Genomic DNA, 57,671 nt, shown 5'->3' on the forward strand with positions numbered 1-57,671 from the left:
CCAAGATCTCAGTCTCCTCTTTTACTAAAGTATCGAGACCTGTGATTCGCTCACGAATTGGCTCAGAACAGTCTCCCAAAATCTCCATTGAGACATTCGGACGTTTCAAGATTTGTTCAGCTTTCATCCCTTGAGCTAAAAGATCAAGTCCATGTTTTTCTAATGCCGGGTTTGCCTCTTTAGTCTTTACTGAAGTGTCTTTGATCAGTGCAGTAAGTTCTTCGATTTCTTTATATTTCTTTTGAACTTTTTCATAAGCCTCATCACTTGCCAATCCTACTTTATGTCCTAGTGGAGTCAAACGATAATCTGCATTGTCTTGACGAAGAAGAATTCTGTATTCAGCTCTTGAAGTAAACATACGGTAAGGCTCATCTGTACCTTTGTTGATAAGGTCATCGATAAGAACTCCAATATAAGCTTCAGAACGTTTTAGAATGAATGGTTCTTCTTCTCTGATTTTATTTACAGCATTAATACCAGCCATCAAACCTTGAGAAGCTGCTTCCTCATAACCTGTAGTACCATTGATCTGTCCAGCAAAGTACAAGTTTTCTACAAGTTGAGTCTCCAAAGTTAGTTTCAACTGCGTTGGAGGGAAGAAATCATATTCGATAGCATAACCAGGACGGAACATTTTTGCGTTCTCGAAACCAGGAATAGTTCTCAATGCTTTGTATTGAACGTCTTCTGGTAGAGAAGTTGAGAAACCATTTACATAGATTTCACAGGTGTTCCAGCCTTCTGGTTCAACGAAAATTTGATGTCTATTTCGTTCCGCAAAGCGGTTAATTTTATCTTCAATTGATGGACAATAGCGAGGTCCTAAACCTTTGATACGTCCTGCGAACATTGGCGAACGCTCAAAACCTGTTTTCAAAATGTCATGAACTTCAGGATTTGTGTAGGTAATATGACAGCTTCTTTGCTTCTCTAAAGGAAGGATTTCTGTTTGATCGCTGTATGAAAACTTGCTTGTAGCATCATCTCCTTTTTGCTCTTCCATCGCTTCCCAGTTCAGAGAACGACCATCAACTCTTGGAGGAGTACCTGTTTTCATACGTCCAGCTTCAAAGCCTAGCTCTACCAATTGTTCAGTAATACCAGTAGCAGCACGTTCTGCAGCACGTCCACCTCCGAATTGTTTTTCCCCAATATGGATCAAGCCATTTAAGAAAGTACCGTTGGTAAGCACTACTGCTTTTGCTTTGAATTCGATTCCTAGTCCAGTTTTTACACCTACTACTCGACCATCTTCTACGACAAGTTCTTTAGCCATTTCTTGCCAGAAGTCGACATTCGGATTATTTTCCAAAGCCATTCGCCATTCTTTAGCGAACAACATACGATCATTTTGAGATCTAGGACTCCACATTGCAGGTCCTTTAGATCTATTCAGCATACGGAATTGAATCATGGATTTATCAGAAATGATTCCTGACATCCCACCAAGTGCATCAATCTCTCTTACAATTTGACCTTTAGCAACTCCACCAATTGCGGGGTTACAGCTCATTTGAGCAATAGTGTCCATGTTCATTGTGATGAGCAAAACTTTTGCGCCCATCTTTCCTGCTGCGTTTGCGGCTTCACATCCAGCATGTCCACCACCTACTACAATAATATCGTATTCTGGATACATTATTTTTCCTCTTAGTATTTCCTCTCACTTCATGTTCCACGTGGAACATGATAGCTATATTTTGTAAAATGTTCCACGTGGAACATCAATGTCAAAATACCTCAAAATGGATATATCGGTTAAGAAATAGTTGTTTTTTAAGGCATTACTAAAATTTAGATACAAATATAACAGTAAAGTTGTCTTGAATGTTACTCTGAAAAGAAAAGAAATATTAATAGGGCTTGAAAAAGAATAAGATAGCTGTGGAACAAAAAAAAGCTTGAGATAAATCCCAAGCTTTCTGTATAGAGAGTACTCTTTTGTTTAGAAAAGAGTAACACTGATATCATTGGTATCTTCCAAAATAACCTCGATATGTTCTTGAATTGTTGTTGATAATTCGTAGCCTGTATAGTCTGCCGATACAGGGAATGATCTGTGATTTCTGTCAACAAGAACTGCAATCTGCAATTTGTTCACTGAAATATTCAAGAAAGGTTTCAAGCTATGTACAAGCGTTTTTCCTGTATTCAGTACATCATCTACAATGATGATCACTTTATCGTTAAGCTCTTCTAATGGTTGGTCAAGCTCAATGAAGGTTTGCGTGATGGCTTTTTTATCAAGCGTAACTTTCAACAGTGAATTATTCAGAGGTGAAATAGCACTAAACTCTTTTTGTAAAAGCTTTGCCAATTCGTATCCACCACCTACAATGCCTGCAAAAATAACTTCTTTCTCCTCGAAGTTCTGCTCATAGATTTCAAAGGCAATACGGCGGATTTTACGCATTACCTGTTCATGTGATAATATGATATTTGATTCTGTCATGATAGCAATTCAAAATCGATTGTTCTTTTTTCAATATTTGTGGTTTTCACCAAGACTTTAACCTCATCCCCTATTCGGTATCTGTTGTGGTATCTTTGTCCTACAACCTCTTTGGTTTCGTCATCATAAATGTACATATCATCCTCAATAGAAGTCAAACGAATCATACCTTCACATCGAGTTTCTTTCAATTCTACATACATTCCCCACTCTGTAATGCCCGATACTACACCTTCCATTTCTTCGCCAAGGAACTCCGACATGAATTCTACTTGCTTGTATTTGATGGATGCTCTTTCTGCATCGGCTGCTACTTTTTCTCTTTGAGAAGAATGAAGACACTTATCATCGAAGTCTTCTGCGTTAGCCGATTTTCCTTTATCCAAATAATGTTGGAGGAGACGGTGAGCCATCATATCTGGGTAACGACGAATTGGTGAAGTGAAGTGACTATAATGCGCAAAGCCTAAACCATAGTGTCCTTCTGGAGTGGTTGAGTATTTTGCTTTACTCATCACACGAATAGCTTGACTCTCGATAATATTTTGCTCTGGTCTACCTTCAACTGTAGAAGCCAAATGATTTAGCGTAGAAGCTAACTTGTTACCGTCAGTGTCAATGTCATAACCAAATCGTTTCGCAAAGCTTGCAAATGCTGTTACCTTATCTGGATCTGGCGGTTCGTGAGTACGATAAACCATAGTGACAGGCTTGTTATTTTCCTTCTTACGGAAGACATATTCAGCCACACGCTTATTGGCTAGAAGCATAAACTCTTCTACAAGTTTGTGAGCATCTTGACGAATTTTTGGGAAGAGACCAATCGGTTTTCCATTTTCATCTAACTCAAATCTAAGCTCAACAGATTCAAATGAAATTGCACCATTCTTGAAGCGTTTCACTTTCATCTTCTTTGCAATCTCGTTTAGGGTGATGATTTCTTTGGCAAAGTCTCCTTCTCCCGACTCGATGCGTTCTTGTGCTTCCTCGTAAGTAAACCTTCTGTCGGAATGAATAGCTGTACGCCCGAACCATTGTTTGTGTACTTTACCTTCTTCATCAATTTCGAAGACTGCAGCAAAGGCAAGACGATCTACATGAGGGTTCAATGAACAGAGTCCGTTTGAAAGTTTCTCTGGAAGCATCGGAACAGTACGGTCTACTAAGTAAACAGACGTAGCTCTTTCGAAGGCTTCTCTTTCGAGTTCTGTACCTGGGCGAACGTAGTGAGTTACGTCTGCAATATGGATTCCGATTTCCCAATGACCATTTTTCATCTTTCGAATAGAAATGGCATCATCAAAGTCTTTTGCGGTAAGCGGATCAATTGTGAAAGTAGTCCTGTTTCTGAAATCTCTACGATTACTGATTTCTTCTTCAGAGATAGTTTCAGGAATAGCTAAAGCTTCTTTTTCTACTTCTTCTGGGAATTCGAAAGGCAAGCCATATTCAAACATGATCGAGTGAATCTCGGTGTTGTTGTCTCCCGATTTACCCAATACCTTTTTAATTTTCCCGATAGGGCTTTTGTCTTTGTCTTTCCACTGCGTCATTTTCACAATGACTTTGTCTCCGTTTTCAGCTCCTCCAAGATTGTCTTTATAAACAAAAATATCTTGGTGCATTCTACGTCCACTAGTGACCACAAAGGCATAGGTTCGATTGATCTGAAGTGTACCGATAAACTCGGTTGTTTTTCTTTCAATCAGGCGAGTCACCTCCCCTTCTATTCTATTTCTTCTTTTGTTGTAGAAAGTCTTTAATTCGACCTTATCTCCATCAAGTGCTCTTTTCAGATTTCTTGAAGAAACTACAATATCATTTTCTAGTCCTTCAACAATAACGTAGGCATAGCTTGGGTTTACGTAATCTACGATACCTACTAAGACTTCTTGTTTTTTGGTCGAATGATATGAACGTCCTGGTCTTTCCAAACGATCTTGTTTGACCAATTCGTCAAGTATATTTTGTAAATCTTGTTTGTGAGTACGACTTCTAATCTTGAAGTGTTTGCAAAGCTGTTTATGTGTATAAGATTTATCTGGATCAGAATCGAAGAGTTGCAATAGATCTTTCAAGAACTGCTGATTGATTTTCCCTTCTTCTTTTTTTCCTCTTTTCTTTTGTTTTGTCTTCTTCTGGGACATGTATTTGATTCTAAATGAATGCAGTAAAATTGCTTACGAACGGGTCATTTTTCCATTCTGTTGAGATCCTTTTTCCCTCCGCAAATTTAGAGGAAATATCAGAAAAACATTGGAGTTATGAACATAGAAAGGTAAAAGCTTCCATCTGTTTTAGGAATAATCTTATTTATGGTGCAACACGGATTTGCTGATACTTTACTTGGTTGTCTCTGACTACTGCTTTGTAATATTTTCCGTCATATTCATAAAGGTTTTCACCATTGCGGATAATTGCCTTTGCTCCCTCTGGAAGTTTGTCAAATATATTACCCGAAGGCGAAGACACGATTTCATAGACAGTTTCATTCCCCAAATCAATTGGTTTGTAGTAGGTATTTCCCGATTGGTAATACAACTCCTCTCCCACCATGACTTCTTGGCTTTCTATCGGTAATCTATAAATTTTCATTCCGATGGGAGCTTCAGCCAATTCATACCTATTTTTTTTGATCTGACGATAATACTGTTCTCCATCGTAATAATAAGAATTGCCTTGCCATTCGTAAAGTTGAGCATATTCGGAAATCTCTTTTATCTTTTTCTTTTTAGGAGGTCTTTGTGTGTAGTAGTTATTATCATACGGATAGTACGAGTTATCGTAATAAGGATACGAAGGTCTGTTGTAACCGTAGAAATTATTATAGCCAAAATTGTATCCGTAATTAAAACCGAAATAGGGTGTACAAGCTCTAGGTGTGATTACAATTCCTGATCTGTAATATTGAGCTTCAGTCTTAGGACTAAAATAAAGTAGCAAGCACCAAACAAGAAAGAAGGCACCTAACTTATGCGTTTGAGTTTTCATGTTAGTAGGATTTAAGAGACTCCTTCTTTAATAGAAAAATAGATAGCCTGAAATAATTCCATGAAGGAAATATTTATTTGAAGAAAAATCAGTGAGGATTGTAATTGAAGAAGGAAGTGGAAATAAAAAAGCCTTCAGAAATAAATCTGAAGGCTTAATGGTGACCTCCGCAGGATTCAAACCTGCAACCTTCTGAGCCGTAATCAGATGCTCTATTCAGTTGAGCTAGGAGGCCGTTTGCTTAATTAGCGGTTGCAAAGGTACGTAATAATTTATTTTATCCAAATTTTTCAGAAATAAAATTTATAAAACGTCAAATTAGTTTTAATTAAAACATATTTATGTTAATACATTTGTAAATTATGTTACAAGTAAAATATATGAATTAAAAGTATATAAGTAGTTCGATGTTCCACATATCAGTTTTAATTTCAACATTAGCTCCGCTATCCACATTATCAATTAAACCTCTCATATATTGAAGTCCAAAACCAAAGGTTTGTTCCATATTTCCTATTTGTCCAAGTTCAATGCCAACTCCCAGAAAAAGAGATAGATCTACAGCATTTAAATCATCTAAAAGGACTTTGTCTTGATCGATATTATCCCCAATTTTTATGTCTAAAGCAGGGCCTAAATTGATGTATGCTTTGAGCCTGTCGTTTATATTATTGGTCAATAATTTTAGGCCAAAAGGAATTTGTAGATATTGAATTCTGTATCCTTCCGTAAAATTTTCTGTATTATCACTCCCTTTTAGCTCAATTCCTTTAGGCTGATAAATAAGACCCGTAGAGAAATAATATTTACCACCAAATAAAAACTCAGGCATAACTCCAAAAGCGCCTTTAAAAGCCGTTCCATCACGATCTACATCAAAGGTATTGTCGTTATCATTCACCCGATTATAAATGAATGAACCTGCGAGTTTTATTCCTATTCTGACTTTAGGTAACGATGGGATAGAATCTTGAGCATGTGTTTGAGAAAAGCTCCCAATCAGGATAATAAGGCAGATAATTATTTTTTTCATAGAGACTTCAAATATTCAGAATCAAATTAGTGGAAGTCTGCATTTATAAATATTGAATCTTGACCAAGCTAAAACCTCTGTAAGTTTTATATAAAAAAAGCGGAAGGAGTTAATCTCCTTCCGCTTGTTGATAGATATATAGTTGTAGATAGATTAGATCAAAATACGATTTCTGAACTGTACAAATATGATAGTTCTAGTTGAACTCAGTGTAACGCAGTTATGAATAAAATAAATATTCGAAGTTTCACTTTTGTCTATCTGTTGATAATTGGTCAATTAACTCCTCCCTTATTTTACTGTTTCTTAAAGCTAGCTTTCTATTCATAAAGTACTACTTGAGTAAAATGCAGTAGCAAAAAATAAAGAAATGGATATCAATATTCGAAATTCAAGAATCTTACAAAGCTTAGAATTAGGCTGCTTTGTTGCATTTTTTATTTATTTCATCCAGTATTCATTTGAGTATATCCCTCTGAAGGATGTATTGGGAGGTCGGGAATTACTGAATTATTTTATCGTTGATCTTTTTCAGATTGAGTGGACGGATTATATTTCAAGCCCAAACCTAAAATTGTTACTTAGTATTCTCACAAATGTCTTTTCTGTATTCTTTTTGTCTTGTGGGTTAATCAGTTTCTATTTGAAAAAGAATACGAAACATCCCGTCTCCAAACTCTTTCAGCGAATATTGATCTTAGGTAGTTTAGGAATGTGTGTGTGTTTGATTATGAATATCAGATACAAACAGTTTGAAGAAGAATATATTTTTATGAGCATAATTCAATTAATGCTGCCTGCGCTTCTGATTTATGCGGTGAGAAATAGGGATTTATCGGTTTCAGTGGGAATATTAAAATCATTGTTGAGGTAAAAAGTAAAAGCCACCTTGTGAGAGGTGGCTTTTATATGTTTAAAGAAAACGTGAAGAATTAGTCTTCAATGATTTCAACCTTAAGGATTTTATCGCCTTGGCGGATATCATCAACTACGTCTACATTTTCAACTACTTTACCAAAACAAGTATGGTTTCTGTCCAAGTGAGCAGTGTTTTCACGGCTATGGCAGATGAAGAATTGAGATCCTCCAGTGTTTCTACCAGCATGTGCCATAGAAAGTACACCTCTGTCGTGGAATTGGTTGTCTCCATCTAACTCACAGTCGATTGAGTAACCAGGACCACCTACACCTGTTCCTTGAGGACATCCACCTTGGATTACGAAGTTAGGAATTACTCTGTGGAAAGTAAGTCCATCATAGAATCCGTCTTTTGAAAGTTTAATGAAGTTATCAACGGTATTTGGAGCATCTTTCTCGTAGAACTCAACCGTCATATCACCTTTTTCTGTACGGATAATCGCTTTTTTCATCAGTATTATGAATTAAGTAAAAATTCTAAATCCTATTTGATTTTATAAATGTGAAACTCTGAGAAATTATGAGAAAAAACAAGTTCTCAGCACAAATGTCTTCATACGCAAAAGGTAAATATTAGTTTTGTCGGTCACCGCTCATACTTGAAATATCGACAAGAAGACACTCTAAATGACTTATCTCCATATCTTTACCGTAAATTATTCGACCTTTTTCGAGAATGAGTTTTGCTTTTCCAAACTTATCAATCATTCTGTAAGTAGTGGTGTATTGGTCTTTTTGCCCTTTGCTTAAGTTTAGAAGTGCATTTCGCTTTTCCTCTAGCTTTTGTTTGAAATTACTGATCAGTTCAAAGTATTCAACCTTTCTTTTCTCAAATTCGCTATTGCTATAACCTGTGAGGAAAATGCTATTGCCGACAACTTTTTCAAGAGACCAACTATCACCATGTTTGTATAAGAAAATAGCGCCTTCCATATTCTGAAGAATCAGACCAACTTGGTTAAACCATTCTACTTGCTTTTGGTCATTAGCCCAAAATGGAATAAGTGCATCTTTTTTCTTTTCGAGTACAATGCCATTCCCTTTTGACTTTTCTTCTTTTACAATGAAACCATGCCAGATAGTTTTTCTTGTTTTTTGTAGGATGGAAGCTTCTATTCTGACATTCACATAATGCGTTTCATTATTCAGGTTTTCAACTTGAATTCGACCTTGCCAAGAAATGTATTTGTCCTTTTTAATAGCTTCAATAACGTTCTTTTGGAAGCTGTCATTATCGTAGCGATGTACAGAAATGTATGGCAACAGGTTTTCTATCGATTCATTCTGATTGCAGATTTTAGAAGGTTTTTGTTGAAGAAGAACATTTGCATGGTCTGAAATGTAAGTACAATTTCCGACCTCATCTTTCATTTCGTACTGGAATAAAATAACAGGTAAATGAACGCCTAGTTCTAGAAAACGCTCTTCTGATTCTGTAAGTCTTTTTTCTATTTGTTTGCGGTTGGTGATATCAACAGCTACAGAACATAAACCATAAGCTCTTCCTACATTATCAAAAATTGGATACTTACTGAAATGCTTAATTCGATGATCTTCCGTTTCCATTTCAAAAGAGATCGGCTTTTCTTCCTTCAGAATCTCCTTATCAATATTTACGTTACTTGCATACAAATCTAGTTTGATATCTTGATCAGACTTTCCGATCAAATCAGTTTCTATCATTCCTGTTTCATAACAGAAAGTTTTGTCTGCAAATAGGTATTTTCCTTGTCGATCTTTCAAGTAGATAGATGCATCATAATTATCTAAAATAGCTCTGAGAGCATCATTTTCTTTTGCTAGTTTTAGTTTTGAATTAACAATATCAGATACATCTCTTGTGACTACTGAAATTCCGATTGGAACGGGATCATTACCATAAATAGGTGAATAGAATACATCCAAGTGTATTTTGTGTCTTTCTACGGTTTCGTAGCTATCGGAAATGGTAAACTGCTCTCCTTTAAATGCTCGCTCAAAGTAATCTTGGTATTTATTCTTCTCTTCATCGGCAATGATTGTCCAGATGAATGTTTCTCCTTCAATGATTTTCAGATTCTGTTGTGCATAAGTTTCTTTTACTATTTCGTTCGCAACAATAATCTTGTATTCTTTATCTATAGCTACAATATGATCTGTTGTATTGTTGAGGAAAGCGCTTAATCTGCCTTCTCTTTCCGATAAAGTAGCTGTTTGTGTTTCAAGAGTTTTTTGGTGAGAAACATTATTAATTGCAGCTGCAAAATGAATAGGCTTTCCATCGGTATTTCTAAGGGTGTTTCCTTTAAGTAAATACCAATCATATTCGCCTAACTTATTCTTGATTCTGATTTCTATTTCAAGAGAAATATAGCCCGAAAAATCCATCAGATGCTGATGAACCCTTTCATTGAATTTGACTAAATCTTGACTGTGAATACGCTCTGTAAAAGACTCCCAATGCGGTTGTAACTCACTTTCTCTTAATTCTAATAATTGATAGAATTTTGGTGACCAATTCACTTTTGTAGTTGGAGCAAGATCTCCCTCATGTGCTCTGAGGTCAATGTCAAAAATACCTTCATTGAGGTTTTTTAGCACAATACTGAAACGATCTTGAGCATATTTCAGATTGACATTTTGCTTATATATCTGGTCTTCGAGTGATTTTCGGGTACGTTCGAGTTCTCTTTGTCTTCGCTGCATTTCTTCCTGTGTAGCGGTCAGTTCTTCCATATTCTGACGTAGCTCTTCCTCTTGTGCACGAAGCTGTTCTCCTTGTGTTTGAGTCTCAATCAGAAGGAGCTTGTTCTTTTGTGAGTTCTTGGCAGTTTTTAGCGTAGCACCAATACTTTCACCTAATCTCTCTACAAATTCTATTTGATGTGAGTCGAATTCTTGGAAAGAAGCGAGTTCAATTACTCCTTCAATTTCTTTATTGATTTGGAGTGGAACGATAAGTAAACATCTTGGTTTTGCTCCTCCCAATCCCGATGAAATTTGGATATAGTTATCGGGAATATTATTCATATAAATAATATCACCTTCCAAAAATGATTGTCCGATCAGTCCTTCTGCAAACTGATCATCTATGGCTATTTGTTTACTGATAGCTCGCTTTCTGCCATAGGCATAACATGCTTCCAATTCAAGAAAACGTTCTTTTGGATTATCATTATTCAGAATGAAAATACCGCCTTGGTTTGCCCCAATATATTTTACCAGATTTGTAATAATATCATCGGCAAGAACATCAACATCGGAATGTGTTCTAAGAATTTCTACAAACTGAGCGATGCCCCTAGATATCCAATTTCGTTTCTCATCTTCATCAGCAACTTTTTTGAGTTGGTTACGCATTTGAAGTAAGGCATTACCTAACACATCTTGTTCTGAAGATGGTGTGAATGTTGAATTGAAATCCCCCTCTCCTATCTGAATGGCAAATTCACTCGCTTTACGAAGGTTTTGTTGCAGTTTGTTGGAGGCATCTAAAATATGGTTGGTTTCATCTTTCGAAGTTTCTACTTTTTTCCCAAGCTCTCCTTTTACAAGGTGATTGAGTTGTAAAGACGAGCGAAGAATTGAAAATCTAAAACTGCGAATCACAAATACAGCAGAACCTAGCGACATCAGTACAAAGAAACCTGCAATAAACCCAATGGTTGTATTTAGCTTTTCTACATTATTCTGAATCATCTGAACATCTTTCTGCAAGGCTACTTTTTGTTCATCTACCAAAGGCGTGAGTAGTACTTCTAGTTCTTTGATGATTGGTTGAATCAGATTTAGAAGGTTATCCTTAGTGTATTGTGTGAGCTGTTGAGATGGTGTTTCCATCGAGTTGTCAATGAAAGAATCAAAAGGATCAGCTTCTTTCATCCCACTATTGTCCAAGATGATTTCCCTTTCAGAATTAAACTTGTCGAAATAGATTTCCTGTTCGTCTTGAGCGTGTTTATACTCTTTCAGTAAAACGCCTAAAGCATCAATGCTTCTTTTGTCTTCATCGGAAAGCGTTTTGGAGAGTTTGACGAGCTTTTCAAATGCAGGATTAATTATCAAATCCCATTTTTGAATACGTTCATCCTTGAACTTTGTATTCTGTGTAATAAAGTAAGCCCATTGACTAGCAGAAACTTCATGAATACTGCTCAATATGGTTGTGGTATGTTCGGTGACAGGATTGATGACTGTAAGGGTATGTGCCCCAACAGATTTCACAATCTTGTTCTGATAGATCACTACAGAGGTAAAAAAAGCTAATACAAGTCCGAAGAAGAAGGTAAAAATGAGAATTCTTCCTTGAATAGTATAGATGGAAATAATTTGTAGAAGTTCACTAAGCTTTGGGAGAAGTTTTTCTCTAAGCATTCGTTATATGGGTTTAAATTGGGTCTGATGGTATTTTCTTTCACACACTTCACAACTGCTCTGATAATTAAATTAATCAGCCCATAACAAATAAAAAAGCCCTAGGGAATTTCCTAAGGCTTTCATAAAAATGCTTATAGCTTTTGCTATATAAATGCCATATTATGAGACTTTATCTATGATCTTTTTAATGACTTGCGCAAAGAACTCACCTTTATAAGGCCCTACCCAGTTCATTTCTCTTACTTCTGCTTTCTTGCTTGTATCGTAATATTTGTCGGGCATAATGTAACCAATGTAGTTTCCATTGAAACTTGTAATCATCAGTTTCAGACCTTTTTTGGCAGCATATTTATCGAGCTGATGATCAACTACAATTTCAGCAGAAAAATCAGCTGGCATTCCTATCCAAAGCACATCACCGATTCTACTTACTGTGATTTCGGGAGAAAAATCGCCCATAGCCCATTCGAAAAACCAATTGTTTACTTTCCAGTCTTTGGCAATTCTTAGTTGAGCACCTTCAAAGTCTAAAGTAAAATGTTCTAGAAATAAAGTGTTTGAAGATACTGAATCGTCATTCGAATAATGTATCAGAATACTGTCTGCAACGGCATTTCCTAGAGTTTCTACAAGTTCATAGTTTTTAGCAAGCTTATAATTCGGAGATTGACTTCCGACCATGCCCGCAGAAAACATAGCAAAATCTATTTTAGAATCAGCTTCAAGTTTATCAACCAACACACCAGGATAATCTCTGCTCAGTTCTTTGATTTTTTTACTTAAAGAAGTCGGGTGGGCAGCAAAACTTGTCACAAGCCCTATGCTTCCATCTTCTTTCTGGAGTTTGAGTGTTCTGATTTGAGCATCTTTAGTTCCTTCTCTTGAGATACGATTGTTGGTCAATTCTTGTGCTTCAATTTCAAGCCATGAGAGTTTTCCTTTCTGATAGTCTTTTCTAGCTTCTTTAATAGTTGCAATGATTTGATCTGAAATGGTATCTATTACCAATTCTTCTTCATAAGGTCCTGCGATGAAAAGTCCTGCAGGTGAATCTTGCCAACCACCAAAACCATTGTGTGTATGTGTGGCTGTGAATAGAAAATTATCTTTTGTCAGATTTAGTGCAGACAATTTTTCTTCTAAAGCTGCTACTAAATCGGGAGGGAAAAGCATTAGGTCAATACCTAAAATGAAGAGTTCTTTTTCATGACTCTTGAAGGCCGCTACACTTACAAAGCTAGAATCATGTACCGACTGATAATCGCCTCTCAGACCGTAAGCAGGAAGCCAAACCGCTTCTTTTGGGGTGATATTCGCTTTTGCCCAACTTACAAAAAGTGTTGAGTTTTGTGTGCTTTCTGAAAATGGAAGTTTCTCAATTTTCTCCATAGAGCTTTTCCAAGCTTCCGATTCTTCAAAAGGATTTCTGTCTATGGGAGAAATGGTAAGTACCAAGAACAAGAGAATGGCTCCTAAAAAATAGCCCAAGAATTTTAGCAATCGCTTCACGCTTTTCTATTTATTGATTTAGCCTACAAAGAAAGCTGATTTTATCACTTTTCATAGATGAAAAAGCCTTTTTAGAATACAATAATTGCGTCCCTAAGATTTAGGAGATTGTAAGACGGCTAAAGCTTATCTAAAATTTTTTGATACTAGCTGATGTTAGCAAGCTAAGAACATTTATGAGTTTTGGTTTTCAATTAAAATGATGGCTAATGGATACATCAAATAATATTGAAGGTAAAGTAATTGTGATTACAGGGGCAAGTAGTGGTATCGGAGAAACTACGGCTCTGCATTTGGCTTCCAAAGGTGCGCTTGTTGTGCTTGGTGCTCGACGAGAAGATAGACTGAAAGCATTGGCAGAAAAAATAACAGCCGAAGGAGGAAAAGCAGCTTATCATAAAGTAGATGTAACACAAAAGAGTGAAGTTGAAGCCTTGGTAAAACATGCTTTGGATACTTTTGGCAAATTGGATGTGATGATCAATAATGCGGGTTTGATGGCATTAGCCCCTCTTCAAGAACTGAAAGTAGATGAATGGGAACGAATGATTGATATCAACATCAAAGGTGTGTTGTATGGCGTAGCGGCGGCGTATCCTATATTTCAGAAACAGGATTCTGGGCACTTTATCAATATTTCTTCTGTAGCAGGGATTAAGGTTTTTGGAGCAGGAGGTACAGTATATAGCGGAACTAAGTTTGCTGTGAGTGCTATTTCTGAAGGTTTTAGAAATGAAGTAGGGCCAAAAATCAGAATGACGAGTATTTTACCTGGAGGTGTGGTCACTGAATTGCAGTATGGGAGTACGCACAAAGAGACGCTTCAGTTTCTTGACGAATTCAGTAAAAACATAAGTATTACCCCAATTTCGATAGCTAAAGGTATTGCTTATGCGATTGAACAACCCGAAAATGTAGATGTGAATGAAATTGTAATCCGCCCGACTTCTCAAGAATTCTAATCTTCCCACTTGAAGAGTGTATTTCAATAAAGACTCAAATCAGCGGACTGTTGGTTTGAGTTTTTCTTTAAGAGCGTATTTAAACTATTTTAATTTAGCGAAGCTTATTAGACATTCAAGAATACAGAAATAGTTCTATCATTACATAAACAATTAAAAGCTTTTGAGGTATTTTTGTAGTAGACAGATTTTTAGACCTTAAGAATACAGTGGAAATGAAATCACAGATCAAAAGATTGACCATACTACTATTTATCAGTTTGTTTGCTTTTACTTCTTGTAAAAAAGGAGCTCCAAAACCAGGAGAAATAGCACCAGACTTTAAACTTTCTTCGGTAGATGGGAAAGAATATATTTTAAGTGCTGAAAAAGGAAAATTGGTAATGGTGATGTTCTGGACAGATAACTGTGATATCTGTAAAAAAGAAATGCCAATTGTAGAGAAAAACTACAAGGACTTGAAAGAGCAAGGTTTTGAAATCTTGGCAGTTTATGTGGGTGAGTCTAAAACAGCTCCAAAAGAGTTTAAAGATAAATATGGTCTGACTTTTCCACTTTTAGTTGGTGGCTTAGACGTTGCTTTAGATAATTATGCGGTAAATGCTACACCAACGAACTTTATAGTGAGTCCGAGTGGTAAAGTAATACGTAAGATTGTCGGTTTAGTGGAAAAACCTCAGATCGAAGGATTCTTATATAACATAAAGCGTGACGCAAAATAAGCTTCAACTAAAACTTAGCTAAACATGAAATTAAACTACATTATTGCCTTAGTTGCATTTGTTTTTACTTTTTCTTCTTGCCAACAAAAAACAAGTGAAAACAAGGCTAACGAAACAGAGCAGCACGAACATAACCATGACCATGACCACGGACATGATCATAACCACGATCACGGGCATGACCATGATCACGGCACTACTACTACAGATAAAGAAGCGGACAAGAAGGATACTTGTTCGCACTGCGGAATGCGTAATGAAGATTTTAAAAAGTGGAATGCATACATTCAAGATGGAACAGAGAGCTATACTTTCTGTTGTACACGTTGTATGATTGCTTCCAAATTGGAAAATAAGGATAAGCTATCTGCTGAGGCAGAGTACCAAGTAACAGATTATTATACCTTGAAAATCATCAATGCCGATGCTGGTTTTTATATCATGGGAAGCGATGTAGCAGGTCCGATGGGAAAAGACTTTATTGTAGTTGATTCTAAGAAAGCTGCAGAAGATTTTATTAAAGATCACGGAGGAGAAAAACCTGTGAAGTTTAAAGATATTTCGATGGCAATGTTGATGAAAGCAGTTAAATAAAGACTGTTAAATCCCATTTTAAGAATACCAAAAGGTAAGTTTACTAGCGATAGTGGCTTATTTTTTGGTATTTTTCGTTTCTCAAATCTAGATCAAAGAACAGATAACAGAAGGATATAAATAATGAATAAATTTTTTAGTGGAATCGGAATTGTGTTTTTAGTCTTTATATGGGCTTGTGGAGGAGAAGAACAAGTTTTTTTACCAAAACCTAAAGGCTATCATCGTATCGAATTTCCTAAACATACTTTTCAAGAATTTCCGAAAGAGTTTGGGAATTTTCCATATGCGTTCCGCTTTTCTGACCAAGCAGAAATGAAGCCTGATACTTCTAAAATGTCAGAGCCATATTGGGCAGAAATTTACTATCCTCAATACAATGCTACCATTGATATTTCTTACAAACCGATCTACAATAGCTTAGACTCTTTGGCAGGATATTTCAATACTTCGCTAAAGCTAACGCATAAGCACAGTATCAGAGCTACGAAGATTGAGGAGTATAAAAGTTATGGGGAGAACGGAGATATTATTATGGAGTTTGAGCTAGAAGGACAAGTGCCAAGTCAGTACCAATTTTTCCGTACAGACTCAGCACAACATTTCCTTAGAGCAGCACTTTATTTTCCAACTTCAACAGCCAATGACTCTCTAGCACCCGTGATTAATTACATCAGAGAAGATATGCAAGAGATGTTGAAAACTGTTACTTGGAAAGACTAGCATTCATGTAGTGCCAAAGCACAACACCCATAGTCACAGATATATTCAGAGAGTGTTTGGTTCCGAATTGTGGAATTTCCAAAGCCATATCCGAACACTCTACTACTTTTTCATCTACACCAAATGCCTCATGTCCGAAAATGAAGGCATATTTTTTATCAAAATCAGGCTCAAAGTCATTTAGCATAACACTATCTGTTACTTGCTCTACACAAACAATGGTATAGCCTTCTTCCTTCAATTTCTCAATTGCTTGAGTTGTTTCTTCAAAATGCTCCCAAGTTACGGTGTCTTGTGCGCCAAGAGCTGTTTTTTGGATATCTCGGTGTGGTGGTCGAGCTGTAATTCCACACAGGTAAAGCTTCTCAATCGCGAAAGCATCACTTGTACGGAAAGCAGAACCTACATTGTTCATACTTCTTACATTATCCAAAATAACCACGACAGGGTTTTTCTTTGTTTCTTTAAACTCTTCGGCCGATTTTCTGCCGAGTTCGTGCATTTCTAGTTTTCTCATAACTTCCTTTAGATCAATCTCTCCCTAGACAGTAACAGCTAAAACAGCTCCCTCTGTTCTTAAAGTTCTTGTTAGCCTCTAAGAACAATGTCTGTCGTTCTTTTCTATAATTATCTCCACTTGCGCGCTTCAAGCTTACAAAGTGCCAATTCTCTATTGTTGTAAAGTGTCTCAAAGATACTCTGATCTTGAACAAGCATCGGATCTTTTTCCAAGTAGTTGAAAAGAACTTCGATAAAGCCCAAAACGCCTTCTTTGATAGAGTAGAATGTCCACTGATCTACTTTTCTAGAAGTGACAAGGCCTGCATTTTTCAAATAAATCAGATGTCTTGAGGTCTTAGTTTGAGTGAAGTCAAGGATGAGTTCGATATCGGAAATACACAATTCCTTGTTTCGGAACAGCAAATGCATAATGCGGATGCGGGATTCTTCGCTAAATGCCTTCATGATTTGCGTTCCCAACGAAAGATTAAAGTGCTTCAGTTTCATTAGTGAATATATTCGTTTATACAAATGTATAAAAAAATATGTGAAACACTACTTTGTATTTTATTGAAGTAAGAGATATAAATTGTATTAAAAGGCGGCTTTTCAGATATTTGTCAATATTTTGTGGAGAAAAGCCAATTTTTATGTTGGTGAAATTCAAAATAGAGCATTAAGAACTAAATTCTAGCGCATTTCAAAATAGATTAGCAGTGGAAAGAGTGATCAAAATAGGAACAAGAGGAAGTAAATTGGCATTGTGGCAAGCCGATTATGTAGCAGATTTATTGCAACAGAAAGGACTACAGTCAGAGATTGTCATTATTGAGACGAAGGGAGATAAAATCCTTGATCGCTCGCTATCCAAAATTGGAAGTAAAGGAGTTTTTACCGAAGAATTGGAAGACCAATTGCGCACAGGTGGAATTGATATTGCGGTGCATTCGGCTAAAGACATGCAAGCTACGCTTCCTGAAGGTTTCAAGATCATTGCTTTTACAGAAAGAGAGCTTGTAAATGATGTCATTGTCAGCTTAAAAGATGGAATTGACTTGAACAACGGTAAAGAAGTTGTTTTGGGTACGTCATCAGTTAGACGAGTAGCAATGCTAAAACACTACTATCCTCATGTAAAGGTGGTAGATATGCGAGGTAATTTGCAGACTCGTATGCGTAAATTGGAAGAAGGACAATGTGATGCTTTAGTACTTGCTTATGCAGGTGTGCATAGAATGCACTATGAAGAACATATTACTCAGCACTTGCCATTGGATCAGTTTACTCCAGCAGCAGGACAAGGTAGTGTGGCTATTGAAGTTTCTGAAAACCTTGATGAAGCAGTCATAAAAGAAATCAGAAATGCGGTTAATGATAAAGATACAGAATACCGTTTGTTAGCAGAGCGTTCTTTCTTACATACTTTACAAGGCGGTTGTAGTATTCCTGCATTTGCTTTAGCCAATTTGGAAGGTTCTGAAAATATCTCGATCACAGGTGGATTGGTAAGACTAGATGGTTCTGAGGTCATTAAGAAAACGTTGAATGGTTCAAAAGAAGACGCTGAAAGACTAGGAGACGAAGTGGCACAGTGGATTTTGGACAATGGCGGTAAAGAACTTTTAGCAGAGATCAAACAACAGAAGTAATTCTGAGTTATTTATACAGTTTGACTGTATTGTCTGTGTGTTAATTAAGAACTGACTACTATCAGCTAGGAAATGGGAAGAGCTAAACAACCTTTTCCCATTTTCTATATTTAAAATATACTTTCCTATGCAAGGACTTTTAGATCAGAAAATTGAGAATGGAGGATTTGTCATCACCAAAACAGAAGAGTTGCTCAACTGGGCGAGACTTTCGTCTATGTGGCCTTTAGGTTTTGGTTTGGCTTGTTGTGCAATCGAGATGATGGCAACATTCGCCTCTAATTATGACTTAGACCGTTTGGGTATTTTTCCCCGAAATTCTCCTCGTCAATCTGATGTCATGATCGTTGCAGGAACTGTGACTTTCAAAATGGCTGACCGTATTCGTAGACTTTACCAACAAATGGCAGAGCCTCGCTATGTAATTTCAATGGGAAGTTGTTCGAATTGTGGAGGTCCTTATTGGGAACATGGTTATCATGTTGTAAAAGGGGTTGACCGTATTGTTCCTGTAGATGTGTATGTTCCGGGTTGTCCTCCAAGACCAGAAGCACTTATCGGTGGTTTATTGAAACTTCAAGATAAGATCAGAAAAGAAACAATTGTTGCGCCTAAAGGTATTGAAGCATTGCTCTAATTGATTAGCTATGAACAAAGAAAAACAAGAACATATTATCTCTTTGCTAAAAGACCAGTTTGACGAATCCGTGATTACAGATGTAATTGAAGATCCGCTTCAAACTACTTTAGTTGTAGCTAAAGAGCAGTTGCTAAATGTCTGTACATTTTTACATACAGATAGAAGTTGTTTTTTTGATCAGTTGTCTTGTGTTACAGGAATTGACAATGGTCCGAAAGAGAACTCAATGGAAGTGATCTATAACTTCTACTCTATCCCTTATAATGTAAGCCTTGCTGTAAAAGTAATGCTTGACAGACCTGAAAAGGAACTTCCGTCGGTGCCTAGCTTATGTTCTATTTGGAAAGGAGCTAACTGGCTAGAACGTGAAGTATTTGACCTTAATGGGATCAATTTTGAAGGTCATCCAGATATGAGAAGAATTCTATTGCCAGAAGATTGGGAAGGACATCCATTGCGAAAAGACTACAATGTACAGGAATATTACCATGGCATAAAGGTAGAATATTAGTGAATATTGAAGGAGTTTTCATATGAAGACTTGCACATATAAAATATATTCCTTTCTTAGTAGCTAACGTGCAGTTTTGCACTTGATTATAGGAATCATTATTCAACCTGAAATATAAATTCATGGAAATTGAGGCAGACAGAATAGAACGAACGGCTTTTATTCTGAAAACGATTGCTCATCCTGTTCGTCTGAAAATCATTGAACTATTGAGAGATAGAGAAAGAATGACTGTGGGAGAGCTTTGTGAAGCTTTGAACTGCGAACAGTCATTGACTTCACATCATCTTTCGAATATGAAACTCAAAGGTATTTTGAGCTCGAAAAGAGAAGGAAAAAATATGTATTATTCGCTCAAAGAGAAAGATGTGACCAACATCTTGGACTGCTTGAAAAATTGCGGTTGCAATATGGGCTAATACGAATATTCTTTTGTGAAAGAAGGTAGAGAGACACTTTGTTACAACATAGTGTCTTTTTGTTTTTTAGAGTAAAAAAATAAGGCTTCCCAAAATTGAGAAGCCTTTTATATTTTTCAGTGAAAACCGATTACAGCATCAAAAGCTTGTCTTCCAATTTCTGAAGGATACGCTTTTTCGTTTTCAACTTATTGATGAAGTTGTTACGTTGCTGATACAATTGGTAATCTTGAGGATCATTTGAATTGAAGTTAGATCCATGACGAGAATTGAATTCGTACAATTCGCTTTCGTCTTGTTTGATTGAATCTCTCAACAAGTCCATCTTGATTTTCAATTGCTCAAAATCAGATTTCGTGTATAAATCTGGGTGCAAGTTCTTCGCCATTCTTTCTAGGAAGTGACTTTCGAAGATTTCGTTACAGATAATACGGAATCTCAAGTTGTACTCTTTATCTTCTGGAGCTTGAAGTTTACCCAATTGCTTCCAGTCGTTTTGAAGTGTCTTGATCTTCGCAATATTGTATGGAGAACCACTCTTCAAGAAAGACTCTGCAGTTTCCAACAATTCTTTCTTCATCTCGATAGGAGATTTTCTTCTGTAAGAAGAACGTTGACTCTTAAGGTCATTGAAGAATTTGGCTGTTTCTTTCTTGAATTCGTAAAGTGTCTTGTTGATTTTCATCTTCGGCACTTTACCAACTTCTCTCCACTCGTTTTGAATATCTTTAACCTCGTTCACGAATTCTTTACCACCGCCAATACGGTTAATTCGCTTCACTTGGTTCAATAAGCTACGGTACTTGAACAGACGGTCACGCATGATACGTTGCATTTCTTGGTAGAAATCGCCACGTCTCTTGAAGAAGAATTCCATAGCATCATTGAATTGCTCTGAAAGTTTTTCCTCTTCTTCTTTTACAGCACTACCAGTCTTGATCCAATTCATTTTTAATTCCTTGAATCTTTCAGTGCCGTCTTTCCATTCAGTAGAATATTTAGCCTCTTGAGCTTCTTTTAAAAGAGCAGTCTTGATTTCGAAGTTTTTGTCTCTGTTTTTGGCAATGTACTCGTTAATTTCATCTTCTAGTACATTGATTTCTTCATAGAGTTTTGTGAAATCACCTAATCCATTGTAAGTCGCTAAGTAAGTACGCATATGGATTAGTTTCATGAGATATGAACCTTTGTTCTCTGCAGTGTGAATCGAATCTTTCACTGCTTGAACCTTTTTGGTTACCATATCAAAGCGATTAACGAAATATTTTAAACTTTCCTCATCACTTTCTCTAACATCGCCTATTTCTCGGTCTTGAAAGTCGAAGTAGCCTCTAAGAATAACCTTACCGTCTTTAATGTAGCCGTACTCTGTGATTTCCTTATACTCTTTGATCGGGGTAGTTGATGACATTGCTTATTGTCTGTTTGGTTAATAGTTATCTGTATGTTTTAGTAAAACTATCTATTCTTGAAATTCAAGAAATTAGTATATATTCCTGTTTCGAATTCTGAGAATCTCTTTTAGTGTAATTGAAAGAAATAATAATCACGAGATTATTACTTCCCTGCAAATTTAGTTATATCTGAATTATAACTAATTCAATATCTATTCTTTTTTGTTCAATTTTAACATTAATTTGCCAAACAACTTGAAAATTCTTCATTTATAGATAAATATCTTTAAATGAATAAGTTAGCTAAGTTGGACTTATTTATTGGTTTATATAATCCTCATAAGTTAAGAGGCATTCTTGATTAATGCAAATTATCAAGACTATATTGATAAAACAACCACAATTACAATTTTGTATTAGATTCAGAAAAAATGTCTTGTTTGTTAAATCAGACAAAAGTAGCATATTTGAGCCCTTTGAAAATCGCTTTCATTAAAACCTATAAAAAATAGACTCTCTTTATGAGTGACGAAAAAATAATCTTTTCGATGGCAGGAGTGAATAAGATCATTCCGCCAAGTAAACAAATTTTGAAAAACATTTACCTTTCCTTCTTCTACGGTGCCAAAATTGGTGTTTTAGGTTTGAACGGATCGGGTAAATCTACCCTATTGAGCATTATTGCGGGGAAAGATAAAAACTACCAAGGTGAAGTAGTTTTCTCTCCGGGTTACTCGGTAGGATTGTTGGAGCAAGAGCCAGAACTTGATCCTAATAAAACAGTAAAAGAAGTTGTTCAGGAAGGTGCGCAAGAAATTGTAGACCTTTTGAAAGAGTTTGATGAAATCAATGCTGCTTTTGCAGACCCTGCATTGATGGAAGATCCAGACGCAATGACTAAGTTGATTGAGCGTCAAGGAGAAGTTCAAGAGAAACTTGATCATCATAATGCTTGGGAATTAGACAGCCGTTTGGAAAGAGCAATGGATGCTTTACGTTGTCCGCCTGAAGATGCAATCATCAAGAACTGTTCGGGTGGTGAGAAAAGACGTGTAGCACTTTGTCGTCTACTTTTACAAGAACCAGATATCTTACTTCTTGATGAGCCTACCAACCACTTGGATGCAGAGTCTGTACACTGGTTGGAGCAGCACTTGAAGCAATATAAAGGTACAGTAATCGCTGTAACTCACGACCGTTACTTCTTGGATAATGTAGCTGGTTGGATTCTTGAACTTGACCGTGGTGAAGGTATTCCTTGGAAAGGAAATTATTCTTCTTGGTTGGAGCAAAAGCAAAACCGTTTGGCACAAGAAGAGAAGCAAGAGTCTAAGCGTCAGAAAACACTTCAGCGTGAGTTGGACTGGATTCGTATGGCTCCGAAAGCTCGTCAAGCTAAACAAAAGGCACGTATCAATGCCTATGATAAAATGGCTGGCGAAGAAGCTAAAGAGAAAGAAGCTAAACTTGAGCTGTTCATTCCTCCAGGGCCACGTTTGGGTACTAAAGTGATTGAGGCAAATGGTGTAGCAAAAGCATTTGGTGACAAGCTTCTTTATGAAGGAATGGAATTCTCTCTTCCTCAAGGTGGTATTGTAGGTATTGTAGGACCTAACGGAGTTGGTAAAACTACTTTATTCAAAATGATTACTGGAAAAGAAAATCCAGATAAAGGGTCATTTGAAGTTGGGGAAACAGTACAGATTGCCTACGTAGATCAAGAACACGATAACCTTGATCCGAACAAATCTGTTTGGGAGACAATCTCTGAAGGAAATGAGTTGATGATGCTCGGTGGCAAAGAGGTAAACTCTAGAGCTTATGTAAGTAAATTCAACTTTGCAGGTGGAGATCAGCAAAAGAAAGTGGGAGATCTTTCTGGGGGTGAGCGCAACAGAGTACATCTTGCATTGGCATTGAAAGAAGGTGGTAACTTATTGCTTCTTGATGAGCCTACCAACGACTTGGATGTAAACACGCTTCGTGCTTTGGAAGAAGCATTGGAGAACTTTGCAGGAAGTGCCGTGATTATTTCTCACGACCGTTGGTTCTTGGATAGAATTGCAACACACCTTTTGGTATTTGAAGGTGATTCTCAAGTAAGATTCTTTGAGGGTAACTTTACTGAATACGAAGAGAAGCGTAAGCAAGAAGTTGGAGATATTACTCCTCATCGTATCAGATACAAGAAATTGCAATAGTCAATTCTTACAAAATAAATTAAGCCTTCTCAAACACCATGTTTGAGAAGGCTTTTTTCTAAATATATTAACTGTTCTTAGGGTTATGCTAAGAATACAGATTCAGAATAATGATTGACTACTTTCTTTTAAAAGTTACTTTATACTCACCTAGTCCTTTATAACTAATTGTAGTTTCAAGATCGAAGTCTACTTCTACAATTCCTGCATATGAACCTGTGATTATAGCTTCACCAGCTTTAAAAGACTGTCCACGTTTTGTCATATAGTTGATAAACCAATGAAGTGGATTTTGAGGAAGTTCATTCGGGTGTTTTCCTTCTTTTGTAATCGAGAGTCCTTCTTGCTCAATATCAATGAAGATTTCAGAAGCTTTATAGGCTAACTCTCTTTCTATTTCTGGCCCAATGAATAAACCTTGGTTTACCATACAGTCGGCTAGTTTTTCATAAAATGTAGCACCCGATTCAGCATCAAAACGAGCTTGCATAAGCTCCAATGCCATATGACAATTTCCTATTGCAGCATCAATTTCTTCATTGCTATAACCTTCTGTATTTGCAGGTAAATCTTTCTCTAAGACAAAAGCAATTTCTGGTTCTATACGAGCCATGCTGTTATCTTCAATCAAAGAAACAGTTTCTCCTCTTTGAACCGAATCCATAAAAATAGGGGCTGCTATAATTTGACCTTCAGAAGGAGGTAAAAGACATTTCCATCCTCCAGCATCACCTTTTTGTTTTAGCATTTCTTGGTGGATCGCTAGGGCATCATCAAGGGATTTAGGTCGAATATCTTCAGGAAGTTGTGGAGCTTTTACTCCAGCTTTTCTACGATTCAATAACTCTTTGGCAGCTTTTTCAAAAGGCATACTCATCTTATTCAATTTAAATATGTATAGTCTCAGTTGGCTTAATTAAAGCGAAATTATACTGAAACTATATCTCAGACAAATTGAATACTAGATATTGATACTTAAAAAGTGTGATGTTATAGAAAAGGTATGACTATACAAATAGCGCCTCAATCTCATTCAAGTTCATCATCACAATTGTCTTACGACCATCAGGAGCGTAGCTTGGAGTAGGACAAGCAAAAAGCTGTTCTACAATCGCATTCATCTCTTCTTTTTCCAAATGATCTCCTTTCTTGATACACGTTCTTTTAGCCAACGATCTAGCTATATTTTGTGTATTAGAAAGTTCTAGCTCGCTTTTGTTGAGCTTCAATTGTTCAATGATACCTTCTAGGGTTTCTTTTTCACTAGAATCTTTGATAGCCACAGGCATTCCACTAATAATCACTTTTGTTTTTCCTGCTACTTCAATAGAGAAACCAAGGGCTTCAATTTCATGTCTGAACTCAGCAAGTAGAGCCAAGTCAACAGGATTTAATTCAAGCGTACGAGGGAACAGTAACTTCTGAGAAACACCAGAGTTATTATTGATTTGCTGCATAAAACGTTCGTAAAGCACACGTTCGTGAGCAGCTTCCTGATCCATCAGCATAAATCCTGATTTCACTTGGAAAAGGATATAGCTATCTCTGATTTGGATAGGTTCACGTTTTTCACTTTCGTTGATTTCGTCTGAAGACGTTTCTGTGTTGGCAGCACTACTGAAACGAAGTTCTGTAGCTTGTGATTCTTCATTTTCCGAAGGAATATTCAAGTCAACATCATTGAATGGATCAATGCCTGAGCTTGTGTTGTTATTCCAAGGCTTCATAACTGGAGGAGGAGTTGAGTTCTCATCTTTCCAGTCATTCATTCGTGAAGAAATTTTAGTAACTGCCGGCTTATCTTCCGTTGTTGAGAAGTCTAAGTCAGCACCAAAATCTACATGAGGGGGTTCAGCACCCAAATCAGAGAATTTACTGAAAGCTGTAGTCGTTTCAGTTGGTTCTGAAGTATTCTCAAAAGAAGTTGGCATATGAGGTTGATTGTCTTTGGCAAAGTTTACATCAATACCAAAGTCAATAGATGGGGCAATTCCGTAACTTGCCAATGCTTGTTTTACTGCAGCAGAAACAACGGCATAAACCGTTCTTTCATCTGAAAATTTCACCTCTGTTTTGGTTGGGTGCACATTGACGTCTACATCTTTCGGATCAATTTCGATCGAAAGTTTATAGAATGGGTAGTTTCCATCGGGTAACAAACCTTCAAAGGCATTCATGACAGCATGATGCAATGAGGCATGTCTGATATATCTTCCATTTACAAAGAAGAATTGCTCTCCTTTGGTTCTTTTAGACGATTCTGGTTTTCCAATATAGCCTTCAACCTTGATTACTTCTAAGTCTTCTTGGCAAGGGATCAATTGCTCTTGGTAAGATTTGCCAAATAATCCAATGATTCGTTTGGCTGGTTTGCCATTACGAAGGTTGTAAATCTCTTGATCGTTGTGATGAAGAGACATACTGACTTGTGGGTTAGTTAATGCAACACGTTGGAATTCTTCAAGAACGTGTTTGAACTCAACCGCATCAGACTTTAAGAATTTTCTGCGAGCAGGAACATTGAAGAATAAGTTCTTGACAGCAATAGATGTTCCTTTTGGTGTAGCGACAGCTTCTTGTTTTTCAATTTTGGAACCTTCAATTTCAATCAATGTACCTGTTTCTTGTTTCTCAGTACGAGTTTTCAACTCTACTTGAGCAACAGCGGCAATAGAGGCAAGAGCTTCACCTCTGAAACCAAATGTACGGATTGCAAAAAGGTCATCGCTTGAAGAGATTTTAGAAGTAGCGTGGCGTTCGAAAGACATGCGGGCATCCGTTTCAGACATACCTTTTCCATTGTCAATGATCTGGATAAGAGTTTTTCCAGCATCTTTCACAATGAGATGTATCTGAGTAGCTTTGGCATCAATGGCATTTTCCAAAAGTTCTTTCACTACAGAAGAAGGACGCTGAACGACCTCTCCTGCGGCAATTTGGTTAGCCAATGATTCTGGAAGTAAACGGATAATATCTTGCATAAACTAAAAGTCTGAAACGCCGTGGCTTAAATTGAAAATGCTGTCAAGGCAAATGAGTAAGCATTCCATCTTACTCTAAGTCACAAACTTAAAAATTCTTTTATCAAAAAACGCATAATTGTGCTTCGTTTGATCTTTTTTAAGAGAAAAAACTCCTTTTTAAAATGCAATTTTTTTTTCAGTGAGGGTAAATATTCAGAGAACATTAAAAATCCAGCTCCATTGAACTTTTTGTATCGTTTATTTGGTATCTTCTTTTAATGTTAAATTTCTTTTAAAAGAGTTATTTCTGAAGGGGGAAATCCGTGCTTTTTTGGAGTATGTTTATCTACCTTTTTAGCTGAAAAAGAGATGTCGGATTGTTACATAGCCGAAGGGATGTTTTAACGTTGAATTTAAGATGTAAATATGACTGAAAAAGAAAAAATGCTTTCGGGAAAGCCCTATAAAGCTTTTGGCGATGAATTATTCCAAGAAAGACAATTTGCAAAGGAAATCATCTATGAGTTCAATAATCTGCCACCAAAGCAAGTGGAGAAAAGGAATGAGTTGATTCGAAAACTATTAGGGAGTACACAAGACACATTTTTTATTGAGCCACCTTTTAGGTGTGACTATGGCTATAACATAGAAATTGGTCAGAACTTCTATTCAAATTATAACCTAACTATTTTGGATTGTGCAAAAGTCAAAATAGGTAACAATGTACTTCTCGGCCCTAATGTGAGTTTATATGCAGCAGGGCATCCGTTGCATTTTGAGAAAAGGAATGAAGAATATGAATATGCATTTCCTATCACAATCGGTGATAATGTTTGGATTGGTGGAAATGTGGTAGTCAATGCAAATATTAGCATAGGAGAAAACACTGTAATTGGCTCTGGAAGTGTAGTGACGAGAGATATTCCTAGTAATGTATTGGCTGCCGGAAATCCTTGTAAAGTCATAAGAGAAATTACAGAAGAGGATAAATTGTATTATTTCAGAAAGGAAAAGTTTTAAAAATAAAAACAGCCTAATAGCTTTTCAGAGTAAGCTATTAGGCTGTATATTTTTTGTCTTGAATTCCGTATTAAGCTGTAGCTTTCTCCTTGAAGAAAACTTTGACTGATTTTATTCGCTTTTTGGTGACATTACCAACCGTAAAGACGATGTTTGAAAATTCAATTTCTTCACCTGATAAAGGCATTTTTTTGAAGAGCTCAAGAATCAGTCCTCCAAGAGATTCACTATCTCCTCTTGCATCTTCGAAGATATCCATAGGCAGATCGACTGTTTTACAAAAGTCACTCAATGATGTTTTTGCATCAAACATGAAAGTGAACTGATCTAGCTTTTTGTAATAAGAAGGCTCTGCTTCGTCGAATTCATCATTGATTTCTCCAACAATCTCTTCAATCACATCTTCAAGAGTAACCAAGCCTGTTGTTCCTCCATATTCATCTACAATAATAGCCATATGAACTCTTCTTGATTGGAAATCTCGAAGTAGTTCGTCTAGCCTTTTGCTTTCTGGAATGAAGAAAACCTCTGAGCGGATTAGCTCTTGCCAATCGAAGTCCTCGCCTTTGTCTAGATAAGGAAGAAGGTCTTTGATGTAGAGAATTCCTTTGATTTTATCGATGGTATCTTGATAAATAGGAATTCTTGAAAATCCAGAATCATTGATAATCCCCATAAGCTCATGGAAATTAGTCTCGATATCTACAGCAGTGAGGTCCATTCGAGACTTCATGATCTGTGTAACCATTTTACCACTGAAGTTTACGACTCCTTTAAGAATCTCTTCGGCATTATCATTCTGTTCGTCTTCGGTAATGATTTCTACAGCTTCGTTCAATTCATTGACTGAAAGAGCCATGTTACTTTGATTTCCTTCAAGTCTTTTCTCCAATCGATTTCCGACCACTGTGAGTAGCCACGAAAAAGGTTTTAGAATAGACATAGAAACCGAAAGCATTTTAGCGGTCAGTCTCGCGAAAGTGAGGTTTTGCTGTGATGCGTATAATTTTGGTACAATTTCACCAAAAAATACAATAGCAGCAGTCACTACGATAGTTTGTAGAAATATAACACTCGGACTTGTTCTGCTTATTTCCAACATATCTGCAATTTGCCAAGTGGCATAGGCAGAGATGGTTACGATAGCTACGTTTACCAAGTTGTTGAGAATAAGTATAGTGGCTAACAAGAGTTTTGGATTCCCCAAGAGGCTGAGGATATTCTTGTCAGTGGCATCGCCTTTTTCTTCACAAGTTTTAAGTTGTTCGTTAGAGAGTGAGAAAAAAGCCACTTCAGAGCCTGATACAAGGGCAGATATCACCAATAGAAAAAGGGTGACCGAAATTGCCACAAGTGGCAGCTCCGAAAATGATAAGTCGGATAAGACCATCAAGAATGAATGTGCCGTATCGGGTTCGACTGGATCTTCCAAGGTTTGTAATGTTTAGTGAATAATATCTTAGAACGGCAAGTCGTCAACTTCGCCTTCAGAACCACCATTCATTGCGTCTGGTTCATTTGTTGTACCAGATGGAGGTTGTTGATTCATTTGGTTTGGCATATCTGCTGCACCCGGAGCACTGTATCCGCCTGGTGCGCCACCAGCTTCCGGACGAGGATCTAGAAGCATTAAATTGTTAGCCACAACCTCTGTAATGTATCTTGTTTGTCCGTCTTTATCGTAAGAGCGGTTTGTTAATTTACCTTCAATGTAGACTCTGCTACCTTTTTTCAAGTATTGTTCTGCGCGTTGTGCAAGCCATCTCCAAGCTACAATATTGTGCCATTGAGTTTCTTCTTTCCACTCCCCGCTTTTGTCTTGCCAGTTTTCTGAAGTTGCAATTGAAAAGGTTGCTACAGATGAGCCGCCTTCAAAGTGTCTGATTTCTGGGTCTCTACCAAGGTTACCGATAAGAATAACTTTATTTATTCCTGCCATTTTTTAGATAAATCTGTTTAAGGTATAATCAATAATATGAGAAAATAATCAATAAAAATAAGTATTCAAATAATTATGAATGATGATTGGTTTAGGTTGTTTCTCAATATTGTCTAAATCCATCAAGGAATACTCATCTTTCTCACTGAACAAAGATACAGATTTTTCGATATCAACCTTATAATGGTAGAAATGAATATGGAGTCTTTGGTGCGATAAAATGTGCTTGTACATTTCTGAGATTTGAGAAGGAGCATTCTCTTGCAGAAATGTTTTTAATTCAAGGTCTTCCGTAAGTTGATCTATGTTTTCAAGATTTAACTCTTTATGGTCGCTTTCCAATAATGGGAAGTCGTAAAGTCCTTGCCAAATGCCCTTACCCTTTCGCTCTTTTATCCAATATTTTTCATTTTCTTCAATGACCAAATAATGGAAATAACGGTCTGTAACTTTTGTCTTCTTTAGTTTTACGGGCAATTCCCCTACTCTGTTCTGTTTTCTTGCTTCACACTCTTGTACAAAAGGACAATGCAAACAGTTTGGACTCTTTGGTGTACAATGAATTGCACCAAATTCCATAAGTGCTTGATTGAAAGTATCGGGCTGTGTATCCGAAATTAAGGTGTTGGCTACTTCGGCAAACTCCTTGATTCCGTTTGTACTATTTATAGGACTATCAATGCCGAATATTCTTGAAAGCACGCGGTAAACATTACCATCTACTGTTGCTACTTTTTCCCCGAAAGCAAAAGAGGCAATAGCAGCAGCAGTGTAGTTTCCGACACCCTTTAGTTTGAGTAAATCTTTGAAGTTTGTCGGAAATTCGCTCGATAGATTTTCACTAATGTGTTTGGCTGTGAAATGCATATTTCTGGCTCTCGAATAATAACCGAGTCCTTGCCATAGGCGTAAGACTTCTTCTTCTGTGGCATTTGCAAAGTTTTGGATGGTTGGGAAAGCTTCTTCAAAAGCGAGATAATAAGGCAAACCTTGTTGAACTCTAGTCTGCTGAAGAATAATTTCTGAAAGCCAAATTTTGTAAGGGTCTTTGGTATTTCGCCAAGGCAAATCACGTTTGTTTAGCTCATACCACTCAATAAGTTTGTTGCTGAAGTCTGACATTAGTTGTTAGCGGTCTTGGATTGAACTTTCTTAAAAATTGGAACAAGAATAAAATACAGGATGAAACCTAGTGGAATTACTGTAATCCCCCAAACAGCGGCAGCACGGAGTAAAACAGAACCGAGTTCTTGCAAGGTTTCCCAAAAATGCTCGGTAAACATTTCTTGTAGCTGATCCAAAGTGTATGGAAAGGCTTCTTTACCAAAAAGTGTTGCTCCTCCTTGAATAAATGGAATGATGAGCGCCAACTGTATCGGATAAATCGCATAATTTACGATCTGAATTGCTACCAAATTCAATCTGAATACAATTGCTAAAATGGCAGCAATGGCTGTTGTTGTTCCTAAAATCGGGAAAAGTCCGATGGCAATCCCCATTACAATAGAAGCTGCTAATTTTTGTGGTGTTGTTCCCTCTTTCAGTAAAGTCAATAATGGTTGAATGACTTTATTCTGTAAATATGTCTTTATCAATGTTTCTCGTTTTTATCCTCCTCTACTCTATATCTTCTGTTTCCCCAAATGTATTCAAAACATGTTGAATCAAATCTTCTACAGGATAAGTTTGCTGACACTTGCATGGTGGAGTTACACAATTACACTCTTCTTTCTCATTGAATAGCAATTGGAGCTTTTCATTGGGTAAGAAATGATTCTTATGCTTCGGAGAAATGATTCCGAATGCAGAAATTTTTAGTTCGGCAGCGAGTTGTAGACTTGTATGATCAAAAGAAACAAGTCCATCAGCCGCCGCAATGAAGTCGTAAGTTTCTTCTGAAGACAGTTTTCCAGTCATATCGGTTACTGAAGGAGGATAGAAAAGATTTGGCTGATATTTTCTGATCATTTCACCATCCTGTTCAGAACCTAGAATAAAGAACTGAAAACGATAACGGGGCAGCTTCTCTACCAAATCAAAATAATTAGGCAAAGGGTAAATCCATTTAGCTCCTTTCTTATAAGGCATCAGAATCAGATTAACGGCATCTTTTTTAATTGTTCCTTTAAACTGCATCAATCTGTCATACTCGTCTGGATACGGGAAGTTCATAGCCGAATCCTCTTCTATTTCTCCATCTAAAAAGCTAGCAAATTGAAGATACTGTTTATATAAAGGAAGATTTAAGTCTCTTTGAAGCGTTTGTGAATAGAGCCATCGGTCTTTAAAACTTTCTTTAAATGTGATTCTGTGCGGAACTTTTGCCTTCTTCGCTAGCTTTGCCAAAGGGTTCCAACGAGATAAGAAAAAGATAATCTCAATCTTGTTATCACTAAAGAAAGATTCTTTTTTAATACTGCTCAAACTATGGAATTCATCAACGGATGGACTCTTTAGCAGTAGTTCTTCTGATGATAGATCTCCTATCCATATAACATTGTGTTGTTGATATCTTTTTTTGAGGGCATTTGCAAGTGCTAAACCCAATAATGGAGAGCCTTCATCTTCTGTGAGGTAGATTGCAATTTTAGATTCTGAAGATATATTTTCTATTCTTGTAACACTTTTCATTCGCTAACGTTTTTCTTTAAAAACACTTGATAACCAACTTGAAAAGAACCAATATGTTATTATTAGGTGCTTCAGATGCACTTAATGAATACAGCCCTGTTTTCTTAAAGTTGAGTTTAGTATCTTTAGGAAAGTGATTGATTTCACAACCCAAACTTTCAACCGCCAAATTCAACCAACTATGTCTCATCTTACTAAAGTATTCGACCCGATGGGAGAACAAACTACCAAAAAGAATCAGTACTCAGAAGAAGAAAAGGACCGCGTGTTCAATGCTGAGTTCATGCCCCATATTGACTCAATGTATAACTTTGCTTACAAACTCACTTTAGATGAAGAGGATGCAAAAGATCTTGTACAAGATACTTATATGAAAGCATACCGATTCATTTCATCTTTTGAAAGGGGCACCAATGCGAAAGCATGGCTTTTCAGGATTCTAAAAAATAGTTTTATCAATGATTATCGACGCAAAAGTAAACAACCTTCTAAAATAGACTACAATGAAGTGGAAAGCATTTACAATTCTGATGATGTAGACCACAACATTACTGTCGATTTGCGTCAAGAAACAATGCAAAATAGAATCGGAGACGAAGTGACCAATGCGCTTAATTCTTTAGCAGTAGATTTCCGAATTGTCATTATCCTATGTGACCTGGAAGGGTTTACATACGAAGAAATGGCAAAAATCTTGGATATCCCGATTGGTACAGTCCGTTCTCGTTTGCACCGTGCCCGAAATCTCATGAAAGAAAAATTGGCACTTTATGCACAAAGCATGGGCTATAATACCAAGAAAGCCAAGCTTGAGCATCAGCACATTGAAGGTTTCAATGGCGATCAAGATGCTATTTAAATCCTAAAACTTAATCTATGTAAGAAACTATACTCAGAGAAAAAAAACTAAAAGGGTGATGCTTTGTTCGACGCACTTGTGGCATTCGGAAAAAGCATCACCTTTTTCTTTTAGCGTAAGATTTCAAAATAAATTTAAAAATACACTAGACAGAAATATAAAAATTACGACATTTGCCCCTTTATACCATAAGATAACTTGTCATAAACAAACGCTATGAGTTCGGGGAAAATCATCATCTTCTCAGCACCGTCTGGAGCTGGTAAAACGACAATTGTAAGACACCTTCTTGGCAAAGATGAGCGTTTAACATTTTCAGTTTCAGCAACTACACGCCAACCACGTCCGAATGAGGTTGACGGAAAAGATTATTATTTCCTTTCGGTAAGTGATTTTGAAAATAAAATCAAGAATGAAGAATTTGCCGAATATGAGCAAGTTTATGAAGGTCTGTTTTATGGAACGCTGAAAGCAGAAATTGAGCGTATTTGGAGCTTAGGCAAGCATGTTGTGCTAGATGTAGATGTGAAAGGTGGTATTAGCATTAAGAAAATCTACAAAGAAAAAGCCTTAGCCATTTTTGTAATGCCTCCTTCTGTAGATTGTTTGCTAGAACGTCTGATTGGTAGAAATACAGAAACGGAAGAAAGCATTAAGATGCGAACAGAAAAAGCAGAATACGAATTGTCTTTTGAAAATGAATTTGATGTTTCTGTGATCAATGATAAGCTAGAAAAAGCTTGTGCAGAATCGGAAAACTTAATCAATACATTTATAGGGCAGTAATTTCTAAAGGAGAAACAAGATGAAAGTAGGCTTATTTTTTGGTTCATTCAATCCTATCCATGTTGGGCATCTGATTATAGCCAACCGAATGGCAGAAAGCCAAGAAGTAGATCAGGTGTGGTTTGTTGTTTCTCCTCAAAACCCTTTTAAAAAGAAAAAGTCGTTAGCGCATGAGTTTGACCGATTGGATATGGTCAGACTAGCCATTTCAGACAATCCACTTTTTAATGTTTCTGACATTGAGTTTCGTATGCCTCGCCCGAGTTTTACGGTAGATACTCTTACCTATTTGTCAGAAAAATATCCTTCTTATGATTTTAAGCTGATTGTAGGAGAAGATAATCTAGAGCATTTCCCGAAATGGAAAAACTATGAGACTGTTTTGGATGAGTATGGATTATTGGTTTACCCCAGACCAAACTCAAATGCATCTGATTTAGTAAAACACCCTAATGTCAAGTTTATTGAAGCTCCTCTAGTTGACATTTCTGCTACTTATATCCGTAAGTCTATTGCTGAAGGTTTGTCTTTACGCTACATGGTACATGAAGAGGTCATCAACTACATAGAAAGCAAAAAACTCTACATGTAAAGTACATTTGTATTTTCCCTTTTTACATTTATTGGATATGTTTGTTGGTAGGCTGTATCTTTAAATTGAAGAATACAGTAAAGACAATTCTGCAAAAAAATTGTAGCAAATCAATATAAGGCAGAGTATTTGTTTATTTTAAACTGATAGAGTTTCATTTTTTCATGATTAGAGACTCGAACCAATAAACTTAGTAGATTCTAAATTCAATTAATGATATGAGAAAGCTGGTTTTACTATTCTTTGTGTCGTGGTGCTATACGGTGGCATTTGCACAAAGTGATCTAGGCCTATCTTCTTATGTAGAGGGGGAAAAGCTGAGAGAAAGCGGACAATATTTGTTGGCGATCGATCAGTATAATCAAGCTATTTCTGAAGACCCAAAAAATTTCAACTTTCACTTCAAGAAAGGAATGTGCTACTACAAACTTCGACAAGCAGATAATGCAATGGAGAGTTTGTTGAAAGCTGTTGAGCTAAAACCTGAAGTAGCTGAAGCTCACGCTAAGCTTGGAAAGCTATACGAATACAAGGAAAAAGTTGATAAATCTATAGAGCATTATAATCATGCGTTCAAGTATGATGACTCTCCTCAAAAGAAATTAGAGTATAAAAATAATATTCTGAAACTCTTAATTCAGTTGGATAGATTGGATGATACAGAAACTCATTTGGTAGATATTCTTGATATCAACCCAAGAAATGTGAGAGCTTTGTATTATTACGCTAAGCTGATGAATCAAAGAGGAGAATACTCAAAGGCAAAAGATGCGGCATCGGCAGGGCTTGATATTTTGAGAGGTAGTTCACCCAAAGAAACAGCTCGCTTTTATTATGAGCAAGGTTATGCTTCTTATCACCTTCATGAGTATGATCAACTTTCCGATATTCTTTCAAAAGCCAATTATGGTCCTTACCGTGCGTTGGTTACTAAGATGACCCCAACTTATAAATACCGAGTGGCAAAAAGCTATTTTGAAATTTATGAGTATGAAAAAGCAAGAGAGTTATTGTCTGATGCGATGATGATTGATAATTCTAATCCGAAAGTACATGAGCTTCAAATTGAAATTGCACATGCTACTACGGATAAATCGGAGATCATTGCCTTCAATAATGAGATTTTGGCACATGAGGAAAACCCTGTGACTAGAGCACAAAAACACGCAGAATTAGCTCAACTGTATTTGGTACAAGGGAAATATCAGCAAGCGATTAAGATGGCTGATATGTGTTTACAACAAATGCCAGAGCATTATTTGGTAGGCTATATCAAGGCGATTTCTTACTATAAGAGTGAAAATACAAAGAAAGCCGTTGATCAATTGAAAGAATTGGTGAAGTACAGAGGTTTAGATTTGGAAACGAAAGCTCAATACAACTTTTCTCTAGGTGTTATAGCTAATGAATACGGAGAATGGGATACAGCGAAAAGAGCTTTAAAAACAGCCCGCTTAGATAATTCATATCGTTATGCAGCCACAGAGCTTTTGGAAGAGATTACACTGAAGCATTAAAAAAATTCAACCAAGATAGATGAGAGGTATTTCTGAAAAGGAGTACCTCTTTTTTTATTGCCATTTATAGGTTTTTGCCTTTAGATAAAGATGTAGCATGTTTTTTGTCAAAATTCTCTAAATTGTTTAATTCTCAAGGTCAGAGAAAAAAATACTTTTTAATAAGGAATCAGCAGACTAAAATATATTTTATGAACCGCTTTTGGGGAGTATTTTCTTTATTGTTTTTTGGAATTTTTGCAGCCAACGCACAAAGCTCAAATGTGCCATTGAATAAAGAATATTACTATTTATTAGACCGTTACGAAATTCTAAACGGAGGTAATTCCGATTATTATACAACCGTAAAAGCTTATAAAAGAAGTGAAGTAGCTTCTTTTATTGAGCAAATGTATACGGATTCTACTCAACAATTTTCTTTGGCAGACCAATATAATTTAACTTATCTGCTAAGAGATAATTGGGAATGGATTTCAGATGATTCGCTTAAAGCCAGTTTGGCCTATGCTGAAAGGCCGTTTCTTAAGCACTTTTATACAGCTAAGTCTGATTTTTTTAGTGTAGAAGAAAGTAATTTCGATTTACATGTAAATCCTGTTCTTCATTTTAGCACAGGAAAAGATAATAATCTTGATGAGTTGGCTTTTATCAATACTCGTGGTGCTGAAGTAAGGGGAGTTATTGGGAATAAGATTGGTTTCTATTTTTATATGACCGAAAATCAGTCGAGAACACCTGATTATATTCAGGATGAAGTCAATAAAAGGAAGTCGATACCAGGGGAAGGCTATTACAAAATGACTTCGAATGGTGCGTATGATTATTTTCAGGCAAAAGGATATATCAATTTTAATGTGATTGATGAGATTGATTTACAATTTGGTTATGATCGTAATTTTATCGGGAATGGATATCGATCTATGGTACTTTCCGATAATGCGACAGACTATCTATTCTTCCGTTTCAATACGAAAGTCTGGAAGTTGAATTACACCAATATTTTTGCTCAGATGATAGCCAACAATCAAAAGGGAGATGACGGGTTATTTCCTAGAAAATATATGGCATTTCACCATTTAGGAGTAGATATCACTAAAAACCTAAACATCGGAATATTTGAATCAATCTCATATGGAAGAGATAATGGTTTTGATGTCACATACTTCAATCCTATCATTTTCTATAGAGCTATAGAATTCCAACTAGGAGATAATGACAGCGCAATGCTTGGAGCAGACTTGAAGTGGAATTTCTTGAAACACTTTCAACTTTACGGACAGTTTGTTATAGATGACATTCTTCTAAGTGAATTTTTTACAGGTTCAGGCTGGTTTGCCAATAAAATTGGTGGTCAGATCGGATTGAAATATATCAACGCCTTTGGTGTAGATAATTTAGACCTTCAGATGGAGTATAATGCAGCTCGCCCATATATGTATACTCATAAAGGTGAGGTGAATTATGGAAATCATCAGCATTACCAACAAGCATTGGCACATCCGCTAGGGGCAAACTTTCAAGAGGTAATCGGGATTATGCGCTACCAACCGAGTTTTATGCCTAAACTGAGCTTTGTAGGTAAAATGTTTTTGTCTGAACAAGGTATTGATATTACTGATGAAGAGAACTGGGGAAGTAATATTTACTTAGACTATAATGTTGGGAAACCCGATCATGGAGTACCGAACAATACAGACCGAAACGAATATGGCCATAAAATAGGACAAGGAGTACTGAGTAGAAACTTGATTTTAGATGGAGGATTGAGCTATCAAGTGTTTCATAATTTCTTTGTGGATATGAAATATACTTTCCGATGGAATCATATTTCTGACCCAGAGCAACCCGCTCCAATAGAACATAAAACAAACTTTGTCGGAATGGGCTTACGTTGGAATATCCAACAAAAGACTTATGATTTCTAGACTAAAGAAAAACAGATAAAAAAGCCTCATAAGTGTTTGAAACTTATGAGGCTTTTTAGTTGGACAAACTAGTGCTTTTTCTGGCTGGCTTTAAAGAGTAATTCTTTCTCTTCTTTGCTCAGTTTTTCATATCCTGACTCTGAAATTTTATCCAGAATGGCATCTATAATTTTTTGGTCAGGCATACCATTTGAATCAGTAGCAGTGGCGTTGGTGTATTTTTTATTCTTCGTGACTTTTAAACGAGGCTTTTTACTGAATAAACCTGCAAGAAAATCTAAGGTAGATAGAATTGGTCTTCCAATGTCATTTCCTTTTTGCATTGATCTGATATACACAAAACCGATTAGTGCACCTCCTAAGTGAGCAATATTACCACCTGCATTAGGGCCTGCAATTCCGAATAAAGAAAATGCTACAGGCACTATCGCGATGTACTTCAATTTGACTGGACCAAATAAAAGCAGTGGCACTTTATAATCGGGAGAGAGTGTCGCTAATGCAATGATAATAGCATATACACTGGCTGAAGCACCTACAAGTCCGCTAACGCCTCCTTTTGCAGCTACAAGTGGAGGAATAAGATTATAGGATAGTAAATAAATAAGTCCTCCTGCTAGGCCTCCAAGTACATACAAGGCTAATACCTTCCTTTCTCCAATCATTTGTCCGAGTAAATCTCCGAACCAATAAAGTAATAGCATATTGAAGATGATATGCAGAAAATCATTGATGCTATGAGAAAAGAAATACGTAACTAAAGTCCACGGATGAAATAGGAAATCTACAATATCTGGTGGTAAGGCGTAATTTCTGAATATGTACTGTTGGTAAAATCCGATGTTGCCTGTGTATTTACATACAAGGTATACCAATGCAGAAAGCACGAAGATTGCCACATTGATAATAATCAGCCTCGGAACGATATTATTTGGCCGATTCCACACAGATTTAAAATCATTTACGAAGGTGTTCATGGTCGAAGGAATCGCTTATTTAGTATGATAGAATACGGAACAAAATATGAGTAGGTTCTTTATTCTCTATATTTCTTTAACAGATAAGATAAAAAAAATATCCAAAAGCGGAGAACCACTTTTGGAACTTACAAGCATCTCTTAATAAAGTCTTTGAACTTTCCACATTTTTAAGAGAACATAGGCAAAACCCATCCCTAAAATGTGCGCCAAGTGAGCTACATTGTCACCCGGACTTTGGAGCATTAATTCGTATATTTCATAGGCTCCATAGAACATTACTAAGAATTTTGCTTTGATTGGTATTGGAGGGAATAACAACATCAATTGCATATTCGGGAAGATAAGTCCGAATGCCATGATGAGTGCAAAAATAGCCCCCGATGCACCAACCATACTATAATTCAAGTGCTGATCGTAGAAGTACTGAACATATTGAGTAGCTTCATTGATATATACTTTATTTGAAGGGTCGGCAGGGAAGGTAGTGTGCATAAACTCATAAAAATCCATGCGGTGTGCAGGGTTCAATTGATTAAACTCAGGGCCATAGTTGGTGAAGAAGTCAATAAATGCTTGAGGAGTCGGGTTGGATACAAAAGCATAATAAGCATCTTGAATCTGAGTCATTTCAAAGTAATTGATACCTCCATAGATAAGTCCTGTACCAATACCTGCAATCATATATAATTGTAAGAATCGTTTTGAGCCTAGTACTTGTTCCAGTAAAGGTCCAAAAATGAAGAGTCCGAACATGTTACTGAAAAGGTGCATGAAGCTCCCGTGCATAAACATGTAAGTAACAAATTGATAGATCTGAAAATCGGGAGACCCCGGATAGTGATAACTAAACAAGTTGGTTACATCTATATTAAAAGTACTCCTCAAAAACTCGACAAGTATAAATACACCGATATTTATGATGAGTAAATTCTTAACTATAGGTGTGATCTGTCTTCCCATAACGCACTATTTTTTTCTAATTGAATCTCTTTTATCTCTAATTGCAGCACTCGTTTGTCTCTGAAAGTATTTTCAGTGAGCGAAAAACATAGGGCAAATAGTTCTCCATTCTCAAATAATGACATTTCGTCAGCTTTATTGAAGGCTATAGCTTCAAAATAACGGTAAGAATGAGGGTGTTTTACCTGTAATTTAAGGTGTTTGCCTTTAAGAATACGAATTGGAGAAGCTAAAGTTAAATTTCTAACACAGAAAACAGGTCTTCTGTTTGATGGTCCGAAAGGAGCTAACAGTTGTAACTGCTCATAAAATTCTTCTGTAAGCTCACTTAAACTTAGCTCAGCATCTATATTAATCGATTTTTGAAGAAAAGACTGTCCATATTTCTTGTGCATGCTTTCTTCAAAAACTTCTTGAAAAGCAATCAAGTTCTCTGCTTTCAGACTCAAGCCTGCAGCACTTGCATGTCCTCCAAAAGATTCAAGGAGATGTTTACAATCAGAAAGTAAGCCATGGATATTAACACCTTCTACCGATCTGGCAGAACCTGTGAGTAAGCCATCTTCATGTTCTGTGAGGATTATTGTAGGTCTATATTTTTGCTCAATACATCTTGAGGCCACAATCCCAATAATTCCTTTATGCCATTCGGGGTGGTATAAGACTGTTGTTAGTTTCTCTTCAGGTATATTATCTAAGAGTTCTAATGCTAAAGAGGTCGCTTCTTGATCGTATTTTTTACGAAGTTGATTTTTCTGTTCAAGGTCAAGACTTAATCGGTTTGCTTCTTTTTCATCGTCAGATATGAGCAGTTGTAAGGCAAGATTTGCATGAGCTATACGACCTGCTGCATTTATACGAGGGGCGAGTTTGAAAACAAGGTCATGAACATCGGGCAGAGCAGGGACTCCCGCATGATAAAAGAGTTTTTGTAACCCTAAAGTCGGGATGTATTGAGAGAATCTTTTCAGTCCTTCTTGTAGTAAAATTCTGTTTTCTCCTTCAACAGGTACAATATCAGCTGCAATACTCAAGGCTACTAGGCCTGTCCAATTCCATAGTAAATCTTCTGGAATCTCATTTTGAATGGAAAAGGCTTGCAGAAGTTTGAAACCAATACCACAGCCACTCAACTCCTTGAGTGGGTAATCACAATTTTGCTGTTTCGGATTTAAGATCGCAAAAGCTTCGGGTAATTCTTTAGAAGGCAAATGGTGATCACAGACGATTACATCAATCTGATTTTCTTGTAGTGTCTTTATATTTTCTTGTTCACTGATTCCACAATCAAGAAGAATAACGAGTCCACAGTTCTCTTCTATTGCATACGTTACTCCTCTTTCAGAAAGTCCGTAGCCTTCTTGGTAACGATCGGGAATGTAATAAGTGAAGTTTGGGCAGGCTTCTCTAAAAAATGAAATCATCAAAGCGACAGAGGTGATTCCGTCTGTATCGTAGTCGCCGTAAAAAAGAATCTTTTCATCATTTTCTACAGCCTCTGTTATTCGATCAGAAGCTTTTTGCATTTGAAACATGAGAAAAGGATCATGAAGATCGTGTAGGTGAGCTGAAAAAAACAAGCGAGCTTTCTCCTCTGAGGAGATTCCTCGTTGTAGGAGAATCTGCTGTATCAGAGGAGAAAGCTTTTGAAATGTTTTTGGTATATATGCTGAAGAAATTGGTTTAGGGAAAATCCAACGAGTGGATGACGTTTTTATCATGGAGAAACCTGTAAGATATTCAATACTTCAGGAAAAATAGTACCCCAATTCATATAAACCAAGAAGCCCGCGGCACATACTAACAATCCAGTAAAAAGTCCACCCCAAAATAGCCCCATGTTATAGCGGTATTCTTTTTTCTGAATCTGATTACTGAGTTCTTCGGGCAAACTCTTCAGAAGCATCATTCTATTTTCAAGTCGGTCTATTTGCTTGTCCAGATCTACTGTAAGCTTTTGTTTATCTCTAAACTCATCGAATTTTTCTTGAATGGCAGATTGAAAGCCTTCTAGTAGTTGCGAGGTATGACTTTGAGTAACCTTGATTTCTTTCAAGGTATCTTCCATGTCTTTCTGCTGGATTCTACTGATTGAAGGTGATTTCTTCTTTTTAGAGGCTACAGCAATTACGATAATTAGTAAAAGCACTGCACCACCTGCATAAATAAGCCAATCTGTATGTTCTTGCCAGTTTTCGAAAGCTTGAAACCATTTGTCGTTCATATGTACTATCATTTGATTGATGTTAAGGGGCAACCGAATAACGGTATGTTAAACAGGGGAGTTCTACACATGTAAGGCTTTGAAGACAAATGGAAGAAAAGTATTACCTATGTAAGTTTTAATATGGATAACAATTTTTGGGAAAAGTGTTAAATTCTTGTATAAAATTTCAAGGATTCAAACAAATTGAAAATGCTTAAGTTAAAGTTGACTAAATTTGAGAATAAAAGGGTAGAAAAGAGACCTTTAACTTAATAGACTAAACAAAAAGAAAACGATTTTAAAACACGACCATGAACGCTACGCAGTTTATTCCTATTTGTAGGCGGCTTGCATCAATTATATCTTTTGATTATAAGTCTGAATCTTTAAAAGATCAATTTAATAATGATACAAACTACGAAGATAATGTAGTTGCCTTTTTACAGGATTTAAGCAGTAAAGCTCAGAAAATAGATTTGGCACTGATCCGCCACCAAGTAACGGTATCGGATTTTCAGCAGCTAGTAGCAGAAGCAAACTATCCTATATTTAGCTTTTACGAAGAGCAAGGGAAGCTAACTCCAGTCATTTTCTATAAGCCCGACCGAAAGTCATTGAGTGCCTATGCCTACTTCGATAATGAAGAAGTGCTTCTAGAAGATCCTGAAGATGCCCTGCCTTTTATTCATATTAATGCAGAAGGTTTAGTAGAGTATGTAGCTCCTATTCCATTAGACTCTTTGGTGAGTAGTGATAAAGATTTAGAAAAATCAAAAGGGCCTGTTCAGCGATTGATGGCGCTGTTGGGAGCTGAAAAGAAAGACATTCTTTACATCTATTTCTATGCTATCATTATTTCTATTATCAGTTTGGTACTTCCTGTGGGGGTTCAAGCCGTTATTGAAATGGTAGCTGGTGGTGTAGTATTTGATTCCATCGCACTTCTGATCACAATTATTATTGTAGCTACACTCGTGACAGGAGGGCTTCAGATTATGCAGATTAGTCTCGTGGAGATTATCCAACGACGGATATTTGTGAAGGCTGCCTTGGAGTACACATACAGATTGCCAAGAATGAAGGTTGAGTCTATCTTGGGAGAATATGCTCCCGAGTTGATGAACCGATTCTTCGATATTCTAAATATTCAGAAAGGTCTTCCTAAGTTACTAATTGATTTGTCTGCCGCAGTTTTACAAATCATCTTTGGTTTGGTACTGCTTTCTTTCTATCACCCCTTATTTATTGTATTTGGTCTGATACTCGTTTCTGTCCTGATCGCACTCTTCTATTATACAGGGCCTAAAGGACTTAGGGCAAGTTTGATCGAATCAAAATACAAGTATAAAGTGGTACATTGGCTAGAAGAAATAGCCAGAACACTTTATTCATTCAAATTGGCGGGTAGTGCAGGATTATCTGTAGAGAAAACAGATACCTATACAAGTAATTACCTCAGATACAGGAAAAAACTATTCAAAGTCTTAATCGGACAGTATTCATATATAGTAGTTTTTAAGACCTTAGTGACAGGAGGATTATTGACTATTGGTACTTTTTTGGTTATCAATAGAGAAATAAATCTAGGTCAGTTCGTAGCTTCGGAGATTGTGATTGTTTTGGTATTAGGAGCCGTTGAGAAATTGATTCTTAATATTGATGTGGTTTATCAGTCACTAACAGCTGTTGAGAAAATAGGATATGTAACTGATATTCCATTGGAGCGCAAAGGAGGAATTCATATGCATAAGGAAACGGAAGGTATGGATATAAAAATCAAAGACCTTTCTTATTCTTATCCGAATGCTTCGCGTAAGGTGCTTCAAAATATCAACCTTGAAATAAAAGGAAAGGAAACTGTTTGTATCACAGGATATAATAATTCGGGTAAAGCCACCCTTATCAATATTATATCTGGATTGATGGAAAATTATGATGGCTTAGTTTCTTTCAACAAAATTTCCTTAAGGGATATCAATCTTAACAGTTTAAGAGATACTATTGCAAGAAATGTTTCTGAAGATGAACTCTTCGATGGAACAATCTTGGAAAATATCACAATGGGTAAAGCCAAAGTAAAGTACCAAGATGTGATATGGGCATTGGAAAGTGTCAACTTATTGGACTTCGTGAATATGCAAAAAGATGGTCTTCAGACCATGATTACATCAGGAGGACAAAGCTATTCAAGCAGTATTGCGAGTAAGCTTATTTTGGCAAGATGTATTGCCGAACGTCCGAAATTGCTTATTCTGAACAAATCATTTAGCAAGATCAATAAACCAGAAAGGTTACAATTGATTAGCTTCTTGATGAACAAAGAAAATCCATGGACACTTCTATGTATTTCAAATGATCCTTTAATGCTCTCGGCATGTGATCGAGTGGTATTAATGGATAATGGACAAATTGCTTGCGAAGGTTCTTACGAACAAATGATCAAGAATGACAAATTCAGAGATTGTATGATTGATCCTGATTCTATCATTTAATTCTGAAGACCTAAACCAATCGAATTATGTTAAAGATTTCATCTAAACAGTCTGCAGACAGAAATTTATACGACGAACGACTGAATACAATTGAAGCGCTGCATACACCAAAAAATGCGAGAGCATTAGCAAGATGGCTTTTGGGTATCTTCTTATCTTTCTTCATTGTATTATTTCTGCCTTGGCAACAAAATATTAGAGCAAAGGGAGAATTGACTGCCTTGAGTCCTTCGGATAGACCTCAGGTGATTCCATCGCCTATTGATGGGCAGATTTCTGCTTGGCATGTCAGAGAAGGTCAGTATGTTGATTCTGGACAAGTTTTGATCACTATTTCTGAGATCAAAGAAAAATACATTGACCCCGAATTACTGAAACGTTTGGAAGAACAAATGACCGCCAAAGAAGAGGTAATTGAGGCAAAGTTCAATAAAGTGAAAGCTTATGAGAAGCAATTAAAAGCCATGAAAAATGGTTTGGAGTTTAAGTTGAATCAGAACACCAATAAAATTGCACAGTCAAGGCTAAAGATTAGTAGTGATAGTATCGACTGGCTAGCGGCACAAGTTGACCTCAAAAACTTTGACCGTCAGTATAAGGCCAATCAAGCTTTATATGATAGCGGACTAATTCCTTTGGTGAAATTAGAATCGGCTAGAAGTAAGTTTCAATCGAGCAAAGCAAAAGAGCTTTCTCAAGAAAACAAATTCAATATGAGTAAGGCAGAACTTCAAAATGCCTTAATCAGTAGAAATAGTATTCAAGCGGATGCTTTCGGCAAAATAGCCAAAACAGAATCTGAATTGAGTGCCACACTCGGTGAAATAGCGGAGTCACAAGGGCAACTTTCAGATTATCGAAATAAATACAGAAATATTGAGATTCGTACTGGAATGCGTACCATCAAAGCCCCTCAAGATGGCTATGTGGTAAAAGCATTATCAAGTGGTATTGGTGAGAACGTAAAAGTGGGTAAGTCACTAATGAGCTTGATGCCGAAAGATCCTCAATTGGCTGTAGCAATGGAAGTGAAAGCCATGGATGTACCACTTCTTGATATTGGTAGACATGCTCGTCTTCAGTTTGACGGATGGCCTGCAATTCAGTTCTCAGGATGGCCAAGTGTTTCGGTAGGTACTTTTGGTGGTAAAGTAGAAGTTATTGACTACGTAAGTGGAAAAGACGGAAAATATAGAGTATTAATTACGCCAGATCTTCGAAATAAACGAGACGACCAATGGCCTGAACAACTCAGAGTAGGTTCTGGGGTCTATGGTTGGGTCTTGCTAGACGAAGTTCCTGTATGGTACGAACTATGGCGTCAGATCAATGGATTCCCTCCTAGTTTGAAGAATAAAGAAGAAGCGGAAGCGGCGGAAAAGAAGTAGCAACTAGATGATGAGTAGAAGAACGTATGGATAGGATCAGAAACTATTTGATTGGTTTTTTCACAATTTTTCTTTCGAGTAATGTACTGATGGCGCAAGAAGACAGCACCAAAGTATTTCAGCTTGAAGATATTTATCAGTTGGTACTCCAAAATCATCCTGTAGCTCAACAAGCTTATTTACTTTCGGAAAATGCTCGTATGAACATCCGAATGTCTAGAGGCTATTTTGACCCTACGGTTGGTTCAGACTTTAATAACAAACAATTCAAGGATACCAATTATTACAGACTTTGGGATAGCTATTTGAAAGTACCACTTTGGATTGGTGAACTGAAAATGGGCTATGAGAAAAATACAGGAGAGTTTCTGAACCCAGAGTCAGATACCAACTCAGAAAAAGGATTGGCCTATGTCGGTATAGAAATTCCGGTTTTAAGAGGGCTTCTTTTTGATGAACGAAGAGCCGCTTTGCGAAAAGCACAAGCATTCCAAGCCGAAGCCGAAGCAAAACAGGTAAGTACAATCAACAAATTGATTCTTCAGATCGCTAAAGATTACTGGAATTGGTATTTCACGTACCACAGTTATCGACTGGCAGAAGAAGGTTTTCAGTTAGCACGTTTCAGATATAGAGCTGTAGTAGATCAAGTAAAACAAGGGGCGTTGGCTGCCTTGGATACTGTAGAAGCAAAAATTACAATTCAGCAAAGAGAAATCAATGTACAAAATGCATTGGTAGCTTATCAGAATGCAGGAATGATTCTTTCCAATCACCTTTGGGATGAAGATGGAAATGAAGTAGAAATGAGTAATGCCTTAGTTCCTGTTTCGGTTCCGATTTCAGAGTTACCAACAAGTTCATTGGAAGAACTTTTACTTTTGGCAAGACAGGCTCATCCAGACTTAAGAGTCTTGGACGCAAAGTATCAGCAGCTTGATTATGAGCGAAAGCTAAATGCAGAGATGCTGAAGCCAAAGTTGACTTTCAAGTATAACTTCTTGAATAGAACCCCAATTTCAAGCAATAACTATGATGCCGATTTCTTTGTAGAAAACTACAAGGCAGGGGTTTCTTTCTACATTCCATTATTCTTGAGGAAAGAAAGAGGAAAATTGGGTATGACCAAAGTGAAGATGAGCCAAGTACAATTGGATCAATTGAATTTGAGAAGAACAATTACAACGAATATTGGTCAGCAATACAATGTAGTAGAAAACCATTTCAGAGTCATGGGTATGCAATCTGATATGGTAAGCAACTACAGAAGATTACTTTCTGGAGAAGAGCAAAGATTTCAAGCAGGAGAAAGTTCTGTATTCTATGTCAATGTTCGAGAAGGAAAGCTTTTGGAAGCAGAAACCAAGTTATTCAAGATCAGAGCAGATCTAGCAAAGTCTTTGGCTGAACTCAGATGGGCTTCTGGTTTGGGTGTAGAATAAAGATATTTTTAATTTGAAGTATAAATAAAGCACTGAGCGTAAGCTTGGTGCTTTTTTTATGGAATTACTTTTCATTAACCTGATACTATATTCACCTTTTTGTGTATCTAAATATCCTTGTTGAGGTAAAATAATCGTATTCTTTTATTTTAGTCGATCAATTCACATTAAAATAAAAACATGCGATATCTATTTTTTACAATTACTCTATTTCTATATGCTGTTCAGCTCATGGGACAGGCGGTACAAGATTCAAGCAAATTAACCTTAGATCGAATTTTTGCTTCTTCAGAATTCCGACAAGAATATGCTCCCCAAATCCAATGGATTGATGGCGGGGAAGCTTATATCACTATTTCTTGGGGAGAAAATGGGCAAGATATCATCAAATATAAAACAGCAACGTCTGAGAAATCTACACTTGTATCTGCTACCGAGCTAGTACCAGAAGGAAAAGAAAAAGCTTTATACATTGAAGAAATTACGCTTTCAGAAGATGAAAGTAAACTCTTGATTTTTACCAATTCATCTAGAGTTTGGAGAGCCAATACCAAAGGTGATTATTGGATCTATGACCTAAAAACAAAGCGACTCTCTCAGATTGGAAAGCAATTTCCAGCATCGACATTAATGTACGCTAAGTTTTCCTCAGATAATAGTAAAGTAGCTTATGTACAAGCATTCAATTTATATGTAGAAGAGCTTGAAACAGGAACGCTTACACAGCTTACAACAGATGGTGGAGAAGGAATTATTAATGGAACATTTGATTGGGCTTATGAAGAAGAGTTTGGTTGTAGAGATGGTTTCCGTTGGAATGAGAATGGAAATAGCTTAGCATTTTGGCAAGTAGATGCTTCTAAAATCGGAACATTCTACATGATAAATACAACCGATTCTATTTATTCAAAACCAATTCCAATCCAGTATCCTAAAGTAGGGCAAGACCCTTCTTCTGCTAAAATAGGAGTAGTTTCATTATCTGATCAAAAAATCAAATGGATTCCTCTTGAAGGCTCATCTATCCAACATTACATTCCGAGTATTCAATGGGTAAATGAAGAAACTCTACTCATTCAGCGTATGAATCGCCTACAAAATGAATTGGTAGTCTGGACGTACAATGTGAATACAGAAGAACTTAAAGCAGTTTATACTGAGAAAGAAGATACATGGGTTGACTTGAACTACAATGATATTTCGGCAGATAATTGGGGAGCGAATGCGCTACAATTGGTTGATGATAAAAAAGCCTTTCTACGAATGACAGAGAATGATGCTTGGAGACATATCTATAAAGTAAACATAAAGACTGGAGAAAAAACGCTTCTTACAGATACCGATTTTGATGTTGCTTCATTTGTATCGGTGACTTCATCGCATGTATATTTTCATGCTTCTCCTACCAATAGTACACAACGTTATTTGTATAGAGTTGACTTAAAAGGAAAGAACAAAGTAGAGCGAATTACACCTAAAGAAATAACAGGGACAAACCTTTATAACTGTTCTCCAAATGGAAAATATGCAATCTATAAGCATAATAGTGCACTTGAAGCGACAGCCGTAGATGTAGTTTCTTTGCCGAAACATAAAGTGTTGAATTCGATGGTAAGCAATAACAAATTCAGTACGAAAGTGAGGGAAATTGCTTTGCCTGAAGTCGAGTTCACAAAGGTAACCACCGAAGATGGTTTAGAGATTGATGTCCGCATGGTGAAACCAATCAATTTTGATCCGAATAAAAAATATCCTGTACTTTTCCATGTTTATGGCGAGCCTTGGGTGCAAGTAGCTACTGATAGTTGGATTGGAATGTGGAATATCTACTTGGCTCAACAAGGGTACGTAGTGATTGATATGGATAATAGAGGAACGCCTTGTTTGAAAGGAAGTAAATGGAGAAAAAGCATTTATAGAAAAGTTGGCGTAATCAATGCACATGACCAAGCTATGGCTGCCAAAGAAATCTTGAAGTTAGATTACTTGGATAATGAACGTACAGCCGTTTGGGGATGGAGCGGAGGAGGTTCTATGACCTTGAATTTGATGTTCAAATATCCTGAAATTTATACAACAGGAATGGCAGTGGCAGCAGTTTCGGACCAATTGATCTACGACAATATTTATCAGGAACGTTATATGGGTTTACCTCAAGACAATCTTGAAGATTTTGTGGAAGGGTCACCTGTTACGCATGCGCATAAGTTGGAAGGAAATCTGTTGGTTATTCATGGTACTGCAGATGACAATGTGCACTATCAGAGTATGGAGTTATTGGTAAATGAGCTGATAAAACACAATAAGCAATTTCAGATGATGTCTTACCCAAACCGTGCACATGGTATTTATGAAGGGAAAAATACTCGAAGACATCTCTATACATTATTGACTAATTATCTGAAACAACACGTACCTGTAAACACTGAAAACGGTGTTCAATAAATAAGGCATTTATACCGTAGGAAACTTTAAACTTCCTACGGTATATTTTTTAGTAGCATTCCGATCATTCAATGTTTATACATCTCCAATTTTCTCATATTCTATTTGTAATATGAGTCTTCTATCCTGTCTTTTTTGAGTTCAAGCCTTTCCAAAATTGTATTTTCCTTATTTTATATCGACTTTCGTCTGAAATTTATTACGATTTTCTTCGGGGCAGGGTGAAATTCCCTACCGGCGGTGATAGTCCGCGACTCCTTGTAAAAGGACTGACTTGGTGAAATTCCAAGGCCGACAGTTAAAGTCTGGATGAGAGAAGAAAATGGAAGACTGTAGTTTGTGTAGTATTATTTCTTTTGAGAAATGAGATAGTGTCTTGTGTACAAGCTTTGTATTTGCAGGTGACTGTTTCATTCTTTTTCTCAATTGAAAAATACATTCTATGATTACAGCTTAGTCGTATGTTCTTTATTCTGAAGAATGTACACGAGCCTCCTATTGCCCTGACAGATTATCATGAACATTGATAATACTGAGGAACACATGAAAACTATTGAGAATTTTGGAACTGACTACAAGTCAAGAGTAGAAAATGCAATCCTAACACTTCAGCAAGGAAAAGGCGTACTTTTGGTAGACGATGAAGATCGTGAAAATGAAGGTGATATCATTTTCCCTGCCGCAAGTATGACTCCAGAAGATATGGCTGTGATGATTAGAGAATGTAGTGGTATTGTTTGTCTTTGTATCACCGATGAGCGTAGAGAGCAATTAGGTCTTCGCCCAATGGTAGAAAACAACAATAGTAAAAATCAGACGGCTTTTACCGTTTCTATTGAAGCAAAAGAAGGGGTAACAACAGGTGTTTCTGCAAAAGACAGAGTTCAGACCATCCGTACGGCAATTGCTGAAAATGCAAAACCAGAAGATTTGGCAAGACCAGGTCACGTATTCCCACTTACGGCTAAAAAAGGTGGTGTTTTAGAGCGTAGAGGTCATACAGAAGGAAGTATTGATTTGGTGAAATTGGCAGGACTAGGCGATACTGCGGTTCTTTGTGAGCTAACCAATGAAGATGGAACAATGGCACGTTTGCCTGAAATCATTGAATTTGCAGATAAAAAAGAAATGACTGTAGTTACAATTGAAGATATTGTTCAATATATCAGTAACAACTAAGTTCTAGCGAACTAATAAAATAAAAATTGACTCCTCAGCGACACTAGAAGATTTCGTTATTCTTCAAGTATCGTTGAGGAGTTTTTTTATTTCTTATGCTTGATATCCATCCAATAGCCTAAATCATCTTTTTCGTATTCTTCAATGCTAATCGGATTCTTACTTTTGATGAGCCGAACACTTTGTGTACTTCTAAAGTAACGGACATCAACGAGTGTATCTTGAAATTGAAAGGTGGAAAATCCCCAATCATAGAGGTCATAACGCATATCTATGGCTTTCCCATAGTTTGAAATTTCTTCAACAACCTTGAAGTATTTGGACAGGGCTTCATTGTATTTTTTGAAGTCTACTTCTTCAATGTAGTACTCATGACCGTTTACTGTTATATCGTAACTTTCTTTGAAATGACCATATTTGATCCAACGGGCTTGGCTTTCTTTCTTAATAATAAAAAAGAAAACAACAGCTGATAAGATGATAAGAATCCACATAACTCCTCCTTTTTTCTCCTAATCGTTGATATAACAAAGGTCTTGAAATTTAGGCTGAGAATAAAGGTAATTACTACTTCTTGAATGGTACTTTTTTCCCATTTTACTTCTCTCTTAAAGCTGAAGGAGTTACTCCAAATTCTTTTTTGAAACGACTAGAAAAGTAAGGCAAATCGGTAAAACCAAGTTCTAATGCGATACTTGTCAATGACTCATTACTTCGTTCAATCCGTTTGTAGGCTTCTTGAAAACGCTGTTGCATCACAAATTGACGAGGAGGGAGACCAAAAGCTTTTTTGAAATTATTTCTGAGCTTCGACTCACTCATATGGTACTTCTGACTAAGTTCTTTAACCTCAGGAGGATTTTTTAGCTTTAGCATCAGCTCTTCTTTCATATTCAAAAGCGTTTGAGCATTTACATCTAGATAGCCAAATTCTCTTTTTTCCTCTAATCTTTTGCGGAGCTGAACAATGAAATGCGTGAATAAATTGAGACAAGTGGCATTGCTATAACCAATGCGACCGTATTTAATCTTTTGAAGATCGAATAGTTTTTGGAAGTCATCTTGCATCTGAAGATTCATTGTTTCGTAGAGCATCCAAGGTTTCGGGTTATTTAAAAATTGTTGGAGTTCTGGAAATTGATCATTGGTATATTTATCCCAATCTTCTACTCTTATTCGCATAGAGATTAGGCGAACAGTTTGCCCTTTGGGATAAATAATATCAAGAGGATTTTTAGAACTATACATACAAGCGCCATTCGTTTGATTTAGCCCAATAGAATTCAACTCCTCTCCTTTTTGCCATAAATGCCCTTGCATCACAAAACGAATAATAAAGAGTTTTTCTTTCTCGTTTTTAAGCTCTTTAAAAACAACATCTTCATTGAAGTGCATTTTGCTAATGACACAATGGAGCCATTCTAACTTCTTGTACACTACGGATTGAATGCTGAAATCTTTATGTGAGATTTCGAGTTTTTCCCCATCCCAAGAACCACCATATTTCTGTAGTAGAGAAGGAATGGCATCTTCGATATTATTTTGATTCAATTGGATGACAATGGATGGTTGGGGAATATGCATAGGTTAATATTTTATCTTAGATCTAGTTTCATAATCACTGATTAGCAGTTATTTGGTAGATCTGTTGTTTTCTTAAAGATATTTGCTGTTTTCTTAAATAAACATTTTTTGCCTTTTTCCCTCCTTTGTAGAACCTAATTTAAACACATTATCAATCTATATTTTAAGATGAGAAAGACCTTTTTATTAGCCCTTTCTCTTATGACTTTGGCATTTTCTGCATTGGCACAAGAGAAAAAAGGAGGACTAACGGAAGAAGAATTGAAAAAAGCCAATAACCCATTGGCCAACATAACAGCCTTTAGTATCCATAATTACTATTCGCCATCTTTAAGAGGCGTAGACGGAGGTAGTACTAATGCTACGATGCTTCGTATGGCTAAACCTTTAGCTGAAGGTAAGCTTTTAGTGAGAGCTACGCTTCCTGTTTTCAATGCAGATATTCCAGGATCTACAACTTCTGGACTTGGAGGAGTGAACGTTTTTGCAACTTATACAATCACAGATCCAAGTGCAGGAACACTAATTGGTATTGGACCAATGGTGACATCTCCTATGTTATCAGGTACGATGTCAGTTGATGGAAATGAAGTAGAAGATGCTTTTGATGATTCTTCATGGAGACTTGGTGGTGCTTTGGTTATTTTCAATGCGAAGAGTAAAATTGTTCAGTATGGAGGTTTGATTACCTATGAACATTCAGTAGGCTCAGATATTGAAAAATCTACAAGTCAAGCCATCATTCAGCCTTTCATGATGCTTCAGTTGGGCAAAGGAACTTACTTGCGTTCGTCGGGATCAACAGTACTAGATTTCACTAATGCAGATTACTTTGCTCCTGTAGGTATGGGTATCGGTAAAGTATTGAAAGTCGGTGACTCTGTTATCAATATGTTTTTCGAACCACAATACACAGTATATTCTAATAAAGAAGGACATTCCAATATTCAACTTTTCTCAGGAATTAATTTCCAGTTCTAAGCAATTATCATCACAAGAATTTGGTGGATATTCATATATAAACAAAAAGTCAGAAACTGTTGGTTTCTGACTTTTTTTACAAGAATCAAAAATTGATTCTAGAGTTTGATACCCATGAGTAGAATGTCATCGGTTTGAGATTCATTTCCCTGTAATTTCCATTCCTCTAGATAAGAGTCCAAGAACTCAGATTGGGCATTCATATCGAGATGACTATTCTTTTTCAGTAAGTTTCTAAAATGCCCTGCCATTATTTTCCGATTATCTTTTCCTCCAAACTGATCTTGATAACCATCAGAATACAGGTAGATTTTTGTATTTGGCTTTATGCGTACACTATGTGTATGGAAAGAAGGCTTATTCAAATAGATTTTCCCTCCTGCACTGAATCTATCCCCTTTTAAGAGTTGAGTTGTCGTATCTGAGACTACGATGAATAATGAAGCTTTTGCTCCAGCAAAATGAAGCTCATGGGTACTTTTATCGAAGAGGCATACAGTACAGTCAATGCTATCATTGTTTTGAGTGATAGATTGTTGTAGTGTTTTTGTAATACCATTGTGAAGTTCAGAAAGAATAACATGAGGGTCTGTAATATTTTTTCTGAAAATAATCTCGGATAGAAGCTGTTTACCAAGCATACTCATCAGTGCACCTGGTACACCATGACCTGTACAGTCTGCCGAAATAATGATGATTTTATCTCCACACTCTTCGATCATGTAGAAATCACCCGAAAGAATATCTTTTGGTTTATAGATGATGAAATAATTCTCAGCACCTAACAGTCGTTTAACTTTTTCTTCAGAAGGTAGAATTGAGCTTTGAATACGATGAGCGTAGTTGATGCTGGAAGTGACTTCATTATTTCTTTTCTGTAGGCGAAGTCCTATCATTTCAAGCTCTCGTTTTTGTGTATTCATGAAGGTATTTTGCTGCGAAAGCTCTTCATTAGCTTCCTGTAATTCCATACTACGTTCTTCTACTGTTTCTTCTAATCCTCTGTTCAATTCATTCAATTGACTACTTAATATCTCAGTCTTTTTGTAGGTCTTAAATAGTCTGCGAGAAATCATGGCACCTTGTACAATGATAAAACTAAAGAAGCCAATACTTACCATATCAAAAGACTGGATTAAGTCTCTGTGATAAAGAATGTCATTGAAAATGGTGAATAGCAATATCAAAACACCTCCCATAAAAATGATTGCTCCTGTGCGTTTTCGCTTAACCACCAATATCATTACATAAAAAGTGTAGAAGGCTGTAAGAGCAATGATTGCTTGTGTTACACCAACTAAAGATGTGAAAAAATGAGGCGTTGCACAGGCTGTTATGATTCCTAAAACAGCCGAAACAAAGGCTGTAATTAGCATAAACGGACGAGGTGCATCTTTTGGATAAACACAATAGATAAATGCAGAAAGCGAAAATATAGGGACTATGATTGTGAGGTATTCTATACGAAGAAGTAAAGCCCAAGGGAAACTTGGGAATAATTTGATCATAAGAAGCTCTCCCATCACAAGTGTGCGCAGTACCAACACAAAACAAGTAATTGCAAAATACAGTGGAGCACGGTCTTTTAGCCTGAACAGATATAGGAAAATGTGATAAATTCCCATTATCATAAGACAACCGATAAGAAACATATCTTTCATGATTGCTTCCTGACGTTTCTGTAAAACGGTTTCGGCAGTACCCATGTAGAACTCATCCATTGCACCACCTTTCTTATGATCGAAATTGGCAATCTGTAAAACGATTTCTATTTCATCTGATTTTGGGAAGAAAGTAGGTGTCGTAATTTGGTAAGCAGGTTTATAACTATCTTTTTGAGCACTCAATTCCCCGACTTTTACAATCATTGTTCCATCTACAAAAAGCCGATAAGACGCCGCTATTTTAGGCATTCGAATAGCTAATTCTTGCTTTTTGTGAAAGTGGTGCTTTACTCTCAATCGAAATGTATGTGCTCCGTATTCGGAAAGATGAATATCATCTATAGCTTGGTTTACCCATTTATTTGCAATCTGATGAAATCTAGGTGATTTGAATATCGTATTGGAATCGGATGGTGTTAATAACTGGTCTTTATAAAGCTCCCATTCTCCATTGATTGAAAAATAGGACGTATCGTTTTGGTCTAATGTAGAAATATCCAGAAAGCCTTTGATTGGTTGGGTCAAGTCTGAAGTTTCATTAGCATTAGTGGTTAATTGAGCACACAGGATTAATGTGAGTAAAACAAAAAATCTGATAGTATAAATCATAATACAGAGTACCTTAAATACAAAACAATCAGTAAGTGGATGGCTTACTGATTGCTTTGTTTTGAAATTATAGTCTGATACCTATCACCAAGATATCGTCTGTTTGTTTTTCTTTCCCATCTTTTTGCCAGTCTTGAACGATGTTAGCTAATAGCTCTTTTTGTTTCTCGAAAGGCAATAAGAAGTTTCGTTTCAATAAGCTTCTGAAATTCTTCGCTAAGAATTTACTGTTGTTTTCACCACCAAACTGATCTTGATAACCATCAGAATACATATAAAGTACAGTGCCTTTTTCGAAAGTAATTTCTTGAGTTTTGAACTCTGGCGTACTAGTACCTCCTTTTCCTCCGGCACTAAATCTTTCTCCTTTTAGAATGTGTTCTCCTTGGTCATTGATAAGTAGAATTGATGATTTCGCCCCTGCAAAGTACAATTTGCTATCATCGTCATCGATTATACAGATCGAAAGATCAATACTGTCATTGTTCTGAGTAATGTTCTGTTGGAGTGACTTCATAATTCCAACGTGCAACTCTGCTAAAATCTGATGCGGAGTTGTAATATTTTTTCGGAAAATAACTTCAGACAGAATTTGTTGTCCTACCATACTCATAAGCGCACCTGGCACTCCATGACCTGTACAGTCAGCAGAGATAACAATCACTTTTCCATCTATCTCTTCTACCATGTAGAAATCACCCGAAAGAATATCTTTTGGTTTGTAAAGTACAAAGTAGTTTTCCTTACCTAAAAGCTGTTCTACTTTGGTGGCAGATGGTAGCATAGAACGTTGAATTCTATGGGCATAATTAATACCTGCCGTAATCTCTATATTTCGTTTTTGTAAGACTTGACTTACCTTTTCTAGTTCCCTTTTCTGATTGTTGATGTACTGATTTTGAAGGCTTAATTCTTCATTTACTTCAGTAAGATCTTTTGTACGCTCTTCTACTGTAGCTTCAAGGTTCTGATTGGCATCATTTAATTTTTGAGAAAGATCTTCTGTACGGTTAAATGCCGATGACAATCTGTACGATAGCATAAAACCTTGTGTGAAGATAAAACTAAAGAACCCAATAGCCATCATGTGTCTCGTATGTATCACTTCTTGCTGATAAAGCATGTCATTTACGATACAGGCAATAAAGAAAAGAACACTAAAAGCAAAAATGATAGAACCTGTAACCCTCTTTTTCAATGCTAAAATGATAAGGTATATACAGTATAAAGATGCAACACCAATCACAGCATGAGATACGGGTACGAGGTAAGAGAAGATTGAGGCAGGAGTTACTAGGGTAATAAGCACCATAATTGCTACTGCAATACCAATTCCTGTAACGAAGTTCTTCGACCTGTTTTTAGAGAATACAAAATAGACAAAAGTTGCTATCGAGAAGATAGGTACAAAGTAAGATATATATTCCATTCGTGTAAGTGCTACCCAAGGAGTTGATGGGAATAGCTCTAACCAAAGGTATTCTCCTGTAGAAAGTGTTCTGAACGCGATGGAAATACATGAAATGGCAAAATAAAGTGCTGATCTATCTTTTTGTCTGAAGTAATACAACATGAGATGATAAAGTCCCATAGCCAATAAACATCCGACAAGAAATAAATCTTTCATTACACTAAGTTCTCTGGTACTTCTGATTGTTTCTTCAGAACCCAGATGAATAGAGTCCCAAGTACCTCCTTTTCTGTGGTGATAGTTTGAAACTTGAATGATAAATTCTGTGGATTTACCCTTTACACCAAAAGTTGGGACACGTGTGTTATAGCCTGCTTCGCCTTTTTCTTCCTGATCGGAAACATAGCCTGTGACTGCTTTTAATTCCCCATCTACATAAAGACGGTAAGATGTAGCCAAAGTAGGTATTTTTAAGCCTAATCGAGTACCTTCTTCAAGCCCATGTTTCATAACGAGCCTG

General features: G+C 36.6%; 48 protein-coding genes, 1 tRNA gene and 1 riboswitch (2 of these 50 cut by a window edge). Of the genes, 22 read left to right on the forward strand and 27 right to left on the reverse strand.

The window, feature by feature from the left end; all coding sequences use genetic code 11:
• The 6 genes from mnmG to BC781_RS22895 form a co-directional block, all read right to left on the reverse strand.
• Nucleotides 1-1,642, reverse strand: partial view of a tRNA uridine-5-carboxymethylaminomethyl(34) synthesis enzyme MnmG gene (mnmG, locus tag BC781_RS22870; RefSeq protein WP_109622387.1) — the 5' portion only. It extends 233 nt beyond the left edge of the window; only the first 1,642 of its 1,875 coding nucleotides appear in the window; the start codon lies at nt 1,640-1,642; its stop codon lies beyond the left edge, outside the window.
• 306 nt (nt 1,643-1,948) lie between these two features.
• Complete coding sequence (locus tag BC781_RS22875; protein WP_109622389.1) at nt 1,949-2,455, reverse strand: phosphoribosyltransferase family protein; 507 nt, start codon at nt 2,453-2,455, stop codon at nt 1,949-1,951.
• Complete coding sequence (rnr, locus tag BC781_RS22880; RefSeq protein ID WP_109622397.1) at nt 2,452-4,602, reverse strand: ribonuclease R; 2,151 nt, start codon at nt 4,600-4,602, stop codon at nt 2,452-2,454. The genes BC781_RS22875 and rnr overlap by 4 nt, the downstream gene beginning before the upstream one ends.
• A gap of 166 nt (nt 4,603-4,768) precedes the next feature.
• The gene (locus BC781_RS22885) at nt 4,769-5,446 is read right to left on the reverse strand and encodes a DUF6515 family protein (protein ID WP_109622399.1); all 678 of its coding nucleotides are present in this window, start codon (nt 5,444-5,446) and stop codon (nt 4,769-4,771) included.
• A gap of 158 nt (nt 5,447-5,604) precedes the next feature.
• Nucleotides 5,605-5,681: transfer RNA gene (locus BC781_RS22890), tRNA-Arg, on the reverse strand.
• A 150-nt stretch (nt 5,682-5,831) separates the two neighbouring features.
• On the reverse strand, nt 5,832-6,479 hold the full coding sequence (locus BC781_RS22895) for a porin family protein (RefSeq protein ID WP_109622402.1): 648 nt from the start codon (nt 6,477-6,479) through the stop codon (nt 5,832-5,834).
• Nucleotides 6,480-6,849: 370 nt separating this feature from the next.
• Between BC781_RS22895 and BC781_RS22900 the strand changes: the two genes are divergently transcribed.
• Nucleotides 6,850-7,353: a hypothetical protein gene (locus BC781_RS22900; protein ID WP_109622404.1), complete on the forward strand. Its 504-nt coding sequence runs from the start codon at nt 6,850-6,852 to the stop codon at nt 7,351-7,353.
• Nucleotides 7,354-7,411: 58 nt separating this feature from the next.
• Here BC781_RS22900 and BC781_RS22905 read toward each other — a convergent pair whose 3' ends face one another.
• The 3 genes from BC781_RS22905 to BC781_RS22915 form a co-directional block, all read right to left on the reverse strand.
• On the reverse strand, nt 7,412-7,849 hold the full coding sequence (locus BC781_RS22905; RefSeq protein WP_109622406.1) for a peptidylprolyl isomerase: 438 nt from the start codon (nt 7,847-7,849) through the stop codon (nt 7,412-7,414).
• A 121-nt stretch (nt 7,850-7,970) separates the two neighbouring features.
• Complete coding sequence (locus BC781_RS22910) at nt 7,971-11,750, reverse strand: PAS domain S-box protein (RefSeq protein WP_109622408.1); 3,780 nt, start codon at nt 11,748-11,750, stop codon at nt 7,971-7,973.
• Nucleotides 11,751-11,912: 162 nt separating this feature from the next.
• The gene (locus tag BC781_RS22915) at nt 11,913-13,262 is read right to left on the reverse strand and encodes a neutral/alkaline non-lysosomal ceramidase N-terminal domain-containing protein (protein WP_109622411.1); all 1,350 of its coding nucleotides are present in this window, start codon (nt 13,260-13,262) and stop codon (nt 11,913-11,915) included.
• A gap of 209 nt (nt 13,263-13,471) precedes the next feature.
• Here BC781_RS22915 and BC781_RS22920 point away from each other — a divergent pair, with 209 nt between their 5' ends.
• The 4 genes from BC781_RS22920 (at nt 13,472) to gldD (ending at nt 16,263) form a co-directional block, all read left to right on the forward strand.
• Nucleotides 13,472-14,224: an SDR family oxidoreductase gene (locus tag BC781_RS22920; protein ID WP_109622413.1), complete on the forward strand. Its 753-nt coding sequence runs from the start codon at nt 13,472-13,474 to the stop codon at nt 14,222-14,224.
• A gap of 215 nt (nt 14,225-14,439) precedes the next feature.
• The gene (locus tag BC781_RS22925) at nt 14,440-14,946 is read left to right on the forward strand and encodes a redoxin domain-containing protein (RefSeq protein WP_109622415.1); all 507 of its coding nucleotides are present in this window, start codon (nt 14,440-14,442) and stop codon (nt 14,944-14,946) included.
• A gap of 24 nt (nt 14,947-14,970) precedes the next feature.
• Nucleotides 14,971-15,540: a nitrous oxide reductase accessory protein NosL gene (locus BC781_RS22930; RefSeq protein ID WP_109622417.1), complete on the forward strand. Its 570-nt coding sequence runs from the start codon at nt 14,971-14,973 to the stop codon at nt 15,538-15,540.
• Between the two features lie 123 nt (nt 15,541-15,663).
• A complete protein-coding gene (gene gldD, locus BC781_RS22935; protein WP_109622419.1) occupies nt 15,664-16,263 on the forward strand; it encodes a gliding motility lipoprotein GldD in 600 nt (199 codons plus the stop codon).
• Here gldD and BC781_RS22940 read toward each other — a convergent pair.
• Both BC781_RS22940 and BC781_RS22945 read right to left on the reverse strand, forming a co-directional pair.
• A complete protein-coding gene (locus tag BC781_RS22940) occupies nt 16,247-16,780 on the reverse strand; it encodes an RNA methyltransferase (protein ID WP_109622421.1) in 534 nt (177 codons plus the stop codon). The two genes, gldD and BC781_RS22940, sit on opposite strands and share 17 nt — an antisense overlap.
• Before the next feature lie 110 nt (nt 16,781-16,890).
• Nucleotides 16,891-17,271, reverse strand: a complete 381-nt coding sequence (locus BC781_RS22945; RefSeq protein WP_109622423.1) for an ArsR/SmtB family transcription factor — start codon at nt 17,269-17,271, stop codon at nt 16,891-16,893.
• A 209-nt stretch (nt 17,272-17,480) separates the two neighbouring features.
• Here BC781_RS22945 and hemC point away from each other — a divergent pair, with 209 nt between their 5' ends.
• The 4 genes from hemC (at nt 17,481) to BC781_RS22965 (ending at nt 19,983) form a co-directional block, all read left to right on the forward strand.
• Entirely contained in the window at nt 17,481-18,413 is a 933-nt protein-coding gene (hemC, locus tag BC781_RS22950; protein WP_109622425.1) for a hydroxymethylbilane synthase, read from the forward strand.
• Between the two features lie 127 nt (nt 18,414-18,540).
• On the forward strand, nt 18,541-19,050 hold the full coding sequence (nuoB, locus tag BC781_RS22955) for an NADH-quinone oxidoreductase subunit NuoB (protein WP_109622427.1): 510 nt from the start codon (nt 18,541-18,543) through the stop codon (nt 19,048-19,050).
• Nucleotides 19,051-19,060: 10 nt separating this feature from the next.
• Nucleotides 19,061-19,564, forward strand: a complete 504-nt coding sequence (locus tag BC781_RS22960) for an NADH-quinone oxidoreductase subunit C (protein WP_109622429.1) — start codon at nt 19,061-19,063, stop codon at nt 19,562-19,564.
• A gap of 122 nt (nt 19,565-19,686) precedes the next feature.
• Nucleotides 19,687-19,983 carry an ArsR/SmtB family transcription factor gene (locus BC781_RS22965; RefSeq protein ID WP_109622431.1) on the forward strand — a complete coding sequence of 99 codons (297 nt, stop codon included), beginning with the start codon at nt 19,687-19,689 and terminating at the stop codon, nt 19,981-19,983.
• A gap of 130 nt (nt 19,984-20,113) precedes the next feature.
• Here BC781_RS22965 and BC781_RS22970 read toward each other — a convergent pair whose 3' ends face one another.
• On the reverse strand, nt 20,114-21,394 hold the full coding sequence (locus tag BC781_RS22970) for a DUF349 domain-containing protein (RefSeq protein ID WP_109622433.1): 1,281 nt from the start codon (nt 21,392-21,394) through the stop codon (nt 20,114-20,116).
• Between the two features lie 504 nt (nt 21,395-21,898).
• Here BC781_RS22970 and ettA point away from each other — a divergent pair.
• Nucleotides 21,899-23,578: an energy-dependent translational throttle protein EttA gene (gene ettA, locus BC781_RS22975; protein WP_109622435.1), complete on the forward strand. Its 1,680-nt coding sequence runs from the start codon at nt 21,899-21,901 to the stop codon at nt 23,576-23,578.
• 118 nt (nt 23,579-23,696) lie between these two features.
• On the opposite strand, the gene BC781_RS22980 is transcribed toward ettA, so the two are convergent.
• Together BC781_RS22980 and mutL are read right to left on the reverse strand one after the other, a co-directional pair.
• Nucleotides 23,697-24,455, reverse strand: a complete 759-nt coding sequence (locus BC781_RS22980; RefSeq protein ID WP_109622440.1) for a hydratase — start codon at nt 24,453-24,455, stop codon at nt 23,697-23,699.
• Nucleotides 24,456-24,585: 130 nt separating this feature from the next.
• Nucleotides 24,586-26,559, reverse strand: a complete 1,974-nt coding sequence (gene mutL, locus BC781_RS22985; RefSeq protein ID WP_109622442.1) for a DNA mismatch repair endonuclease MutL — start codon at nt 26,557-26,559, stop codon at nt 24,586-24,588.
• Between the two features lie 408 nt (nt 26,560-26,967).
• Between mutL and BC781_RS22990 the strand changes: the two genes are divergently transcribed.
• Entirely contained in the window at nt 26,968-27,561 is a 594-nt protein-coding gene (locus BC781_RS22990; protein ID WP_109622445.1) for a sugar O-acetyltransferase, read from the forward strand.
• Between the two features lie 70 nt (nt 27,562-27,631).
• Here the strand turns inward: BC781_RS22990 and gldE are convergent, their stop codons facing one another.
• The 5 genes from gldE to BC781_RS23015 are packed head-to-tail and all read right to left on the reverse strand — an operon-like array spanning nt 27,632 to nt 32,131.
• Nucleotides 27,632-28,993 (reverse strand): gliding motility-associated protein GldE, encoded by a 1,362-nt coding sequence (gene gldE, locus BC781_RS22995; RefSeq protein WP_245935651.1) that lies wholly within the window; start codon nt 28,991-28,993, stop codon nt 27,632-27,634.
• A gap of 27 nt (nt 28,994-29,020) precedes the next feature.
• A complete protein-coding gene (locus BC781_RS23000; RefSeq protein WP_109622447.1) occupies nt 29,021-29,500 on the reverse strand; it encodes a single-stranded DNA-binding protein in 480 nt (159 codons plus the stop codon).
• Between the two features lie 48 nt (nt 29,501-29,548).
• The gene (mutY, locus tag BC781_RS23005; RefSeq protein ID WP_109622449.1) at nt 29,549-30,622 is read right to left on the reverse strand and encodes an A/G-specific adenine glycosylase; all 1,074 of its coding nucleotides are present in this window, start codon (nt 30,620-30,622) and stop codon (nt 29,549-29,551) included.
• Nucleotides 30,622-31,095 carry a DUF2062 domain-containing protein gene (locus tag BC781_RS23010; RefSeq protein WP_109622450.1) on the reverse strand — a complete coding sequence of 158 codons (474 nt, stop codon included), beginning with the start codon at nt 31,093-31,095 and terminating at the stop codon, nt 30,622-30,624. The genes mutY and BC781_RS23010 overlap by 1 nt, the downstream gene beginning before the upstream one ends.
• A 22-nt stretch (nt 31,096-31,117) precedes the next feature.
• Nucleotides 31,118-32,131, reverse strand: coding sequence for a glycosyltransferase family 9 protein (locus tag BC781_RS23015; protein ID WP_109622453.1), 1,014 nt, complete (start codon nt 32,129-32,131; stop codon nt 31,118-31,120).
• Nucleotides 32,132-32,342: 211 nt separating this feature from the next.
• Here BC781_RS23015 and BC781_RS23020 point away from each other — a divergent pair, with 211 nt between their 5' ends.
• The 5 genes from BC781_RS23020 (at nt 32,343) to BC781_RS23040 (ending at nt 37,810) form a co-directional block, all read left to right on the forward strand.
• Entirely contained in the window at nt 32,343-32,990 is a 648-nt protein-coding gene (locus BC781_RS23020; RefSeq protein ID WP_109622673.1) for a sigma-70 family RNA polymerase sigma factor, read from the forward strand.
• 216 nt (nt 32,991-33,206) lie between these two features.
• Nucleotides 33,207-33,776, forward strand: coding sequence for a guanylate kinase (gene gmk / locus BC781_RS23025; RefSeq protein WP_109622455.1), 570 nt, complete (start codon nt 33,207-33,209; stop codon nt 33,774-33,776).
• A 19-nt stretch (nt 33,777-33,795) separates the two neighbouring features.
• Nucleotides 33,796-34,368, forward strand: coding sequence for a nicotinate (nicotinamide) nucleotide adenylyltransferase (gene nadD, locus BC781_RS23030; RefSeq protein ID WP_109622457.1), 573 nt, complete (start codon nt 33,796-33,798; stop codon nt 34,366-34,368).
• Nucleotides 34,369-34,586: 218 nt separating this feature from the next.
• Entirely contained in the window at nt 34,587-35,885 is a 1,299-nt protein-coding gene (locus BC781_RS23035) for a tetratricopeptide repeat protein (RefSeq protein ID WP_109622459.1), read from the forward strand.
• 191 nt (nt 35,886-36,076) lie between these two features.
• Nucleotides 36,077-37,810 carry a hypothetical protein gene (locus tag BC781_RS23040; protein WP_146201762.1) on the forward strand — a complete coding sequence of 578 codons (1,734 nt, stop codon included), beginning with the start codon at nt 36,077-36,079 and terminating at the stop codon, nt 37,808-37,810.
• 68 nt (nt 37,811-37,878) lie between these two features.
• Here BC781_RS23040 and BC781_RS23045 read toward each other — a convergent pair whose 3' ends face one another.
• The 4 genes from BC781_RS23045 to BC781_RS23060 form a co-directional block, all read right to left on the reverse strand.
• On the reverse strand, nt 37,879-38,787 hold the full coding sequence (locus BC781_RS23045; protein WP_109622463.1) for a rhomboid family protein: 909 nt from the start codon (nt 38,785-38,787) through the stop codon (nt 37,879-37,881).
• Between the two features lie 141 nt (nt 38,788-38,928).
• The gene (locus tag BC781_RS23050; protein ID WP_109622465.1) at nt 38,929-39,750 is read right to left on the reverse strand and encodes a rhomboid family intramembrane serine protease; all 822 of its coding nucleotides are present in this window, start codon (nt 39,748-39,750) and stop codon (nt 38,929-38,931) included.
• Nucleotides 39,726-41,471: a single-stranded-DNA-specific exonuclease RecJ gene (gene recJ, locus BC781_RS23055; RefSeq protein WP_109622467.1), complete on the reverse strand. Its 1,746-nt coding sequence runs from the start codon at nt 41,469-41,471 to the stop codon at nt 39,726-39,728. Before recJ ends, BC781_RS23050 begins: the two co-directional genes overlap by 25 nt.
• A complete protein-coding gene (locus BC781_RS23060; RefSeq protein ID WP_146201763.1) occupies nt 41,468-41,986 on the reverse strand; it encodes a hypothetical protein in 519 nt (172 codons plus the stop codon). The genes recJ and BC781_RS23060 overlap by 4 nt, the downstream gene beginning before the upstream one ends.
• 281 nt (nt 41,987-42,267) lie before the next feature.
• Here BC781_RS23060 and BC781_RS23065 point away from each other — a divergent pair, with 281 nt between their 5' ends.
• From BC781_RS23065 to ribB, 5 genes are all read left to right on the forward strand, one after another.
• Entirely contained in the window at nt 42,268-44,448 is a 2,181-nt protein-coding gene (locus BC781_RS23065; protein ID WP_109622472.1) for a peptidase domain-containing ABC transporter, read from the forward strand.
• Between the two features lie 26 nt (nt 44,449-44,474).
• Nucleotides 44,475-45,836: an HlyD family secretion protein gene (locus tag BC781_RS23070; RefSeq protein ID WP_109622474.1), complete on the forward strand. Its 1,362-nt coding sequence runs from the start codon at nt 44,475-44,477 to the stop codon at nt 45,834-45,836.
• A 26-nt stretch (nt 45,837-45,862) separates the two neighbouring features.
• A complete protein-coding gene (locus BC781_RS23075) occupies nt 45,863-47,278 on the forward strand; it encodes a TolC family protein (RefSeq protein ID WP_109622476.1) in 1,416 nt (471 codons plus the stop codon).
• 180 nt (nt 47,279-47,458) lie between these two features.
• Nucleotides 47,459-49,723 (forward strand): S9 family peptidase, encoded by a 2,265-nt coding sequence (locus tag BC781_RS23080; protein WP_109622478.1) that lies wholly within the window; start codon nt 47,459-47,461, stop codon nt 49,721-49,723.
• Nucleotides 49,724-49,926: 203 nt separating this feature from the next.
• A riboswitch (FMN riboswitch) is annotated at nt 49,927-50,048 on the forward strand.
• 191 nt (nt 50,049-50,239) lie between these two features.
• Nucleotides 50,240-50,902, forward strand: a complete 663-nt coding sequence (gene ribB / locus BC781_RS23085; protein WP_211323957.1) for a 3,4-dihydroxy-2-butanone-4-phosphate synthase — start codon at nt 50,240-50,242, stop codon at nt 50,900-50,902.
• 86 nt (nt 50,903-50,988) lie between these two features.
• Here ribB and BC781_RS23090 read toward each other — a convergent pair whose 3' ends face one another.
• Nucleotides 50,989-51,396, reverse strand: a complete 408-nt coding sequence (locus BC781_RS23090) for a hypothetical protein (RefSeq protein ID WP_109622480.1) — start codon at nt 51,394-51,396, stop codon at nt 50,989-50,991.
• 103 nt (nt 51,397-51,499) lie between these two features.
• Nucleotides 51,500-52,486, reverse strand: coding sequence for a helix-turn-helix domain-containing protein (locus BC781_RS23095; protein WP_109622482.1), 987 nt, complete (start codon nt 52,484-52,486; stop codon nt 51,500-51,502).
• Nucleotides 52,487-52,654: 168 nt separating this feature from the next.
• Between BC781_RS23095 and BC781_RS23100 the strand changes: the two genes are divergently transcribed.
• Entirely contained in the window at nt 52,655-53,467 is an 813-nt protein-coding gene (locus tag BC781_RS23100; RefSeq protein ID WP_109622485.1) for a hypothetical protein, read from the forward strand.
• A gap of 98 nt (nt 53,468-53,565) precedes the next feature.
• On the opposite strand, the gene BC781_RS23105 is transcribed toward BC781_RS23100, so the two are convergent.
• Both BC781_RS23105 and BC781_RS23110 read right to left on the reverse strand, forming a co-directional pair.
• On the reverse strand, nt 53,566-55,740 hold the full coding sequence (locus BC781_RS23105) for a PP2C family protein-serine/threonine phosphatase (RefSeq protein ID WP_109622486.1): 2,175 nt from the start codon (nt 55,738-55,740) through the stop codon (nt 53,566-53,568).
• A gap of 67 nt (nt 55,741-55,807) precedes the next feature.
• Nucleotides 55,808-57,671, reverse strand: the 3' portion of a protein-coding gene (locus BC781_RS23110; RefSeq protein WP_109622489.1) for a 7TM diverse intracellular signaling domain-containing protein. The gene runs 302 nt beyond the window's last position; the window shows 1,864 of its 2,166 coding nt (coding positions 303-2,166); its start codon lies off the right edge, out of view; it ends in the stop codon at nt 55,808-55,810.

The organism is Sediminitomix flava, assembly GCF_003149185.1.
In the GTDB taxonomy this organism is placed as follows: Bacteria; Bacteroidota; Bacteroidia; order Cytophagales; family Flammeovirgaceae; genus Sediminitomix; species Sediminitomix flava.

Excerpts from the sequence above, each read along its gene's own strand:
- BC781_RS22875 (WP_109622389.1), bottom strand. The coding sequence starts at position 2,455 with ATGACAGAATCAAATATCATATTATCACATGAACAGGTAATGCGTAAA.
- rnr (WP_109622397.1), bottom strand. The coding sequence starts at position 4,602 with ATGTCCCAGAAGAAGACAAAACAAAAGAAAAGAGGAAAAAAAGAAGAA.
- BC781_RS22885 (WP_109622399.1), bottom strand. The coding sequence starts at position 5,446 with ATGAAAACTCAAACGCATAAGTTAGGTGCCTTCTTTCTTGTTTGGTGC.
- BC781_RS22895 (WP_109622402.1), bottom strand. The coding sequence starts at position 6,479 with ATGAAAAAAATAATTATCTGCCTTATTATCCTGATTGGGAGCTTTTCT.
- BC781_RS22900 (WP_109622404.1), top strand. The coding sequence starts at position 6,850 with ATGGATATCAATATTCGAAATTCAAGAATCTTACAAAGCTTAGAATTA.
- BC781_RS22905 (WP_109622406.1), bottom strand. The coding sequence starts at position 7,849 with ATGAAAAAAGCGATTATCCGTACAGAAAAAGGTGATATGACGGTTGAG.
- BC781_RS22910 (WP_109622408.1), bottom strand. The coding sequence starts at position 11,750 with ATGCTTAGAGAAAAACTTCTCCCAAAGCTTAGTGAACTTCTACAAATT.
- BC781_RS22920 (WP_109622413.1), top strand. The coding sequence starts at position 13,472 with ATGGATACATCAAATAATATTGAAGGTAAAGTAATTGTGATTACAGGG.
- BC781_RS22925 (WP_109622415.1), top strand. The coding sequence starts at position 14,440 with ATGAAATCACAGATCAAAAGATTGACCATACTACTATTTATCAGTTTG.
- BC781_RS22930 (WP_109622417.1), top strand. The coding sequence starts at position 14,971 with ATGAAATTAAACTACATTATTGCCTTAGTTGCATTTGTTTTTACTTTT.
- gldD (WP_109622419.1), top strand. The coding sequence starts at position 15,664 with ATGAATAAATTTTTTAGTGGAATCGGAATTGTGTTTTTAGTCTTTATA.
- BC781_RS22940 (WP_109622421.1), bottom strand. The coding sequence starts at position 16,780 with ATGAGAAAACTAGAAATGCACGAACTCGGCAGAAAATCGGCCGAAGAG.
- BC781_RS22945 (WP_109622423.1), bottom strand. The coding sequence starts at position 17,271 with ATGAAACTGAAGCACTTTAATCTTTCGTTGGGAACGCAAATCATGAAG.
- nuoB (WP_109622427.1), top strand. The coding sequence starts at position 18,541 with ATGCAAGGACTTTTAGATCAGAAAATTGAGAATGGAGGATTTGTCATC.
- BC781_RS22960 (WP_109622429.1), top strand. The coding sequence starts at position 19,061 with ATGAACAAAGAAAAACAAGAACATATTATCTCTTTGCTAAAAGACCAG.
- BC781_RS22965 (WP_109622431.1), top strand. The coding sequence starts at position 19,687 with ATGGAAATTGAGGCAGACAGAATAGAACGAACGGCTTTTATTCTGAAA.
- BC781_RS22970 (WP_109622433.1), bottom strand. The coding sequence starts at position 21,394 with ATGTCATCAACTACCCCGATCAAAGAGTATAAGGAAATCACAGAGTAC.
- ettA (WP_109622435.1), top strand. The coding sequence starts at position 21,899 with ATGAGTGACGAAAAAATAATCTTTTCGATGGCAGGAGTGAATAAGATC.
- BC781_RS22980 (WP_109622440.1), bottom strand. The coding sequence starts at position 24,455 with ATGAGTATGCCTTTTGAAAAAGCTGCCAAAGAGTTATTGAATCGTAGA.
- mutL (WP_109622442.1), bottom strand. The coding sequence starts at position 26,559 with ATGCAAGATATTATCCGTTTACTTCCAGAATCATTGGCTAACCAAATT.
- BC781_RS22990 (WP_109622445.1), top strand. The coding sequence starts at position 26,968 with ATGACTGAAAAAGAAAAAATGCTTTCGGGAAAGCCCTATAAAGCTTTT.
- BC781_RS23000 (WP_109622447.1), bottom strand. The coding sequence starts at position 29,500 with ATGGCAGGAATAAATAAAGTTATTCTTATCGGTAACCTTGGTAGAGAC.
- mutY (WP_109622449.1), bottom strand. The coding sequence starts at position 30,622 with ATGTCAGACTTCAGCAACAAACTTATTGAGTGGTATGAGCTAAACAAA.
- BC781_RS23015 (WP_109622453.1), bottom strand. The coding sequence starts at position 32,131 with ATGAAAAGTGTTACAAGAATAGAAAATATATCTTCAGAATCTAAAATT.
- BC781_RS23020 (WP_109622673.1), top strand. The coding sequence starts at position 32,343 with ATGGGAGAACAAACTACCAAAAAGAATCAGTACTCAGAAGAAGAAAAG.
- gmk (WP_109622455.1), top strand. The coding sequence starts at position 33,207 with ATGAGTTCGGGGAAAATCATCATCTTCTCAGCACCGTCTGGAGCTGGT.
- nadD (WP_109622457.1), top strand. The coding sequence starts at position 33,796 with ATGAAAGTAGGCTTATTTTTTGGTTCATTCAATCCTATCCATGTTGGG.
- BC781_RS23035 (WP_109622459.1), top strand. The coding sequence starts at position 34,587 with ATGAGAAAGCTGGTTTTACTATTCTTTGTGTCGTGGTGCTATACGGTG.
- BC781_RS23040 (WP_146201762.1), top strand. The coding sequence starts at position 36,077 with ATGAACCGCTTTTGGGGAGTATTTTCTTTATTGTTTTTTGGAATTTTT.
- BC781_RS23045 (WP_109622463.1), bottom strand. The coding sequence starts at position 38,787 with ATGAACACCTTCGTAAATGATTTTAAATCTGTGTGGAATCGGCCAAAT.
- BC781_RS23050 (WP_109622465.1), bottom strand. The coding sequence starts at position 39,750 with ATGGGAAGACAGATCACACCTATAGTTAAGAATTTACTCATCATAAAT.
- recJ (WP_109622467.1), bottom strand. The coding sequence starts at position 41,471 with ATGATAAAAACGTCATCCACTCGTTGGATTTTCCCTAAACCAATTTCT.
- BC781_RS23060 (WP_146201763.1), bottom strand. The coding sequence starts at position 41,986 with ATGATAGTACATATGAACGACAAATGGTTTCAAGCTTTCGAAAACTGG.
- BC781_RS23065 (WP_109622472.1), top strand. The coding sequence starts at position 42,268 with ATGAACGCTACGCAGTTTATTCCTATTTGTAGGCGGCTTGCATCAATT.
- BC781_RS23070 (WP_109622474.1), top strand. The coding sequence starts at position 44,475 with ATGTTAAAGATTTCATCTAAACAGTCTGCAGACAGAAATTTATACGAC.
- BC781_RS23075 (WP_109622476.1), top strand. The coding sequence starts at position 45,863 with ATGGATAGGATCAGAAACTATTTGATTGGTTTTTTCACAATTTTTCTT.
- BC781_RS23080 (WP_109622478.1), top strand. The coding sequence starts at position 47,459 with ATGCGATATCTATTTTTTACAATTACTCTATTTCTATATGCTGTTCAG.
- ribB (WP_211323957.1), top strand. The coding sequence starts at position 50,240 with ATGAACATTGATAATACTGAGGAACACATGAAAACTATTGAGAATTTT.
- BC781_RS23090 (WP_109622480.1), bottom strand. The coding sequence starts at position 51,396 with ATGTGGATTCTTATCATCTTATCAGCTGTTGTTTTCTTTTTTATTATT.
- BC781_RS23095 (WP_109622482.1), bottom strand. The coding sequence starts at position 52,486 with ATGCATATTCCCCAACCATCCATTGTCATCCAATTGAATCAAAATAAT.
- BC781_RS23100 (WP_109622485.1), top strand. The coding sequence starts at position 52,655 with ATGAGAAAGACCTTTTTATTAGCCCTTTCTCTTATGACTTTGGCATTT.
- BC781_RS23105 (WP_109622486.1), bottom strand. The coding sequence starts at position 55,740 with ATGATTTATACTATCAGATTTTTTGTTTTACTCACATTAATCCTGTGT.